Source organism: Kribbella sp. VKM Ac-2568, from assembly GCF_004345365.1.
GTDB lineage: Bacteria > Actinomycetota > Actinomycetes > Propionibacteriales > Kribbellaceae > Kribbella > Kribbella orskensis.
In genome coordinates this window covers 168,486-224,136 of the sequence record NZ_SLVF01000004.1, presented here as the reverse complement: position 1 = coordinate 224,136, position 55,651 = coordinate 168,486, and the positions used below count along the sequence as shown (strand labels likewise).

58 protein-coding genes and 1 riboswitch (2 of these 59 only partly in view) are annotated in these 55,651 nt (G+C 68.1%); of the genes, 30 read left to right on the top strand and 28 right to left on the bottom strand.

Going from position 1 to position 55,651, the window contains the following annotated elements:
• Positions 1 to 19, bottom strand: the beginning of a protein-coding gene (gene mca, locus EV648_RS12270) for a mycothiol conjugate amidase Mca (protein WP_132289369.1). 845 nt of this gene lie to the left of the window's left edge; the window shows 19 of its 864 coding nt (coding positions 1-19); the start codon lies at positions 17 to 19; its stop codon lies off the left edge, out of view.
• A 35-nt stretch (positions 20 to 54) separates the two neighbouring features.
• Between mca and EV648_RS12265 the strand changes: the two genes are divergently transcribed.
• Positions 55 to 495 carry a DUF4307 domain-containing protein gene (locus EV648_RS12265; protein WP_241995075.1) on the top strand — a complete coding sequence of 147 codons (441 nt, stop codon included), beginning with the start codon at positions 55 to 57 and terminating at the stop codon, positions 493 to 495.
• 255 nt (positions 496 to 750) lie between these two features.
• Positions 751 to 1,263, top strand: a complete 513-nt coding sequence (gene greA, locus EV648_RS12260) for a transcription elongation factor GreA (protein WP_132289363.1) — start codon at positions 751 to 753, stop codon at positions 1,261 to 1,263.
• A gap of 154 nt (positions 1,264 to 1,417) precedes the next feature.
• Here greA and EV648_RS12255 read toward each other — a convergent pair whose 3' ends face one another.
• Together EV648_RS12255 and EV648_RS12250 are read right to left on the bottom strand one after the other, a co-directional pair.
• On the bottom strand, positions 1,418 to 2,257 hold the full coding sequence (locus EV648_RS12255; protein ID WP_132289360.1) for an ABC transporter permease: 840 nt from the start codon (positions 2,255 to 2,257) through the stop codon (positions 1,418 to 1,420).
• Positions 2,254 to 3,276: an ATP-binding cassette domain-containing protein gene (locus EV648_RS12250; RefSeq protein WP_132289357.1), complete on the bottom strand. Its 1,023-nt coding sequence runs from the start codon at positions 3,274 to 3,276 to the stop codon at positions 2,254 to 2,256. Before EV648_RS12250 ends, EV648_RS12255 begins: the two co-directional genes overlap by 4 nt.
• Positions 3,277 to 3,501: 225 nt before the next feature.
• Between EV648_RS12250 and EV648_RS12245 the strand changes: the two genes are divergently transcribed.
• Positions 3,502 to 4,779: an MFS transporter gene (locus EV648_RS12245; protein WP_132289354.1), complete on the top strand. Its 1,278-nt coding sequence runs from the start codon at positions 3,502 to 3,504 to the stop codon at positions 4,777 to 4,779.
• 210 nt (positions 4,780 to 4,989) lie between these two features.
• Here the strand turns inward: EV648_RS12245 and EV648_RS12240 are convergent, their stop codons facing one another.
• The 3 genes from EV648_RS12240 to EV648_RS12230 form a co-directional block, all read right to left on the bottom strand.
• Complete coding sequence (locus EV648_RS12240) at positions 4,990 to 6,141, bottom strand: hypothetical protein (protein WP_132289351.1); 1,152 nt, start codon at positions 6,139 to 6,141, stop codon at positions 4,990 to 4,992.
• A gap of 98 nt (positions 6,142 to 6,239) precedes the next feature.
• Positions 6,240 to 7,847 (bottom strand): serine/threonine-protein kinase, encoded by a 1,608-nt coding sequence (locus EV648_RS12235; protein WP_132289348.1) that lies wholly within the window; start codon positions 7,845 to 7,847, stop codon positions 6,240 to 6,242.
• A 267-nt stretch (positions 7,848 to 8,114) separates the two neighbouring features.
• Positions 8,115 to 9,614, bottom strand: a complete 1,500-nt coding sequence (locus EV648_RS12230; protein ID WP_241995074.1) for an MFS transporter — start codon at positions 9,612 to 9,614, stop codon at positions 8,115 to 8,117.
• An 88-nt stretch (positions 9,615 to 9,702) separates the two neighbouring features.
• Between EV648_RS12230 and EV648_RS12225 the strand changes: the two genes are divergently transcribed.
• Positions 9,703 to 10,137 (top strand): MarR family winged helix-turn-helix transcriptional regulator, encoded by a 435-nt coding sequence (locus tag EV648_RS12225; protein WP_132194480.1) that lies wholly within the window; start codon positions 9,703 to 9,705, stop codon positions 10,135 to 10,137.
• Between the two features lie 11 nt (positions 10,138 to 10,148).
• Here the strand turns inward: EV648_RS12225 and ilvA are convergent, their stop codons facing one another.
• Positions 10,149 to 11,354 (bottom strand): threonine ammonia-lyase, encoded by a 1,206-nt coding sequence (gene ilvA / locus EV648_RS12220; RefSeq protein WP_132289342.1) that lies wholly within the window; start codon positions 11,352 to 11,354, stop codon positions 10,149 to 10,151.
• A gap of 39 nt (positions 11,355 to 11,393) precedes the next feature.
• On the opposite strand from ilvA, the gene EV648_RS12215 reads away from it, so the two are divergent.
• Both EV648_RS12215 and EV648_RS12210 read left to right on the top strand, forming a co-directional pair.
• Complete coding sequence (locus EV648_RS12215) at positions 11,394 to 12,338, top strand: aldo/keto reductase (protein WP_241995072.1); 945 nt, start codon at positions 11,394 to 11,396, stop codon at positions 12,336 to 12,338.
• 43 nt (positions 12,339 to 12,381) lie between these two features.
• Positions 12,382 to 13,659: an aminoglycoside phosphotransferase family protein gene (locus EV648_RS12210; RefSeq protein ID WP_158293973.1), complete on the top strand. Its 1,278-nt coding sequence runs from the start codon at positions 12,382 to 12,384 to the stop codon at positions 13,657 to 13,659.
• A gap of 24 nt (positions 13,660 to 13,683) precedes the next feature.
• On the opposite strand, the gene EV648_RS12205 is transcribed toward EV648_RS12210, so the two are convergent.
• The 5 genes from EV648_RS12205 to EV648_RS12185 all read right to left on the bottom strand — a co-directional run bounded on the left by EV648_RS12205 (position 13,684) and on the right by EV648_RS12185 (position 18,190).
• Entirely contained in the window at positions 13,684 to 14,487 is an 804-nt protein-coding gene (locus tag EV648_RS12205) for an ABC transporter permease (protein ID WP_132289336.1), read from the bottom strand.
• Complete coding sequence (locus EV648_RS12200; protein WP_132289333.1) at positions 14,487 to 15,272, bottom strand: ABC transporter permease; 786 nt, start codon at positions 15,270 to 15,272, stop codon at positions 14,487 to 14,489. Before EV648_RS12200 ends, EV648_RS12205 begins: the two co-directional genes overlap by 1 nt.
• A complete protein-coding gene (locus EV648_RS12195) occupies positions 15,272 to 16,219 on the bottom strand; it encodes an ABC transporter ATP-binding protein (RefSeq protein WP_132289330.1) in 948 nt (315 codons plus the stop codon). The genes EV648_RS12200 and EV648_RS12195 overlap by 1 nt, the downstream gene beginning before the upstream one ends.
• A gap of 101 nt (positions 16,220 to 16,320) precedes the next feature.
• Complete coding sequence (locus EV648_RS12190) at positions 16,321 to 17,325, bottom strand: hypothetical protein (RefSeq protein ID WP_132289327.1); 1,005 nt, start codon at positions 17,323 to 17,325, stop codon at positions 16,321 to 16,323.
• Between the two features lie 106 nt (positions 17,326 to 17,431).
• The gene (locus EV648_RS12185; RefSeq protein WP_132289324.1) at positions 17,432 to 18,190 is read right to left on the bottom strand and encodes an SDR family oxidoreductase; all 759 of its coding nucleotides are present in this window, start codon (positions 18,188 to 18,190) and stop codon (positions 17,432 to 17,434) included.
• 204 nt (positions 18,191 to 18,394) lie between these two features.
• Between EV648_RS12185 and EV648_RS12180 the strand changes: the two genes are divergently transcribed.
• The 3 genes from EV648_RS12180 (at position 18,395) to EV648_RS12170 (ending at position 21,160) form a co-directional block, all read left to right on the top strand.
• The gene (locus EV648_RS12180) at positions 18,395 to 18,940 is read left to right on the top strand and encodes a MarR family winged helix-turn-helix transcriptional regulator (protein WP_241995071.1); all 546 of its coding nucleotides are present in this window, start codon (positions 18,395 to 18,397) and stop codon (positions 18,938 to 18,940) included.
• Entirely contained in the window at positions 18,937 to 20,547 is a 1,611-nt protein-coding gene (locus tag EV648_RS12175) for an MDR family MFS transporter (RefSeq protein WP_132289318.1), read from the top strand. The genes EV648_RS12180 and EV648_RS12175 overlap by 4 nt, the downstream gene beginning before the upstream one ends.
• Positions 20,548 to 20,671: 124 nt before the next feature.
• Complete coding sequence (locus EV648_RS12170) at positions 20,672 to 21,160, top strand: hemerythrin domain-containing protein (RefSeq protein ID WP_132289315.1); 489 nt, start codon at positions 20,672 to 20,674, stop codon at positions 21,158 to 21,160.
• On the opposite strand, the gene EV648_RS12165 is transcribed toward EV648_RS12170, so the two are convergent.
• The 3 genes from EV648_RS12165 to EV648_RS12155 are packed head-to-tail and all read right to left on the bottom strand — an operon-like array spanning position 21,152 to position 25,019.
• A complete protein-coding gene (locus EV648_RS12165; protein ID WP_132289312.1) occupies positions 21,152 to 22,432 on the bottom strand; it encodes an AI-2E family transporter in 1,281 nt (426 codons plus the stop codon). The two genes, EV648_RS12170 and EV648_RS12165, sit on opposite strands and share 9 nt — an antisense overlap.
• A gap of 30 nt (positions 22,433 to 22,462) precedes the next feature.
• The gene (locus tag EV648_RS12160; protein ID WP_132289309.1) at positions 22,463 to 23,836 is read right to left on the bottom strand and encodes a glutamate mutase L; all 1,374 of its coding nucleotides are present in this window, start codon (positions 23,834 to 23,836) and stop codon (positions 22,463 to 22,465) included.
• A 28-nt stretch (positions 23,837 to 23,864) separates the two neighbouring features.
• Positions 23,865 to 25,019: a cystathionine gamma-synthase gene (locus EV648_RS12155; RefSeq protein ID WP_132289306.1), complete on the bottom strand. Its 1,155-nt coding sequence runs from the start codon at positions 25,017 to 25,019 to the stop codon at positions 23,865 to 23,867.
• 158 nt (positions 25,020 to 25,177) lie between these two features.
• Here EV648_RS12155 and EV648_RS12150 point away from each other — a divergent pair, with 158 nt between their 5' ends.
• On the top strand, positions 25,178 to 25,759 hold the full coding sequence (locus EV648_RS12150; protein WP_132289303.1) for a hypothetical protein: 582 nt from the start codon (positions 25,178 to 25,180) through the stop codon (positions 25,757 to 25,759).
• 8 nt (positions 25,760 to 25,767) lie between these two features.
• Positions 25,768 to 26,799, top strand: coding sequence for a hypothetical protein (locus EV648_RS12145; RefSeq protein WP_132289300.1), 1,032 nt, complete (start codon positions 25,768 to 25,770; stop codon positions 26,797 to 26,799).
• Between the two features lie 70 nt (positions 26,800 to 26,869).
• Here the strand turns inward: EV648_RS12145 and EV648_RS12140 are convergent, their stop codons facing one another.
• Positions 26,870 to 27,484: a TetR/AcrR family transcriptional regulator gene (locus EV648_RS12140; RefSeq protein WP_132289297.1), complete on the bottom strand. Its 615-nt coding sequence runs from the start codon at positions 27,482 to 27,484 to the stop codon at positions 26,870 to 26,872.
• Positions 27,485 to 27,572: 88 nt separating this feature from the next.
• On the opposite strand from EV648_RS12140, the gene EV648_RS12135 reads away from it, so the two are divergent.
• A complete protein-coding gene (locus EV648_RS12135) occupies positions 27,573 to 29,738 on the top strand; it encodes an MMPL family transporter (protein ID WP_132289294.1) in 2,166 nt (721 codons plus the stop codon).
• Here EV648_RS12135 and EV648_RS12130 read toward each other — a convergent pair.
• Complete coding sequence (locus EV648_RS12130) at positions 29,680 to 30,393, bottom strand: YitT family protein (protein WP_132289291.1); 714 nt, start codon at positions 30,391 to 30,393, stop codon at positions 29,680 to 29,682. The two genes, EV648_RS12135 and EV648_RS12130, sit on opposite strands and share 59 nt — an antisense overlap.
• A 62-nt stretch (positions 30,394 to 30,455) precedes the next feature.
• Between EV648_RS12130 and EV648_RS12125 the strand changes: the two genes are divergently transcribed.
• From EV648_RS12125 to EV648_RS12115, 3 genes are all read left to right on the top strand, one after another.
• Complete coding sequence (locus EV648_RS12125) at positions 30,456 to 31,895, top strand: PLP-dependent aminotransferase family protein (protein ID WP_132289288.1); 1,440 nt, start codon at positions 30,456 to 30,458, stop codon at positions 31,893 to 31,895.
• Between the two features lie 87 nt (positions 31,896 to 31,982).
• Positions 31,983 to 32,627 (top strand): peptide-methionine (S)-S-oxide reductase MsrA, encoded by a 645-nt coding sequence (gene msrA, locus EV648_RS12120; RefSeq protein ID WP_132289285.1) that lies wholly within the window; start codon positions 31,983 to 31,985, stop codon positions 32,625 to 32,627.
• A 322-nt stretch (positions 32,628 to 32,949) separates the two neighbouring features.
• The gene (locus EV648_RS12115) at positions 32,950 to 33,537 is read left to right on the top strand and encodes a hypothetical protein (protein ID WP_132289282.1); all 588 of its coding nucleotides are present in this window, start codon (positions 32,950 to 32,952) and stop codon (positions 33,535 to 33,537) included.
• A gap of 215 nt (positions 33,538 to 33,752) precedes the next feature.
• Here EV648_RS12115 and EV648_RS12105 read toward each other — a convergent pair whose 3' ends face one another.
• Positions 33,753 to 34,286, bottom strand: coding sequence for a hypothetical protein (locus EV648_RS12105; protein WP_132289279.1), 534 nt, complete (start codon positions 34,284 to 34,286; stop codon positions 33,753 to 33,755).
• A gap of 304 nt (positions 34,287 to 34,590) precedes the next feature.
• Between EV648_RS12105 and EV648_RS12095 the strand changes: the two genes are divergently transcribed.
• The 3 genes from EV648_RS12095 to EV648_RS12085 all read left to right on the top strand — a co-directional run bounded on the left by EV648_RS12095 (position 34,591) and on the right by EV648_RS12085 (position 37,984).
• Entirely contained in the window at positions 34,591 to 34,950 is a 360-nt protein-coding gene (locus tag EV648_RS12095; RefSeq protein ID WP_132289276.1) for a YciI family protein, read from the top strand.
• Positions 34,951 to 35,296: 346 nt separating this feature from the next.
• Entirely contained in the window at positions 35,297 to 37,294 is a 1,998-nt protein-coding gene (locus EV648_RS12090) for a hypothetical protein (RefSeq protein WP_132289273.1), read from the top strand.
• A gap of 333 nt (positions 37,295 to 37,627) precedes the next feature.
• The gene (locus EV648_RS12085) at positions 37,628 to 37,984 is read left to right on the top strand and encodes a YciI family protein (RefSeq protein WP_132289270.1); all 357 of its coding nucleotides are present in this window, start codon (positions 37,628 to 37,630) and stop codon (positions 37,982 to 37,984) included.
• 59 nt (positions 37,985 to 38,043) lie between these two features.
• On the opposite strand, the gene bfr is transcribed toward EV648_RS12085, so the two are convergent.
• From bfr to EV648_RS12070, 3 genes are all read right to left on the bottom strand, one after another.
• The gene (bfr, locus tag EV648_RS12080) at positions 38,044 to 38,532 is read right to left on the bottom strand and encodes a bacterioferritin (protein ID WP_132289267.1); all 489 of its coding nucleotides are present in this window, start codon (positions 38,530 to 38,532) and stop codon (positions 38,044 to 38,046) included.
• Positions 38,519 to 38,728 carry a bacterioferritin-associated ferredoxin gene (locus tag EV648_RS12075; protein ID WP_132289264.1) on the bottom strand — a complete coding sequence of 70 codons (210 nt, stop codon included), beginning with the start codon at positions 38,726 to 38,728 and terminating at the stop codon, positions 38,519 to 38,521. The genes bfr and EV648_RS12075 overlap by 14 nt, the downstream gene beginning before the upstream one ends.
• 76 nt (positions 38,729 to 38,804) lie before the next feature.
• Positions 38,805 to 39,335: a DinB family protein gene (locus tag EV648_RS12070; protein WP_132289261.1), complete on the bottom strand. Its 531-nt coding sequence runs from the start codon at positions 39,333 to 39,335 to the stop codon at positions 38,805 to 38,807.
• A 209-nt stretch (positions 39,336 to 39,544) separates the two neighbouring features.
• Here EV648_RS12070 and EV648_RS12065 point away from each other — a divergent pair, with 209 nt between their 5' ends.
• A complete protein-coding gene (locus EV648_RS12065) occupies positions 39,545 to 41,053 on the top strand; it encodes an HD domain-containing phosphohydrolase (RefSeq protein ID WP_132289258.1) in 1,509 nt (502 codons plus the stop codon).
• A 56-nt stretch (positions 41,054 to 41,109) separates the two neighbouring features.
• Positions 41,110 to 41,814, top strand: coding sequence for a DUF998 domain-containing protein (locus EV648_RS12060; protein WP_132289255.1), 705 nt, complete (start codon positions 41,110 to 41,112; stop codon positions 41,812 to 41,814).
• A 42-nt stretch (positions 41,815 to 41,856) separates the two neighbouring features.
• Here EV648_RS12060 and EV648_RS44745 read toward each other — a convergent pair whose 3' ends face one another.
• The gene (locus EV648_RS44745) at positions 41,857 to 41,982 is read right to left on the bottom strand and encodes a hypothetical protein (RefSeq protein ID WP_255512843.1); all 126 of its coding nucleotides are present in this window, start codon (positions 41,980 to 41,982) and stop codon (positions 41,857 to 41,859) included.
• A gap of 17 nt (positions 41,983 to 41,999) precedes the next feature.
• Between EV648_RS44745 and EV648_RS43175 the strand changes: the two genes are divergently transcribed.
• The 3 genes from EV648_RS43175 to EV648_RS12045 all read left to right on the top strand — a co-directional run bounded on the left by EV648_RS43175 (position 42,000) and on the right by EV648_RS12045 (position 43,893).
• The gene (locus EV648_RS43175; protein WP_199234560.1) at positions 42,000 to 42,257 is read left to right on the top strand and encodes a hypothetical protein; all 258 of its coding nucleotides are present in this window, start codon (positions 42,000 to 42,002) and stop codon (positions 42,255 to 42,257) included.
• 162 nt (positions 42,258 to 42,419) lie between these two features.
• Positions 42,420 to 43,256 (top strand): DUF4239 domain-containing protein, encoded by an 837-nt coding sequence (locus tag EV648_RS12050; protein ID WP_158293972.1) that lies wholly within the window; start codon positions 42,420 to 42,422, stop codon positions 43,254 to 43,256.
• Positions 43,240 to 43,893 carry a hypothetical protein gene (locus EV648_RS12045; protein ID WP_132289249.1) on the top strand — a complete coding sequence of 218 codons (654 nt, stop codon included), beginning with the start codon at positions 43,240 to 43,242 and terminating at the stop codon, positions 43,891 to 43,893. The genes EV648_RS12050 and EV648_RS12045 overlap by 17 nt, the downstream gene beginning before the upstream one ends.
• Positions 43,894 to 44,034: 141 nt before the next feature.
• Here EV648_RS12045 and EV648_RS12040 read toward each other — a convergent pair whose 3' ends face one another.
• A complete protein-coding gene (locus tag EV648_RS12040; protein WP_132289246.1) occupies positions 44,035 to 44,724 on the bottom strand; it encodes a hypothetical protein in 690 nt (229 codons plus the stop codon).
• A 148-nt stretch (positions 44,725 to 44,872) separates the two neighbouring features.
• Between EV648_RS12040 and EV648_RS12035 the strand changes: the two genes are divergently transcribed.
• The gene (locus tag EV648_RS12035; RefSeq protein ID WP_370452712.1) at positions 44,873 to 45,493 is read left to right on the top strand and encodes a chloramphenicol phosphotransferase CPT family protein; all 621 of its coding nucleotides are present in this window, start codon (positions 44,873 to 44,875) and stop codon (positions 45,491 to 45,493) included.
• Here EV648_RS12035 and EV648_RS12030 read toward each other — a convergent pair.
• Both EV648_RS12030 and EV648_RS12025 read right to left on the bottom strand, forming a co-directional pair.
• Positions 45,483 to 46,625, bottom strand: coding sequence for a DNA glycosylase AlkZ-like family protein (locus tag EV648_RS12030; protein WP_158293971.1), 1,143 nt, complete (start codon positions 46,623 to 46,625; stop codon positions 45,483 to 45,485). The two genes, EV648_RS12035 and EV648_RS12030, sit on opposite strands and share 11 nt — an antisense overlap.
• 94 nt (positions 46,626 to 46,719) lie before the next feature.
• Complete coding sequence (locus EV648_RS12025) at positions 46,720 to 47,715, bottom strand: NAD(P)-dependent alcohol dehydrogenase (protein ID WP_132289240.1); 996 nt, start codon at positions 47,713 to 47,715, stop codon at positions 46,720 to 46,722.
• Positions 47,716 to 47,882: 167 nt separating this feature from the next.
• Here EV648_RS12025 and EV648_RS12020 point away from each other — a divergent pair, with 167 nt between their 5' ends.
• The 4 genes from EV648_RS12020 to EV648_RS12005 all read left to right on the top strand — a co-directional run bounded on the left by EV648_RS12020 (position 47,883) and on the right by EV648_RS12005 (position 52,214).
• Positions 47,883 to 48,284, top strand: a complete 402-nt coding sequence (locus EV648_RS12020; protein WP_132289237.1) for a VOC family protein — start codon at positions 47,883 to 47,885, stop codon at positions 48,282 to 48,284.
• A gap of 255 nt (positions 48,285 to 48,539) precedes the next feature.
• On the top strand, positions 48,540 to 50,177 hold the full coding sequence (abc-f, locus tag EV648_RS12015) for a ribosomal protection-like ABC-F family protein (protein ID WP_132289234.1): 1,638 nt from the start codon (positions 48,540 to 48,542) through the stop codon (positions 50,175 to 50,177).
• Entirely contained in the window at positions 50,170 to 51,804 is a 1,635-nt protein-coding gene (locus EV648_RS12010) for an ABC-F family ATP-binding cassette domain-containing protein (RefSeq protein WP_241995070.1), read from the top strand. Before abc-f ends, EV648_RS12010 begins: the two co-directional genes overlap by 8 nt.
• A 5-nt stretch (positions 51,805 to 51,809) precedes the next feature.
• A riboswitch (ZMP/ZTP riboswitch) is annotated at positions 51,810 to 51,891 on the top strand.
• A gap of 23 nt (positions 51,892 to 51,914) precedes the next feature.
• Positions 51,915 to 52,214, top strand: a complete 300-nt coding sequence (locus EV648_RS12005) for a hypothetical protein (RefSeq protein WP_132289231.1) — start codon at positions 51,915 to 51,917, stop codon at positions 52,212 to 52,214.
• 11 nt (positions 52,215 to 52,225) lie between these two features.
• Here EV648_RS12005 and EV648_RS12000 read toward each other — a convergent pair whose 3' ends face one another.
• Entirely contained in the window at positions 52,226 to 52,846 is a 621-nt protein-coding gene (locus tag EV648_RS12000; RefSeq protein ID WP_199234558.1) for a hypothetical protein, read from the bottom strand.
• Here EV648_RS12000 and EV648_RS11995 point away from each other — a divergent pair.
• Positions 52,826 to 53,035: a hypothetical protein gene (locus EV648_RS11995; protein ID WP_132289228.1), complete on the top strand. Its 210-nt coding sequence runs from the start codon at positions 52,826 to 52,828 to the stop codon at positions 53,033 to 53,035. The two genes, EV648_RS12000 and EV648_RS11995, sit on opposite strands and share 21 nt — an antisense overlap.
• On the opposite strand, the gene EV648_RS11990 is transcribed toward EV648_RS11995, so the two are convergent.
• Together EV648_RS11990 and EV648_RS11985 are read right to left on the bottom strand one after the other, a co-directional pair.
• The gene (locus tag EV648_RS11990) at positions 53,011 to 53,901 is read right to left on the bottom strand and encodes an aminoglycoside phosphotransferase family protein (RefSeq protein ID WP_132290550.1); all 891 of its coding nucleotides are present in this window, start codon (positions 53,899 to 53,901) and stop codon (positions 53,011 to 53,013) included. The two genes, EV648_RS11995 and EV648_RS11990, sit on opposite strands and share 25 nt — an antisense overlap.
• Positions 53,902 to 53,950: 49 nt before the next feature.
• Positions 53,951 to 55,468, bottom strand: coding sequence for a phospholipase D-like domain-containing protein (locus EV648_RS11985; RefSeq protein ID WP_132289225.1), 1,518 nt, complete (start codon positions 55,466 to 55,468; stop codon positions 53,951 to 53,953).
• Positions 55,469 to 55,535: 67 nt separating this feature from the next.
• Here EV648_RS11985 and EV648_RS11980 point away from each other — a divergent pair, with 67 nt between their 5' ends.
• Positions 55,536 to 55,651, top strand: partial view of a hypothetical protein gene (locus EV648_RS11980; RefSeq protein WP_132289222.1) — the beginning only. It continues 685 nt past the right edge of the window; only the first 116 of its 801 coding nucleotides appear in the window; it begins with the start codon at positions 55,536 to 55,538; its stop codon lies beyond the right edge, outside the window.

Below are 55,651 nucleotides of genomic sequence, written 5' to 3'. Positions count from 1 at the left end.
GGCGAAGATCGTCAGTCACAAGAGACAATGGTCCTCCAAGCCCGAGGAGAACCAGTGACCGACCCACACCCGGCCGTGCGAACCGACAGCGCGCAGGCCGCTCTGGACGCCCGCTACGGACGGACCGGCCGCCGCCGCAGGCCGCTGGTCCTGGCTGTCATCGGCACCCTGGTGCTGGTCGGACTGGTCTGGCTGCTGTGGGTGGCGTTCGTCCAGTCGAACCCGCCGGTGTCCTCGCGGCTGCTGGGCTTCCAGATCACCTCGCAGACCTCGGCGAACGTGACGATCCAGGTGGACCGGAGCAAGTCGGTCGAAGCGGCCTGCCGGCTGCAGGCGAAGGCCGCGGACTTCTCGATCGTGGGCGAGATCACCGTGATGGTGCCGGCCGACTCACCCCGTCAGCAGACGGTCACCTCGACCCTGACGACGCAGCGCGCGGCGACGTCCGTAGTACTGGTCGGCTGCACCACCGCCGACGCGCACCGGCCGAACTGACACCGAAGTCAACGCCCGGGCCGGTTAGCTCCGGCCACCTCGGTGGTCTACAAGTGGTCTAACGATTGGTCTCATCACTGGTCTTGCCGCTGCAACCGATTGCTGACCGGCGTCACGCAAGCGTTTGCCAAGCTGCTGAGCGGGCAAAGAACTGTGGGGTTCTGGGGCCGATCTTGCTACGCTCAGTGGATTGGTCGCCGTCGACGACGGCGGCCTGAAGCTTTTCTACCCATCCCATCGACAAAGGAGCAGCCCGTGACGCAGAAGATCGACGAGGACAGCGTTGTCTGGCTGACGCAGGATGGTTTTGACCAGCTGAAGTCCGAGCTCGAGGACCTGAAGGGTCCCGGCCGGGCCGAGATCACGCAGCGGATCAGCGACGCCCGCGACGAGGGCGACCTCAAGGAGAACGGCGGCTACCACGCCGCCAAGGACGAGCAGGGCAAGATGGAGGCGCGGATCCGGCAGCTGGAGGACATGCTGCGCCGCGCCCGCGTCGGCGAGACCCCGAAGCGCGGTGGCGCCGTCGAGCCCGGTATGAAGGTCTCGATCAAGTTCGCCGGTGACGACGACGTCGAGACGTTCCTGCTCGGCTCCCGCGAACTCCTCGCCCTGGACTCCTCGGTGGACATCGACGTCTACTCGCCGCAGTCCCCGCTCGGCGCCGCCATCCTGGGCAAGAAGAAGGGCGAGAAGGCGACCTACGAGGCGCCCAACGGCAAGCCGGTGACGGTAACGATCGTCGCCGCGGTCCCCTTCAAGGGCTGACCAACCAGACACCCCACCCCGGCTCCCCCGCTTGGGGGGCCGGGGTGGTTGTTTCTCCCGGTACTACGAACGCCCACCGCCGGCGCCCCCTCGCGTCCCCCGCGCGGCTATCCCATGCCGACTGGCCGGCGTAGCTTCCATCCTGCTCTCGGGCTCAGTGGGCGGTTGAGCTTCTGTATTTGCGGACGGCCAAGGGGGCGAAGACGGCGATGATGGCGGTGCACCAGATCAGGCTGAGCCAGACCGGGTGCTGCGCCGGGAAGCCGTCGGGGCTTGCGAAGGGTGATGGGTTGCCGAAGAGGTGTCTGCAGGCGGCGACGATGGAGGAGATCGGGTTCCACTCGGCGATCGGTTGCAGCCCGCTCGGCAGATTCGGGGTCGGCACGAAGGCGTTCGACAGGAACGTCAACGGGAACAACCAGATCAGCCCCGCCGAGGCGGCCACCTCGGCGCTACTCACCGACAGGCCGATCAACGCACCCACCCACAGCATCGCGAACGCGAACAGCAACAGGATCGCGAACGCCGCCAGCGCCTGCCCGAATCCCTTGTGCCAGCGCCACCCGACGATGAACCCGCAGATCACCATCACCAGCATCACGAAGGCGTTGAACACCACGTCCCCGATCACCCGCCCGGCGATCACCGCGGACCGCGCCATCGGCAGCGACCGGAACCGGTCGATCAGCCCCTTCGCCATGTCGTCGGCCAGCCCGACGCTCGCCGACGCGACCGCGAACGCCATCGTCTGCGCGAAGATCCCGGCCATCAGGAACTCGCGGTACGCCCGCGGCCCGGGGAAACCCGGGATCGGGATCGCGTTGCCGAACACGTACGCGAACAGCAGCACGAACATGATCGGCTGGATCGTCGCGTAGATCAGCATGTCCGGCGTCCGCGGGATCCGCTTCAGCGTCCGCCAGGCAAGGATCCCCGCGTCCGTCACCGCCTGGCCCGAGGAGTTCTGCTTGACCTGCGTGTCCGTCGCGCTCATGCCTCCACCTTCTTCCCCGCCGGCTTCCCGGCCGCCTCGTCCGATACCGGCTCCACGTTGTCCGCCGCGTGTCCGGTCAGCGTCAGGAACACGTCATCCAGCGTCGGCCGCCGCAACCCGATGTCGGCGATCCGGATCCCAGCCCCGTCGAGCGTCCTGATCACCTCGACCAGCGCGCTCGAACCACCCGGCGCCGGCAGCGTGAGCCGTTTGCTGTGCTTGTCGAGCGTGGTCGCCTCCGGGTCGGTCACCTCCAGCGCGGCCGTGAGCAACTCGAGCGCGCGATAGGTCTCGTCCTGGTCCTGCACGATCACCTCGATCCGCTCTCCGCCCACCTTGTTCTTCAGCTCGTCCGCCGTACCTCGGGCGATCACCGAGCCGTGGTCGACCACCACGATGCTGTCGGCCAGCTCGTCGGCTTCCTCGAGGTACTGCGTGGTCAGCAGGATGGTGACTCCCTCGCTGACCCGGTCGCGGATGATCTGCCACAGGTCGAGGCGGCTGCGCGGGTCGAGCCCGGTGGTCGGCTCGTCGAGGAACAGCACCTTGGGATGGGCGATCAGCGAACCCGCCAGGTCGAGCCTGCGTCGCATCCCCCCGGAGTACGTTTTCAGGATCCGGTCGGCGGTGTCGGTGAGGTCGAAGGTGTCGAGCAGTTCCTCGGCCCGTTGTTTCGCCTGCTGGCTGCTCAGCTGGTAGAGCCGACCGAACATCCACAGGTTCTCCCGGCCGGTCAGCAGTTCGTCGACGGCCGCGTACTGCCCCGACAGGCCGACCAGGGCCCGGACGGTGTCGGCTTCCTTCACCACGTCGTGGCCGAGCACCCGGGCCGTGCCCGCGTCGGGTGCCATCAGGGTCGTCAGGACCCGGACCGCTGTCGTCTTACCTGCTCCGTTGGGTCCCAGCAGGCCGAGCACGCTGCCTTCCGGAACCTCCAGATCGATGCCGTCGAGGGCTTTGACCGTGGTCTTCCTGGTCCTGAACGTCTTCACGAGGCCGGTCGCCTCGATAGCAGCCATTCCAGCCGCCCCTTCCTGGATCCCCGCCGGACTGTGATTAGGGGCCATCGTGGACCACTCCGCCGACAGTTTCGACGGGTTTTCACCCGCGATGCCCGGTAAGTACGCTAGCAGTTATATAAGCTCATGCCACTATTTAATTGCAGACTCAAACCTGAGTGGCCTCGACTCAACTTTATTGACATTGAGTCGACAAGGCTCAACTCTGCGGTCTACCGTCCCCGCATGACTTCAGGCCAAGGCATCCTGAGCCACCCCGACTTCCGGCGCCTGTGGACGGCCGACCTGCTGAGCCAGCTGGGCATCCGCCTCGGCATGACCGCCGCTCCCCTGCTCGCCGTCATCACGCTGAACGCCACCACCCTGCAGGTCTCGCTGCTGCGCACCTGCGAGACCGCCGCCTGGCTGCTGCTGGGATTGGTCGCCGGCGCGTGGATCGACCGGATGCGGTGCCTCCCGGTCCTCGTCATCGCGGATCTCGGCCGGGCTCTGCTCTTCGCCTCGATCCCCGTCGCCGCCTGGTTCGGAGTACTGACCTTGACCCAGCTGTACGTCGTACTGGGGTTGGCCGGGCTGCTCACGGTGATGTTCGACGTGGCGCACAACGCCTACCCGCCGAGGTTGCTCGCGCCCGAGCAGTTGCTGCCTGCCAACGCCAAGCTAGCGGGCAACCACTCGATCGCGGCGGTGGTCGGCGCCGGAGCAGGCGGATTCCTGGTCCAGTGGCTCACCGCCGCGGTGACGCTCGGCCTGAACGCCGTCACCTTCCTCTGGTCAGCGCTCTGGCTCCGCTCGATCCGTACTCCGGAACCGCGGCCGGCGCCGGCGGAACGGCCGGATCTGCGGCGCGAGATCGGCGAGGGGCTGCGCTATGTGTTCGGTCACCCGTTGCTGCGGCCGATCGTGCTGAACACGACCACCACCATGCTGTTCCAGGCTGCGAGCGGCGCCGTGATGATCGTCTTCCTGGTCCGGGAGATCCACCTCTCCCCCAGCGCCATCGGTCTGCTCAGCATGATCGGCCTGCTCGGCGCGCTGGTCGCGTCGTGGTTCACCGAACGACTGAGCGCCTGGCTGGGCGATGCCCGCGCGCTGCTCATCGCCTCGGTCGGTATCGGTGTCGCCTTCACGCTCCAGGCTCTGACCGGCCCGGGCTGGCAACTCGTCTGGTACGTCGCGGCGACCCTGCTGGCCGCGATCTGCATCATCGTCGCCTACATCCTGCAGATGAGCATCCGCCAGCGCCTCTGCCCACCCGAGCTCCAGGGCCGGGTCACCGCCACGATGAGCTTCGTGAGCTGGGGATCCGCCCCCATCGGCAGCCTCCTGGGTGGCATCACCGCCACCCTCCTAGGCCTCCGCCCCACGATCTGGCTCGCCGGCCTCGCCACCCTCCTCGGCACCGCCTGGCTCTTCTTCTCCCCACTCCGAACCCTCCGGTCCATCCCCGCCCCCATCCCACCCCAACCCGCCGACGTCGAGCCTCCGCCTGCCATCCACTGAAGCCCCGCTGCCGAGCGAAGGCGTACTTGTCGTTCGGCCTCGTCTGGCTGGGTTCGCGGACGATCGGCGAGGTCAGTCGGTGGTCGACGTTCGGTCGATGATGGCGTCCGGACGTGCACCACTCACCAACTCCTGAAACGCGTACCGGGTGGAGCGGTCTGAGCGTCGCCCCGGGGTGCGTTGTGGGGTTGGTGAGTGGTGCGGATCCGATCAGTCGGAGATGATCTGGGCGGCGCCTACCAGGACCTCCACGTCCAGGGCGGCTCGGCCGCGGCCGATCTCGACGTCCTTGCTCTGGCCGTTGACGGCGCCGGTCCAGGTGACACGGCCGAGCTGGGCCTCGGTGTGGACGCGCACGTCGGAGCCTCGGCGCAACGTCACGTTCGCGGAGCCGGACTCGACCCGGACGCGAGAGCGGCCCTTGGTGATCTGGGCGTCGAGGTTCGCGGAACCCGCCTGGACGAGCAGGTCGATCGGGCCGTCGACGTCGGTCACCTTCGCGGTACCGGCGGTGACGCGGACCCGGGTCAGGCCGGGCAGGCGCTCGGCGACGACGCTGCCGCCGGTCACCTCGATCTCCACCTGGAGGGCCGGGTTGACGCGGATCGAGAGTTCCTTGGCGAGACCGTTCACGTGCGACTTCAGGTTGGTCGGGTTGCGCAGCATGCTGAAGCCGTCGATCGAGACACCCATGTCGCCCTCGCTGCTGATCGCGAGGGTGTCGCCGTCGCGCTTGATCACGTGCGGACCGTCGACCGCGACGCCATTGATCGCCGGCTCACCGATCAGCCGGACCCGGCGCCCGATCGCGCGGATCGTCACGCGCTGCACGCCGGCCGGTACCGGCACATTGCTGTGCTCAGCCTCGACGTCCTCCGCCTCAGCCGGCGCATCGTCAACCACACTGTCCTGTACTCCGCTCCCCTGTCCGACAGCGTCTCCGGCCGAGCCTGGCCCGGCTGGTCCCTGCGGGGCCGAGGGCACCTCGCTCGAAGCCGATCCAGCTCCCGCCGGCGCATCCGTGGCCGCCGACGTGGAGGCTGAGCCGGCGTCGGCCGAGTCGGCGTCCGCGATGTCCGGGGAGTCGACGACGTCGGCCCACACCGAAGCAGACGGAGCATCGTCGGCCGCAGCACCCTGACCAGCCGAGTCCGGCTGCGCAGTACCGGACGGGCTGTCGCCGGCGTTGGCGTCGGGAGTGGTGGCGTCGGAGGTGGTGGCTGCGTGGCGGGGGGTGGTGGGGGTGGAGAGGGCGGCGATCAGGGTCGCGGCTTCGTCGCTGGACAGGTGGCCTCGGGCTACCCGGTCGAGGATGTCCTTGACGCGGCTGTCGTGGTCGCTCTGGTTACTCTGATCGCTCATGCCCCCAGTCCAGCACCCGGACGGGTCGAAACCAATCGGGGATAGCCCCGAACTCCCCCGCTCATCCCTGATCGGCAGCCGGAATGCAGCAGTGCGGGTCACGGCGCCGGGCGGAAGTCGCGGGTGATGGTGCGCAGGAGGGGTTGGCTGGAGGCCCACTGGGAGTCGGGAGTGGACCAGTAGATGCCGTAGGCCTGGGTCGGACTGGTGATGACACCGCGGTTCAGGACGTGCTGGCGGCCGCTGCGGACGGCATAGGTGAACTCCCAGTCGGCGGCCTTGCGGAAGTAGTCGACCGGTTCGATCCGGATGCGGCGGTAGTCGTCGTAGGTGTCGCGGCGAGCCTGCTCCTGCTGACGCCAATCGGCGACCGGGTCCGGCTTCGGGGAGTCGGTCTGGTCGATCAGCAGGAGGCGCGAGCCACCCGGCTCCCTGAAGTAGACGCGTCCGTTCTGCCGTTCCACCGTCCAGTTGCTCGGCACCGGCAAGGAGAACCCCGTCGGATCGGTGTGCCGCCTGAAGCCGGCGGGCAGGGCCGGCGGTTCGGTGCTCGACTGAGAAGGCTTGCGAGTGTTCGACGGTGCCGACGTGGGTGGTGGGCTGCTGGAGGAAGGCGGTGGGCTGGTACGGCTGGAGGGGGCGTTGCTTCCCGATCCAGATGGAGTACTGCGGGGCGCCTGTGAGGTGGATCCACCACCGGGCCTGGTGGCTGTGGTCTGAGGTGACTGCGTCTGGTTGTCGTCGTTGGGCTTGAACATGGCCCAACCGACCAGGACACCACCGATTACCAGGCATGCGACCAGGGCAGCCACAACCTTCGGAACCCATCGGCGATCACGCGATGACGGTTGCCCGGAAGGCGTCGCCGGTACCGACTGCTCGTCGCGCAGCGCCAAGACGAGCAAGCGGACCGCGGCCGGGGCGGTCAGGCGGTCGGCAGGGTCCTTGCGGAGAAGGCCTTCCAGGATCGGCCAGAGCGGACCAGCTCGCAGGGCGGGATCAGGAGCCTCGGTGACAGCCGCGGTCAGGGTCGGCAGCGCGCTCCCACGATCGTGCGGCGGTCTTCCCTCCACCGCGGTGTAGAGCGTGGCTCCCAGCGACCACAGATCCGACTCCGGCCCGGCGCTCTTCGCCTTCACGCGCTCCGGGGCGATATACGCCGGCGACCCCACCAGCGTGCCCGATTGGGTCAGGGACGAATCGCCTTCCAGCGTTGCGATCCCGAAGTCGGTGAGCACCACTCGATAGCGGTCAGCGAGCAGTACGTTGCTGGGTTTCACGTCGCGATGCAGTACCCCGACCGCGTGCGCCGCCTGCAGCGCGGCGAGCATCTGCAGGCCGATCTCCGCGACCCGGCGTACCGGCAGTGGGCCGTCCTCCCGGACTACGTCGGCCAACGTGCGGGACCGCACCAGCTCCATCACGATCCAGGGCCGCCCTTCCTCCTCGACCACGTCGTACATGGCGACGACGTTGGGGTGGCTGAGCTGGGCGGCGGAGCGGGCCTCGCGGAGGGTGCGCCGGCGAAGTACTGCGCGTTCCTCGTCCGGTAGCTCCGGCGGCAGCAGGATCTCCTTCACCGCCACCTCGCGCCCCAGTAACTCGTCGCGAGCGTGCCAGACGACGCCCATCCCGCCACGCCCCAGCGATCCGAGCAGTCGGTACCGCCCCGCCAGGAGGAGACCCTTTGCCGCCGCGCCCGCCATCGTCAGCAACGCCTCCCGGCGGGGAGGATCACTAGGGCGGTAGAAGAGCTCACAGCCTGTACTCCGATCGGGCGGCGTCGTTCGCTCCTGGTGCCCAGCACCGCCGTCCGCCACACGTGGGGTCACAGCCGAGAACAGCATGGCGCGCCAGTCGGACAGAGCTGAGAACAGCAGTGCGGGTCACGGCGGAGTAGCCCGTGACCCGCACTGCTTCTCTATGACTTCACGACTCGAGGAGCCGGTTGTGGTTTGTGCCGAGTGGAGCGATCAGGCGGCCGGGGACATCTCCTCCTCGGCCAGTTCCTCCTGGACCGCGTTCAGCTCGGCGGCCTCGGCCGAAGCCTCGGCGCGACGCTGCTTGAGGCCGCGAAGACCGGCGAGCCCGATCAACAGACCGGCGAGCGTGATGCCGGTGACGACCACGAGGGCCGGCTTGTACGACGCCAGCACGCTGCTGGGAGTGGAGGCGCCCCCGGTCTGGCCCCCGATCACAGCGGTAGTGACGGCGAGGACGATCGCGCCGCCGACCTGGCTGGAGGTGTTGAACAGGCCGGACGCGAGCCCCTGCTCGTTGTCGTCCACCCCGTTCGTGGCCTGCATGTTCAGCGCCGGGAAGGTGATCGCGAAGCCCAGGCCGATCAGCACGATGGTCGGCATCACCGTGGCGACGTAGTCCGACGACGTACCGATCCGCAGGAAGAGCGCGTAGCCGACGACGAACAGCGCCATCCCGATCGCGACCATCCGTTCGGTGCCGATCCGGTCGGCGACCTTGCCCGCGTTCGGCGACAGGAAGGCGACCAGCAGGCCGGCCGGCAGGAAGCCCAGCGCGGTCTCGAACGACGACCAGCCCAGCAGGTTCTGCAGGTACAGGGTGCCGATGAACTGGAAGGCGACGTAGGCGCCGAACACGGTCATGATGGCGAGGTTCGCCCGCCGCAGGTTTGCCTTGCGCAGGATGCCGAGCCGGACCAGCGGGTGCTTGGAGTGGCGTTCGATCAGCACGAACGCGGTCAGCAGCGCGGCCGCCAGGACGAACAGGCCGATCGTGCGGACCGAGGCCCAGCCGGCGCCCTCGGCCCCGACCACGGCGAACACCAGCGTCAGCATGCCGGCGGTGACCGTCACGGCCCCCGGTACGTCGTACCCGCCGGCGGAGTCGTCCCGCGGGCTGTTCGGGATCAGTTTGAGCGCGAAGGCCAGCACGATCAGGGCGACCGGGCCGGGCATCAGGAAGGTCCAGCGCCAGCCGACCTCGGTCAGCAGGCCACCGAGGATCAGGCCCATCGAGAAGCCGCTGGCGGCGCAGGTGGTGAAGATGCTGAGCGCCCGGTTGCGGTCCGGACCCTCGTGGAAGGTGGTGGTGATGATCGAGAGCGCGGCCGGCGCGGTGAACGCGGCGGCGATGCCCTTCACGAACCGCGCGGCGATGAGCAGTTCGGGGTTGGTGGCCAGGGAGCTCAGCATCGAGACCACGGCGAACACGGCCAGCGCGATCAGGAAGACGCGACGGCGGCCGAGCAGGTCGGCGGTCCGGCCGCCGAGCAGCAGCAGGCCTCCGTAGCCGAGCACGTAGCCGGTCACGACCCACTGGAGTGAGGAAAGGGAAACGCCGAGGTCGGCGCCGATGGAGGGCAACGACATGCCCACCATGGACACGTCCAGGCCGTCGAGGAAGATCACGCCGCAGACCACCAGGAGCGCGCCCCACAGGCGCGCGTCCCAGGTCAGGCGGGTCGGTGCGGTTGGTTGCGTTGTGTCTGTCACAAGAAGAGAGCTTTGCATGCACGTGCATCTAATGTCTACTCATTAATTGCGTTTGCATTAAATTTACATGCATGATAACGTCGCGCTCATGACCGAGACGAAGGTCAGCGCTGGGACTGGTGAGATCAGCGCCGACGTCCGCGAGTGGCGCCAGTTGCTGGCCCGCCATGCGGATCTCACCTGCGCGCTGGACCGCGAACTGCAATCAGGCCACGAACTGGGCATGAGTGAGTACGAAGTGCTCGAGCGGCTGGCGGAACTGCCCGAGCAGTCGGCCAAGGTCCAGCAGATCGCCAAGTCGGTGCACCTGAGCCAGAGCGCCCTCTCCCGGGTGATCGGCCGCCTGGAGACCGCCGGACTGGTCGAGCGTCACATGTGCCCGGAGGACCGCCGCGCGATCAACGTCCGCCTCACGGACGACGGCCTGCTCCGGCAGACGGAGGCCCAGCCCACCCAGCGCCGCGTCCTCGCCGAGCGCCTGCATGCTCCGCTGACCAAGACCTGCGACGCCCCCACTCTCTGACCGGGCGCTCCTCAGTTCAGCGTGTACGTGTACCCGTTGTCGCTCAGGCTCGCCAATACCCGTTCCCGGTGATCCTCACCGCGGGTCTCGAGCTGCAACGCCACCTCGACCTCGTCCAGGTTCAGCGTCTCCGAGATGCGTTCGTGCAACACCTCGATGATGTTCGCATCCACCTCCGCCAGCCGGGACAGCAGTGTCGCCAGCCCGCCCGGGGTGTCGGGGATGCGCACCCTGAGCGACATGTAGCGACCGCCGGCGGCCATGCCGTGCCGGATCACCCGCATCAGCAGCAGCGGATCGATGTTGCCACCGGACAGGACCACCACGACAGGGGGTTTGAAACGTGCCGGCTCGTCCAGTACTGCGGCCACGGCGGCCGCACCTGCTGGTTCCACCACCAGCTTGGCCCGTTCGAGGATCAGCAAGAGGGCCTCGGACAACGAATCCTCATCGACCGTGCGCACCTCGCTGACGTGCCGCTGGATCGTCTCGAAGGGGACCGTCCCGGGCAGGCCGACCGCGATCCCGTCAGCCATCGTCGCCATCTGCTCGAGCTGCAGCGGCTCACCCGCCGCGAGCGACGCCGGGTAGGCGGCAGCTCCCTTGGCCTGCACCCCGACCACCTCGATCGGCATCCCGTCGCGCTGCGTCGCCAACGCGATCCCCGCGATCAGCCCGCCACCACCGGTCGGTACGACGACCGTCCGGACCTGCGGGCACTGCTCCACGATCTCCAGCCCGGTGGTCGCCTGCCCGGCGACGATGTCCTCGTGGTCGAACGGGTGGATCAGGATCGCCCCGGTCTCGGCCTCGAACTCGTGCGCCGCCTTCAGGCAGTCGTCGATCGAGGTACCGGCGAAGCGGATCTCGGCCCCGTACGCGCGGGTCGCCTTCTCCTTCGGGATCGGCGCGCCGTGCGGCATGAACACCGTCGCCTTGATCCCGAGCAGTTGCGCGGCGAGCGCGACACCCTGCGCGTGGTTCCCTGCGCTGGCAGCGACCACGCCGCGGGCCCGGTCCCTCTTGGACAGCCGGGCCATCCGGACGTACGCGCCGCGCAGCTTGAACGACCCGGTCCGCTGCAGGTTCTCGCACTTCAGGAACACGTCGCCGCCGACGAGCTCGCTCAGCCAGCGGGAGTACTCCAGCGGTGTAGGCGCGACCACGTCGTGCAGCAGGTTCGCTGCCCTGGCGATGTCCGCCGCGGTGATGCTCACCCGCTCACACTACGACCGCAACCGGTTAGGTTGTGCGGCATGACACTGCAGACACGCGCCTTCGGGTCTACCGGTATCGACGTCAGCGTGATCGGGCTGGGAGCGTGGCAGCTCGGGCGGTCCGCGAGCTGGCCGACCGGTCCCGACCCGGACGAGGCGGTGCGGATCGTGCACGCCGCGCTGGACGCCGGCGTGAACTTCCTGGACACCGCGCCCGCCTACGCAGACGGCCAGAGTGAGCTCAACCTGGGGCGGGCACTGAAGAGCGTTCCCCGCGACAAGTTCGTGCTCTGCACGAAGGTCGGCCCCACCCACGACGGCCGCACCGACTGGTCGGTCGGCGCGATCGCGTCGTCGGTCGAGGGCAGCGCGGAGCGGATGGGCGTCGACTACATCGACTTCGTGATCCTGCACAGCCCGCCGGCGGACGTGTTGAACAGCGCCGAGCACTACGAGGCGCTCGAGACGCTGCGAGCCAAGGGGTTGATCCGCGCCTATGGCGCGTCGGTCGACTACGACCGCGACGTCCGCACGGTGCTGACCGACACCGATTCACAGGTCCTCGAAGTACGGATGTCCGCCCTCTACCAGGAGACCTGGCCGGCGGTCTCGGAGGCGGCCGCGCGGGGCGCCGGGGTCATCGTGAAGGTCCCGCTCGAGTCTGGCTGGCTCTCGGGTCGCTATGGCGCGGACAGTACGTTCGACGACGTACGGGCTCGCTGGTCCACCGACGATGTCGCGCTGCGGGCCGGTCTGGTCAACGAGTTGCGCGGGCTGCTGCCGTCGGGCCTGAGCCTCGTCGACGCGTCGCTGCGGTTCCTGCTCGCCAACGACAGCGTGTCGACCGTCATCCCGGGGACCCGCTCGGTCGAGCACCTGCAGACCAGCATCGCCGCTGCCGCCGAGCCGCTGCCTGCCGCCACGGTCGAGGCGATCCAGGCCTGGTACGCCGACCGCCTCGGCGAGCGGCATCTGGACTGGTGAGCCCACGGAGCCTCTGCTGGATCCCGCCAATGAGGAGATCTCCTTGAAGGTCACGGCTGTGGTGGTGCGTCCGCAGGACGAGGCTGTACTCCTGCTGCCGTCGGGACTTCCGCGGGTGGAGCTTCCGGAAGGGTTCTGGTTCCCGGACGTCGAGACGCCGTTGCGTGCTTTCCACACGGAGCTCGGTCTCGACGCCGACGTGCTGGTGTGCCTCGACAGACAGCCGGGCGCGACGGCCTACCTGCTGGAAAGCGTCGGCGCGATCCCGTCGGATGCGCACTGGGTCGCGGATGTCGACGATCCACTGGTCACCGCGGCGCGGGAGCACCTCGCGCTGCCGTCCGACCACCCGGTCACGCCGCTGTGGACGAAACCCGGCTGGTACGCCGACGCGCTCGGCTGGATCGACGAGCAACTCGGCGCGGCGGGATCACCACGGACCGGCGTACCGGTTCAGGTGCGGTCGTGGGGGCTGTCGAACGTACTGCGGTGTCCGACCGCGACGGGTGACGTCTACTTCAAGGCGCTCGCGCACTCCAGCACGATCCGGCCCGCGCGGGTGGACCCGTTGCCGTTGCTGTTCGCGCATGAGCCGCTGCTGCTGAGGCGGCTCGCTGACGATCGGCCGGGGTCCGTGCCGGAGCCTCTTGCGATCGACGAGAAGCAGGTGTGGATGCTGCTGCCGGATCTCGGGCCGCCGCTCGCCACCGAGCCGAAGGTCGAGGTGTGGATCGACTCGCTGCGGGGTCACGCCCGGTTGCAGCGCAGCTATGCGGATCAGGCCGATCGGCTGCTGGAGTTCACCTGCGTCGACCGACGGCTCGCAGTACTGGACGGGGAGATCGACCGGCTGTTCGGGCCGAACCCAGCCACCGAGCGACTCGAAGCTGCCGAGCGGGCGCGCTTGCCGCGGCGTGCGAACGAGTTGCGTGAGGCAATCACCGAGCTCGCGGCGATCGGCGTACCCGAGACGCTGCTGCACGGTGATCTGCACCCGCGGAACCTCGCCGTACGCGACGGATCGGTGCTCGCCTTCGATTGGACGGACGCGGCGGTGTCGCACCCGTTTCTCGACCTCGTGACCTTCGTCGAGAAGCGCTCGCCGATCTCGGAGGATCCCCGGCTGACAGACGCCTATCTCGCCGAGTGGGAGGAGTATGCCGCGCCGGCCGACCTGCGCAGAGCGCTCGCACTGGCCCAGGAACTCGGCGCGCTGCACCAGGTGATGACCTCGCTCCACCTGCCGGATCACCTGTCGGGGCCGAGCGCCGAGGCGATGATCGACGGCGCGTACTGGTGGCTCCGCAGCCTCGTCAGTTGAGGACTCGCATGAGCAGGAGTTGCCTCACTTGAGGAGGAGTTTGCCGAGGCGGCGGGAGGCGACATACATGCCGGCTGTGCCCATCGCGACGAGGTACAGGGCGTTGATCACCAGGGTCCAGCTGACGTTGCCGGTGGTGAAGGCGCGTTCGAGCGCGACGCCCTGGTAGAGCGGGGTGATCTCGACCAGCCAGCGGATCCAGTCGGGGTACGTCTCGACCGGATAGAAGGTGGCCGAGAAGAGGAACATCGGGATCGTCGCGAGCTGGACGAACTCGAAGTCCTGCCAGCTCCGCATGAAGGTGGTCAGCGCCATCCCCGCGCCGGCGAACGCGTACCCGATCAGCACCGACGCCGGCAATGCCAGCAGGGCCCACCAGGACTCGACCAGGCCCATCACGAGCATCACCAGGATGAACATGGCCGAGTAGCAGGCGCCGCGCAGCAGCGCCCAGGTCACCTCGCCGGTCGCGACGTCCCACGGTCTGAGCGGCGTGGCGAGCATCGAGTCGTACAGCTTGGCGTACTTCATCCGGAAGAAGATGTTGTACGTCGAGTCGAAGATCGCGCCGTTCATCGCGGAGCTCGCGAGCATCGCCGGAGCCACGAAGGCGGCGTACCCGATCACGGTGCCGTCGGACAGCGTGAAGTCGCCGACCAGCTGGGCGACGCCGATACCGATCGAGAGCAGGTAGAACACCGGCTCGAAGAAGCCGGACACGAAGACGATCCAGGACCGCTTGTAGACCAGGAAGTTCCGCTCGACCAGCTGCCGCCCGTTACCGGGGCGGAGCGGGACCGGGAGCACCCGGGCGGTGAGTGTCGCCATCAGCTGATCAACCTCCGGGTCAGGCCGCGCACCGCGAACCAGGTGCCGACGGCGAACCAGGCGGCGAGATAGGCGAGATTGCCGAGGGCCGGCAGCAGCTCGACCGTGTTCAGGCTCAGGTCACGGGACAGCTCGACCGCGTGCCACAGCGGGCTCAGGTACGCCAGCCACTCGATCCAGTTCGGCAGCTGGGAGACCGGGAAGAACGCGCCGGAGAACAGGAAGGCCGGAACCACCCCGAAGCGGTAGATCATCGCGAACCCGGAGTCGTTGTCGAGTCGGGTCGCCACCGCGCAGACCGGCGCGGACGCGGCCATCCCGACCAGCAGGGCAACCGGCAGCCCGAGCAGTCCCAACGGCGAGGCGAGCCCACCGAACGCGGCGATCACCGCCGTGAACACCGCGCAGGTGGTGAACACGCGGAAGGCGATGAAGGCGAGCTGCCCGTACATCACGTCGGCCGGGCGCAGCGGCGTCGCGATCATCGAGAAGTAGAACTTCTGCCACTTGATCCCGCCCATCACCGGGTAGGTCGACTCCCCCACGGCGATCTGCAGCGCGGTCGCCGCGAGCAGTCCGGGCGCGATGTACTGCAGGTAGCTGACGCCGCCGAGCGCGCCCGTCCCGTTCTCGTCGACGAACGAGCCCAGGCCGATCCCCATCGCGGCCAGGTAGAGCAGTGGCAGCAGGAAGCTGCTGACCAGGCTGCCCTTCCAGGTGCGCTTGTAGACGGTCGCCCAGTAGTCGAACTGGCGGCGGCCGTTCTCGATCGCGGTGACGCTCATCAGTCGACCAAAGTCCGGCCGGTGAGCCGCAGGAAGACGTCCTCGAGGGTGGACCGGCGTACGAGCACGGCCGCAGGCTCCAGCCCGCGCTCATGCACCGCCGCGACCGCCCGCTCACCGTCGTCGGTGTAGAGCAACAGCCGATCAGGCAGTACTTCGATGCGCTGGGCGAGGTCCTCCACCTTGCCGGCCAACGCGTCGTGGTCCGCGGACATCACGTCCGGGCCGAACCGCAGCTCGGTCACCTCGCGCGTCGAGTAGTCGCGGATCAGCTCGGCCGGTGATCCCTCGGCCGCGATCCGGCCGCCGTCCATCACCACCAGCCGGTCGCACAACTGCTCCGCCTCGTCCATGTAGTGCGTGGTGATGATCAGGGTCACGCCACTCTGCTTCAGCCGGAACAGCTTGTCCCACAGCAGGTGCCGGGCCTGCGGGTCGAGCCCGGTGGTCGGCTCGTCGAGCAGCAGCAGGTCGGGCTTGCTCACCAGCGACCGCGCGATAGTCAGCCGCCGTTTCATCCCGCCGGACAGCTCGTCGACCTTCTCCTTGGCCTTCTCCGTCAGCGCGACGAAGGTGAGCAGCTCGTCGGCCCGCTCCCGGCACTCCGCCCGGCTGAGCCCGAAGTACCGGCCGTAGACCGTCAGGTTCTCGTGCACGGACAGCTCGGTGTCGAGCGTGTCGTCCTGCGGGCACACCCCGAGCCGCGCCCGGATCACCGGCCCGTCCGTGGCCGGGTCCATCCCGAGGATCCGCAGCACCCCGCCACTGATCGGCGACACCGCCCCGATCATCCGCATGGTCGAGGACTTGCCCGCGCCGTTCGGCCCGAGAAACCCGAAGGCCTCCCCTTTCCGGACGTCCAGGTCGATCCCCGCAACCGCCTCGAAGTCCCCGTAGGACTTCCGCAGCCCACGAGCACGCACCAAGGACTCCCGCTGATCATCCACACCAGGACACTAGACGCCCCTCCCGACAATTCTCTTGTGCTTTTGAGCACTCGAGCTGCCCCTCCGTCGGCAGAGGGCGCGCGGGCGGGTCGGAGTACTTGCTAAGTGCGCATCTTGTCGGCTACGGCGGTGGCGAAGCCGGTTAGGGCGTCGTGGCCTTCGGCGGACATGGCCCACGGGTTGAAGCTGACGCGGCCCTTGGTGTGGGCGGCGTGCTCCATGGCGAGTTCGGGGCGGCTGAGCAGGCGGAGGGTGTAGGCGGCGGCCTGGTGGGCCTCGATGTCGGCCGGTTCGGGGTGGTGGCCGGGGCGCCACCAGTTGGCGCGGGCGTCCAGGAGCATGTCGCGGCGATCGAGGATCAGTGACTGCAACCGGGCGTCATGCTCCGCCTGCGGCCTCGTCGCGTCCTGGGCGATGTCGACGGTCGCCTCGGCGAGCACCAGCGACAGGATCCCGGTACCGAGCGCCCGGTACGGCTGCGTCTTGTACGCCGTGTCCCGGCCGAACCGGAGCAGATCCTCGACCGGCCCCCGGGTCCACTTCGGCGCGAGGATCTGCACCTGTCGCGCGTGCACGAGGTACGAGTCCGGCTGCCGCGCCACCGCGTTGGCGAAGACGAGTTCTTTGTCCTGGGCCGAGAACTGCAGCCCGAGCGCGACCCACTGCAGCGGACACCACGGCGTGGCATCGTCCGGCGCCGCGTCGATCGCGGCGGTGATCATGTCGTTCGCGGTCCGCAGGATATCGTGAAACGTGGCGAACTGCTGCGACGACACGTTCACGGCCCGCTGGGCGGTCCGCACCTCCCACGCCTCGAAGATCAGCGTCTGCGCCAGCCACACGAGCAGCTCCGGATCCCCCGGCAACGCCTGCAACCGCAACTCGAGCTGCTCACTCCGCCCGATCGCGGCATTCGCCAGCCCGGTCATCCGGATCGCCCGCAGATCGGTACTGATCGGGCTCGCCTTCAGCAACCCCAGCCCGGCCGACAGATCATCCCCCGCACGAACAGCCGCGTACGCCGCATCGAGCTCCGGATCATCCCAGGACTGATCGAGCCGAAGCCCCTCAGTACTGACCCGCCGCTTCCGAGAGAAGATCCCCACCTGTCGGATCGTAGACGGCCCCAGGCCCGGCGTACGACGAACCGAGGCGCGACGCAGGAGCGGCGAACCTGGGATGGGCGGGTTGGAGCGCCGACGGAGCGGAGTACTAGCCGCGGCCGGCGTACGGCATGCCGGCGGCCATGACGGTGAGGGTGGGGACGGCGACCGTGGTGGGGAGTTGGGCGATCTGGACCACGAAGTCGGCGACGACCCTCGGGTCGAAGGTGGGCTCGACGGCGGTGGAGCCGTCGGGTTGGAGGACGCCCTGGCTCATCCTGGCGGTCATCGAGGTGGCGGCGTTGCCGATGTCGATCTGGCCGCACGTGATGCCGTGGGCTCGGCCTTCCAGTTCGAGGCCCTTGGTCAGGCCGCTGATCGCGTGCTTGCTCGCGGTGTAGGCGATCCCGTGCGGCCTCGGCACGTGCGCCGAGATGGAGCCGTTGTTGATGATCCGGCCACCTTTGGGGTCCTGCCGCACCATCAGCGCGAAGGCCTCCCGCGCGCACAGGAACGAGCCGGTCAGGTTGGTTTCGATCACCCGCCGCCAGTCCTCGTCCGACACGTCCTGTACTGCGGCGGCCGGCGACCCGGTGCCCGCGTTGTTGACCAGCAGGTCGATCCGATCGAGCGACCGGAAGAACGCCGAGACGGCTGACCCGTCCGCCACATCCAGTACTGCGGTGCGCACCTCGCCGACCCCGGCCGCACCGACACCGGCCACTCCCTCGGCGGCGGCCGCGGTCTCACGGAGTCTGGTCTCCGTCCGCCCGGTCACCGTCACCTGGAAACCGACAGCCGCGAGGGCCAGCGCCATCTCCCGCCCGAGCCCGGACCCACCCCCGGTCACCACCGCAACCTTCTGCATCCCAGTCTCCTCCTCGTCAGCCGACCCGACTCATCAAACCCCACCCCTTCCCCACTGACTTCGGCAGCCTGGAAGTTGCCTGTGCGTGATCGGTGAACTACCTATGGTTAACGACTTGCAGCCATGCAAACAGAGTCGGAAACTCATTTGCGTGTATCACGCAAGCATGTATATGCTTGCACCATGCATGTAAATGACGGATGGATGCCTCAGACGCCGGTGGAGGGCGTGCTGCACGCGTTCACCCGGATCGGCCGCCGGCTGAAGGCGAAGCAACCCGGTGACACGATCGACCCCAGCGCCCACCTGGCGCTGTTCGTGCTGCGGTGCAACGGCGCGCTGCGGCTGTCGGATCTGGCCAGCAAGATGGAGATCGACGCCTCGACCGCCAGCCGGCACGTCCGGTCGCTCGAGCAGGTGGGCCTGGTCCGCCGCTCCGCCGACCCCGACGACGGCCGCGCCTTCCGGGTCGAGCTGACCGAGCAGGGCACCCAGGAGTGGGAAGCCGCCTCCAAGCGCCGGATGGAGTTGCTCAGCCGGGCCATGGACGGCTGGACCGACTCCGACATCGAGACCTTCGAGAAGTTGATGACCCGGTTCGCCGAAGGGGTCACCAGTCTTGTCGACGACCGCGCCGACGGACGCGCCTGGGCCGACAAGGGCTGGGCCGCCGCGATGGCCGCCCAGCGCAAGCCGGCCGTTGCCGCCGCGCACCTGAATTCCGAAGAGAACGTGGAGAATAACCAATGAGCACGACCGAGCCCGCCACCGCCGGCGGCGCCGCGCCTGAACCCAGCGCACCAAACTATCTGTCACACAAGCAGATCCTGGTGATTCTCGGCGGCCTGATGGCCGGCATGTTCCTGGCCGCTCTCGACCAGAGCATCGTCGGAACCGCGCTGCCGCAGATCGTCAGCGAGTTCAACAGCCTGGACAAGCTGTCCTGGGTCGTCACCGCCTACCTGTTGACCTCGACCGCCTCCACTCCGTTGTGGGGCAAGATCTCCGACCTCTACGGCCGCCGCCCGCTGTTCATCGCGGCGATCGTCACCTTCCTGGCCGGCTCCGTGCTGGCCGCGCTGTCGCAGAACATCGAGGAACTGATCGGCTTCCGCGCCGTCCAGGGTCTCGGCGCCGGCGGTCTGATGTCGCTCGCGTTCGCCACCATCGGCGACGTGATCCCGCCGCGCGAGCGCGGTAAGTACATGGGGTACTTCGGTGCCGTCTTCGGACTGTCCTCGGTCGCCGGACCGCTGCTCGGTGGTGTCCTCACCGACGGTCCCGGCTGGCGCTGGATCTTCTGGATCAACCTGCCGATCGGCCTGGTCGCGCTGGTCATCGTGGCTGCCGTCCTCAAGCTGCCGCACGTGAAGCGCAGCCACAAGATCGACTACCTCGGCGCCGCGATCGTCACCGGCGCAGTCACCACGCTGCTGCTCGCGATCTCCTGGAGCGGACCGGGCAACGGCTGGGGCAACGGCACCACCATCGCCCTGCTGGTCGGCGCGATCGTCCTGGCCGTCGCGTTCGTCCTGGTCGAACTGCGGGTGGCCGAGCCGATCATCCCGATGGACCTGTTCAAGGGCCGGATCTTCTCGGGCTACGCCGCGTACGCGTTCCTCCTCGGCTTCGCGATGTTCGGCGCGCTGATCTTCCTGCCGCTCTACCTGCAGGCGGTCAAGGACCTGTCCCCGACCCGTTCGGGCCTGGCCCTGCTGCCGATGATCGTCGGTATCTTCAGCGCCTCGATCCCCAGCGGGCAGCTGATGAGCAAGACCGGCCGCTACAAGGTCTACCCGATCATCTCCTCGGTCCTGGTCGGCGGCGCCATGGTGCTGCTGTCCACGCTGTCGATGAGCACGCCGTACTGGCACCTGGCGATCTTCATGTTCATCATGGGCGCCGGTCTGGGTCTGTCGATGCAGATCACCGTCACCGCCGCGCAGAACAGCGTGCCCCGCAAGCACATGGGCACGGCGACCTCGACGATGACGTTCTTCCGGTCCATGGGTGGCGCGATCGGTACCGCCGTGTACGGCGCGGTGCTGACCAGCCGGCTGGAGGTCCACCTGCGCGATATCGTGCCGAACGCCACGCAGACCATGATCGACGGACTCGCCAAGGCGGCGAACAGCGTCCAGGCGCTGCACAGCCTGAAGGAGCCGATGAAGGGCTGGGCCCTGCACGGTCTGGTGGACTCGATGGGAGACGTCTTCCTGGTCTCGCTGCCGTTCCTGGCGATCGCCCTCGTCCTCGCGGTGATCACCCCCGAGCAGCGACTGGCCGGTCGTTCCGACGGCCCGCAGAAGCCCGAGGACGAGAACGTGGACGCCTCCGCGGCCGCCGCGATGCACTGACCCGCAGTACCACGAACAGCCGCCGCCCGGGACTCCCCGGGCGGCGGCTGTTTCCGTGTCCGGCGGCTGCCGCCTTGCCCGGGTCGCGGCTGTCCCGTTGTCCCGGGCGGATAGGCTCCGGGTGATGTCGCGACTAGAGGCCTTCGGCAACCAACTGGTCGAGTTCCACCTGTGGTTGCGGGACCAGCTCGACCAGCTGAGCGACGACGTGGACGAGGCGCTCCACTCCCCCGACGCCGCCGTCCGGCCGATCGCGAGGGATCTCCGCACCCACTGCCTCACCTTCTGCCAGGCACTCGGCGCCCACCACACCGGCGAGGACGAAGGTGCTTTCCCGGTGATCGCCGAGCACTACCCCGAGCTCCGACCGGTCCTCGAGGAGCTAGCCCGCGACCACCACCTGGTGACAGAGGCGCTGCGCCGCCTGGAGACCCTGGACCACCACGACCCGCAGTACCTGCGCCAAGAACTCGACACCCTCGCGGCCCTCCTCGAAACCCACTTCACCTACGAGGAACGCAAAATCACCGAGGCCCTCAACGCCCTCACTACCAGCACCCCCGAGGACAGAGCCCAGCTGAGCCGCCCGTTTCGCCGTACGGGGTCAGATTGAGGGATCGGATGGTTCGGGGGGTGGGCTGTGCGGTCTTCGGCGGGGTAGGGGGCGTGGGGGTTCTGGGTCTACGTCGTTGCCGGCCAGGTGGTTGACGATGGTGTTGACGACGGCGGCGGTTGGTACTGCGATCAGGGCGCCGACGATTCCCGCGACCACCACGCCGGTCGCGATTGCGAGGATGACTGCCAGCGGGTGGACGCTGACGGCCCGGCCGAGGAGGAACGGCTGGAGCACGTGCGCCTCCAGTTGCTGCACGCCGATCACGACGCCCAGCATGATGATCGCGACGATCGGGCCCTTGGCGACCAGCGCGACCAGGACCGCGACGATGCCGCTGACCAGGGCGCCGACCACTGGCACGAATGCGCCGACGAAGACCAGGATCCCGATCGCGCTGACCAGCGGCAGCCCGAGGATCGCCGCGCCGAGCGCGATCCCGAAGGCGTCCACGAACGCGACGATGATGGTCGCGCGGACGAAGGCCGTCAGCGACACCCAGGCCTTCCGCCCGGACGAGTCCGCCTTCTCGCGTGCATGCCGCGGGAACAGCCGGACCACCCAGGCCCAGATCTGCTCGCCCTGGTAGAGGAAGAAGAACAGGCAGAACAGGGCGATGAAGAGCCCGGCCACCACGTGGGTCGCCGTCGTACCGACCTCGGCCGCGCGCTGACCGAGCGCGCCGCCGCTCATGATGGACTCGCGGAGATTGTTCAGGGAGTTGGTGATGTCCTGCTCGGACAGCCCGAAGTTGATCCGGAGCAGGTCGCGCACCTTCTGCACACCTTCGCCGACCTGGGTCGACAGCCGGTCGAACTGGTTCGCGATCTGCGTACCGACCAACGTCAGCAGTCCGGCGATCACCACGATCGTGCCGAGCACGGTGATGCCGGCGGATGGGCCGCGCGGCAATCCCAACTTGTGCAACCCCAGCGTCACAGGAATGAGCAAGGCGGTCAGCAGCACTCCGACCGTGACCGGGACGACGACCTCGGAGAGGTAGCGCATCCCCCAGCCGATCACCACGACCGCGGCTACGATCACCAGGAAGCGCCAGGCCCACGCACTCGCGATCTGCATCCCCGGCGTGACCCCGAGATCCACCGGCCCCTTGCTGGACGCCGCCACCAGATGCTTTTCCGGGTCCGGGACGACCGTGTCGCTGACCTCCCCGGCGACGCCGTTGTCCGCTACGGGACTCGGCTCGTCGCGTCCGACCTCCGGCACCGCGGCCGAGTCGTCCCGCCCCACCGGCTCGTCCGGTCCGCTCATGACACCTCCGGGATCTTAGTTGTCCCGAGACTAGTGCCCCGCTTCGACCGTTCCATGAATGTGGGCGGCTAGTCCTTCAGCCGTTGCTGGATCAAGATCTGCGAGGAGTCCGACGCCCGCGAGGACGTAGTCGGTATCGACACAGGTGCGTGCGTCGGACGGGACCAGCCAGCCCTCCTCCTGGGCGCCGGCGGCAACCGAGCCGAGGATCCGGGCCGCCACCTCGGGCCCGTTGTGCCGCAGCACTCCCCCGGACCCGACCAGCAGGTCGACCTCGCGCAGGTCCTTCCCGGACCGCTCGATCACGCGCCCACCCGGCCCGAACACCACCCGCTGCCGTCCGGCGTGCCGCCGCAGCGCCACCGTCGCGGCCACCCGCGCCAGCGTCTCGTCGTACGACGCCTCGACCGCCCCGCCCGGCAGGTACGACGGGTCATCGTGTCGCCGTGTCGCCGCCTGCGCCAGCTCGGCGTCATCCGCGGAGACCAGCCCGGCCTCGATTCCCGCGGCAACCACCGGTACTGCGCTCCACCGCATGCCGAGGTCGCCTTCGACCGTGCGGGTGACCGGGTGGGTCGCCACCACCTCGCGGCCGAGGTTCGCGTCCTCGGGGTCCAGTTCGATCACCGAGTGCACGTCGGTGGTCGCGCCGCCGATGTCCACCACGGCGACGTCCCCGTGCAGCTTGGCGAGCACCTCGACACCCCGCAGTACGACGTCCGGAGTGGCGGCGCGGACCATCGCGGCGAAGCCTGGATCGCGAGACAGGTTCTTCCCGCCGATCACGTGGGCAAGGAACATCTCGCGGATCGCGGCTCGCGCGCTGTCCGGGGCGAACACGCCGATCTCCGGCACCACGTTGTCCGCGAGCACGTGCGGAACGCTTGCCTCCGACAACATCTCCGCGATTGACGCCTGCGCCTCGACGTTGCCGGCCGTCACCACCGGACGACGCCACCGGTACTTCGCCAGCACGGACGCGGCCTGGGTGATCACGGCCGAGTTGCCGCCGTCCGTACCGCCCAGGAGCAGTACGACATCGGGGCGCTCGGCCCGCAACTTCTTCAACGACGTTGCCGTCAGCCCACCGTTGACCACGGCAACCACCCGGCCGCCGCTGGACAACGCGACCCGGCGGCCCGCCTCCGCGGTGACCAGTTCCTCGTTGCCGACGACACCGATCCGCAGTCCCCCGCCCGCACTCGAGCAGGCGAGCACCTCGGCCGTGGCGACGCCGGAGTCCGCCGCCAGCAACGCAGTACGGCAGGCATGCCAGCCGTCCATCACGTCGGTGTCGACGGTGGTGCGGTGTTCGGCCCGGGCGATCAGGTCACCCGAGCCGGCGTCCACCGCGATCGCTTTGGTGAAGGTCGACCCGAAGTCGACCGCAACCACCAGGCTCACGGCTGGTGGCTCTCCACGAGACGTGCCACTAGGACAGCGCGCGGTCGAGGTCCGTCAGCAGGTCATCGATCGTCTCGATGCCGACGCTGAGCCGGACCAGGTCGGCCGGGACCTCCAGCGGAGTGCCCGCGACCGAGGCGTGCGTCATCTTGCCCGGGTGCTCGATCAGCGACTCCACGCCGCCGAGCGATTCGCCCAGGATGAAGACCTCGGCCTTGTTGCAGATGTCGATCGCGTGCTGCTCGCCGCCGGAGACCCGGAACGACACGATCCCGCCGTACCGCTTCATCTGCTTGGCGGCGGTCTCGTGGCCGGGGTGGCCGTCGACGCCCGGGTACAGCACCGAGGTGACGTCCTTGTGGCGCTGCAGGAACTCGACGACCTTCTCCGCGTTGTCGCTGTGCCGGTCCATCCGGACGCCGAGCGTCTTGATGCCGCGCAGTACCAGCCAGGAGTCGAACGGCCCGGCGACGGCGCCGATCGCGTTCTGGTGGAAGGCGATCTTCTCGGCCAGTTCCGCGTCGCGGACGATCAGCGCGCCGCCGACCACGTCCGAGTGCCCACCCATGTACTTCGTGGTCGAGTGCACGACCACGTCTGCGCCCAGTTCGAGCGGCTGCTGCAGGTACGGCGAGGCGAAGGTGTTGTCGACGACCAGCAGGGCGCCGGCGTCGTGCGCGATCTGCGCCACGATCGCGATGTCGGCCACGTTCAGCAGCGGGTTCGTCGGCGTCTCGAGCCAGACCACCTTGGTCTTGCCCGGGCGGATCGCGGCCCGGATCGCGGCCGGGTGCGTCACCGCGGCCGGGGTCATCTCGACACCCCAGGCGCCGAGCACCTTGGAGAACAGCCGGAACGTGCCGCCGTACGCGTCGTCGGGGAAGACCACGTGGTCACCCGGCACGCAGAGCGAGCGGATCAGGGTGTCTTCGGCGGCGAGACCGCTGGCGAAGGCGAAGCCCCGGGTGCCCGACTCGATCGCGGCCAGACACTCCTCGAGCGCGGTCCGGGTCGGGTTGGCCGACCGGGAGTACTCGTAGCCGTTGCGGAGCCCGCCGACACCGTCCTGCTTGTAGGTGCTGGTCGCATAGATCGGCGGCACCACCGCTCCGGTGGTGGGGTCGGGCTCGTTCCCGGCGTGGATGGCAAGCGTCTCGAAGCCGTACTGGTGTTCGTGATTCACCGGACCAGCGTAAGGCCTGGTCCTATCCGGCCGAGCAGCCCGTCCACAGTGGCGACATCGACCGCCCGAGAGCCTGTGGACAGCGGGTGGCGATGACCCTGCCGGAGCCCTACGGTTTGCGGGATGACGCGCAGTCGCGGACGGAAGGAACGACGCGGATGAAGACGCAGGACAGGCCGCTCGACGAGGACGCCCAGGCGATGGCGGAGCTCGCCGAGGTTCCGGACTGGACCGCTGTGGCGGGGCCTGACACCGAGGACACCGGGATGGAGGTCGTCCGCGCCCTCGTGCACCGGGTCTCCGCTGCGACCGGCTGGCAGCCGTGGCCGCTGGAGGCAACCGACACCATCGACGAGACGTCCGCCGGCTGGGGGTTCGTCACTCCGCGCGGAACCACCATGATCGCGTTCGCCGGGTTGGTCTTCTCCGACTGCCGCAACAGCGGCTGGTCGGCGTACCAGATCGGGCCGGACGACATCGAGCAGGCCGAGACGGGGCTCGACGCGCACTGGCCGGACCACCTGGAGCTGGCCCGCAAGCACTGGGGTGAGCCCGACTACGTCGGCGACGAAAGCAGCCCGGCGTTCCTGGACGAGTGGGCCCCCGGCGCGGGCGCGGACCGGCGGCACCTCGCCGTCTGGCTTCGCCCGGGCGCCCAGTTCCAGCTGTTCACCAGCAAGCCGACGCGGGACCCGCTGACTCCGGCGGTCGGCGTCAACTACGCGGTCTACCTCGACTAGGAGTTCGGATGAGCACACCCCACCAGGGCCCGGGCATGTACCCGCAGAACGACCAGCAGGCTGCACTGGCGTGGCTCGCGAGCCTCGACCAGAACCAGCAGGTGGCGCTGCGCCGCTCGATCCAGACCCACCAGGCGCTCGCGCCGATCTACAACGCGGTCAACCGGGTCGTCCAGGTCGTCCGGCAGACCGCGGCCCGGCTGAGCGACTACGCCCAGCGGCTGGCCAGTTCTGTGCGCCAGTTCGGGCAGAGCACGGCAACCCGGGCGGGCGAGGTACGGCAGGCCACCACCAACCGGGCGACGGAGATCGGTCAGAACACCGCGAACCGGGTGGGCGAGGTGCGCCAGGCGGTGACGGAGTTCGGTCAGAACACGGTCGCTCGCGCGACTGAGCTCGGGCAGCAGGCCACTGACCTGGGTCGTCGTGGTGTCGAGGGTGTGACCGCGGCTGGGCAGCAGGCAGCTGATCTCGGACGGCGTGGCGCCGAGGCCGTGGTCGGCGCGGGCCGGACGGCTGTCGCGGCGACGGCGGGCTTCGGGCAGCGGGTTGCCGAAGGTGGGCGGCAGGCCGTGGCCAGCGTGTCCCGCTGGGTTCAGGAGCAGCGGACCAACGCCACGACTCGGGCGCAGGCGGCCGGGGCGGCGTACCAGGCCTTCCGGCACGACCCGACCCTCAGCCAGTCGGGGATGTCGCAGAAGGAGGTGCTGGAGCTGGGACAGAAGTTCCACGCTCTGGTCACCGCCCAGAACCCGGAGGAGCGGGCGGCTGCCGCTCAGCAGTTGGTCCAGGCCGCCGAAGGCCTAAAGACCCCGAACCAGCCAGCTCAGCCCCAGACCCCCGGTCAGCAGACCCCGGGTCAGCCGGGCCAGGAAGCGCAGGAGCCGGGCACCGGGAGGCACCGGGCCGAGGATCCGGCGTGGGCACTCCAAGGCACGGCGCCCGCCAGTCAGGCCGTCGCCACGAAGCCCGGCGGACAGCAGAGCGAGACCGCCACCACCGGCCAGGGCAAGCCCCGCGAGACCGGCCACGAACTCTGACCCACTGAGCTATACAACCGCCGACGCCGCCAGGGGATCCCTTGGCGGCGTCGCTGTGTTCAGGTGCCTGCTAGAGCTTGGACTCGGTGGGGGTGGAGCGGCGGGCTAGGACTGCGGTGGCGGCGTCGAGGAGGACTGTTCGGAGTTCGGCGTCGCTGAGCTCGGTCTGGTCGGTGCCGGCGGCCAGGGCGGCGCCGATGACCTCGACCGACGCTGCCGCGAGGACTCGGTCCTTGGCTGTGGGGTTGGGGCCCGCCAACCAGAGCTGGAAGTTTCGACTGCGGTCGATCAGCGTTTCCAGGTCCTCGCCGAAGGCCGCGAGCACGGCCGCCACGTCCCGCAGTACGGTCGGGCCTGTCGCGCGGTGCTTGATCACCACATCGAGGTAGGCGCCGAGCAGTTCGCGCTCGGACTCGGGCGACCACTCCACCTGGTCGACGAGCGACAGCACCTGCTGGATGTCGTCCAGGAAGGTGCCGATGATCGCCTTCAGCAGGTCCTGCTTGGACGAGTAGTGGTAGTACAGCGACGCCTTGGTGATGCCGACCTGTTCGGCGATCTCGCGCAGGCTCGTCTTCTCGTAGCCGCGACTGGAGAACAGCTCGAGCGCCGCCTGGTGGATCTCGGACTTGGTGTCCCGGGTCCGGTCTCTGGTCCCGTCGCGGGGACTCGTCGCGTGCTGCACGTCACCACCTTCTCACTTCTCTTGCCTACCGGGCGGCAGGTAGTCTACCTACCGACCGGCAGGTAGACAGTGAATCAGGAGGGGTCCCGTGTTCACCAAGCTCGGACGATTCGTCGTCCACAATCCCTGGAAGGTGATCGCCGCGTGGGTGATCGCGGCCATCGCCGTGGTCGCGTTCGCGCCGTCGCTCGCGGATGTCACCAACAAGGACCAGGCGAGCTTCCTGCCTGACTCCTACGAGTCGGTCCAGGCGCAGAAACTGGCCGCCGACGCGTTCGGCCAGACCAACGACGCGACCGCGAGCATCGTGATCAAGCGGGGCGACGGCGGCGCGCTGACCGCGGCCGACCAGGCGAAGGCCGCCGACCTCGCGAGCAAGATCACCGCCGCGAAGATCGATCGGGTCACCGGCGCCGTGACCGGTCCGCAGGCGGTCTCCCCCAACAAGCAGGTCCAGTTGATCAGCGTCGGGCTGAAGGGACTGCCGGACGACCAGGCCGTGCTCGACGCGGTGCAGCACGTCCGAGACCTGACCGGACCAGCCGTTGCCGACAGCAGACTCCAGTACGGCGTGACCGGTGACGCCGCGCTCTTCCTCGACAACCAGGACGCCTTCAACAACGCCTTCGTGGTGGTCGGTATCGCCACCGTCGTGCTGATCATCGGGTTGCTGCTGTTCATCTACCGCAGCCCGGTCGCCGCGTTCCTGCCGATCCTCACAGTCGGCCTGGTCAGCGCGATCGCGCCCGGCCTGATCGCGCTGGCGGCGAAGGCGTTCGACCTGCAGGTGACGCAGGATCTGCAGACCATCCTGACCGTGGTGCTCTACGGGGTCGGCACGGACTACATCCTGTTCCTGCTGTTCCGGTACCGCGAACGCCTCCGCGCCGGCGAGCAGCCGAAGGCGGCGCTGGTCTCCGCGACGGCCCGCGTGTCCGAGGTGATCGTGTCGGCCGCCGGCGCCATCGTGGTGGCCTTCAGCGCGTTGCTGCTGGCTGTGTTCGGCGGCTTCAAGAGCCTCGGTCCAGGCCTCGCGATCGCCGTCGCGGTGATGGCCTTCGCCGCGATCACGCTGATCCCGGCCGTCGTGTCGCTACTCGGCCCGAAGGTGTTCTGGCCGTCGAAGTCCTGGCAGAAGACGCCGAAGGGCGCGATGTTCAAGCGGTTCGGCCGATTCACCGCCCGTCGTCCAGCCGTGGTCGCGTTGATCTCGGGTGGCCTGATGGTCGCCCTGGCGCTCGGCGCGCTCGGGATGAAGGTCGACTACGACGCCTTCAGCCAACTCCCGAAGGACACGGAGTCCGCTCGCGCCGTCAAGGACCTGCAGGCAGGCTTCCCGGCCGGCGCGCTCAACCCGACCACTGTCTACCTCCGGAGCACTGACGGTACGCCGCTGAACCCCGCCGAGCTCCAGTCGTACGCCGGGAAACTGGCGAAGGTGAACGGCGTCGGTTCGGTCCTCCCGGCCGCCCCCGACGGATCACTGGCACTGCTCAATCCGGACAAGACCGTCGCGCAGATCAACGTCGTACTGGCGGACCCGCCGTACGCGAAGTCGGCGCTGGATCTGGTCGATGGCGCGCTCCGGGACGCCGCGCACGCCGAGGCTCCTGCCGGTACGACCGCGCTGCTCGGAGGGGTCAGCGCGAGCTACACCGACATCCGGGACGCCAACAGCCGCGACCTGTCGGTGATCTTCCCGGTCGCGGGCGGGTTGATCGCGATCATCCTGGCGCTGTTGCTGCGGAGCCTGCTGGCGCCGTTGCTGCTGATGGTCGCGGTGGTGCTCAGCTTCTTCAGCACCACCGGCGCGACGGTGCTGGTTTTCCAGGGCGCGGCCGGGCACGCCGGCGTGACGTTCTCGCTGCCGATCATGCTCTATCTGTTCGTCGTTGCCATCGGCACCGACTACAACATCCTGATGATCGCCCGGCTGCGGGAGGAGGCCGAACGCGGTACGAGTCCACGGGAGGCAGCGGACCTGGCGATCGAGCACGGCGGGCCGTCGGTGGCTGCGGCCGGGTTGATCCTGGCGGGCACGTTCTCGTCGCTGATGCTCGCCGGGATGGCGCTGCTCACGGAGATGGGCTTCTCGGTCGCCGCGGGGATCGCGATCTCCGCGTTCGTGATGTCGATCTTCCTGGTGCCGAGCGTCATCGCGCTGCTCGGTCCACGCGCCTGGTGGCCGCGCAAACTCAAGCTTCAGGCTGCTCCTGAGGCCGAGGAGAAGGAGTTGGAACCGCTGGCACGCTGAGCTTCACCGTGAACAGCGGCAGCAGGAGGTGAACTATCGGTCCGATCGCCAACGCGTAGGCGACTGTCCCGAGGCCGACGACACCACCTAGCAGCCAGCCGATCCCGAGCACGATCACCTCGATCGTCGTACGGACCAGTCGCACGCTGAGCCCGGTCCGCCGTACGAGTCCTGTCATCAGGCCGTCGCGCGGACCGGGCCCGAACTGGGCGCCGATGTACATCGCGCCGGCCAGGCCGTTCACCACGATCCCGGCGACCATGAAGACCGCTCGCAGCCACAGCTCGTCCGGCCGGGCGACGGTGTTCAGCGTCAGGTCGGTGACCAGGCCGATCACGATGGCGTTGCTGATCGTGCCGAGGCCGGGCCACTGCCGCAGCGGGATCCACGCGAGCAGCACCACGAAGCTCATCGCGATCACGACCGTACCGAAGCTGACGTCCAGGTGCTTGGTGATGCCGGAGTGCAGGACGTCCCAGGGGTCCAGGCCGAGGTTGCCCTGGATCATCAGACCCATCGAGGCGCCGTACAGGAACAGTCCCAGGTAGAGCTGGACCAGGCGGCGCGGGAGTTGGCCAGCCTGCAGTTGCTGGATCGGGTTCAGGGCGGCCAACTGCCTGCGCTGGGCGGGCATGGCTTCAGAAGTGGCAGTCACACGTCCCAGTCTGCGACTGATTGGCCTGGTGCTCGATAGCCAATTGAGCAATAGTGGACTGCATGACAGGGCAACATCTCCCCGCGAGCACCTTGAGCGGTCTGCTCGGCACCTGGTCCGACACGGCCGGACCGGCGTACCGCGCGCTGGCCGACCGGCTCCGGCTGCTGATCGCGGACGGGCGGATCATGCCGGGCGCACGGCTGCCCAGTGAGCGCGAGTTGACCGACGCGCTCGGGGTCAGCCGTACCACGGTCGCCTCGGCGTACCGGGAACTGCGCGACCGCGGGTACCTGACCAGTCGGCGTGGTTCCGGGAGCGTCACCTCGCTGCCGTCCAAGGTCGAGCCCGAGCTCGGGCGCCACCACGCGCCGGGGATCGACACCGACGGGCTCTACGACTTCACCTGCGCCGCGTCGCCCGCAGTACCGGGGATCAGTACTGCGGTCGCCGAGGCGATGGAGGATCTCCCCCGGCACCTGGCGACGCCTGGTTACCACCCGCAAGGGCTGCCGCAGCTTCGCGAGCAGATCGCTGCGTCTTACCAGGCAAGAGGGTTGCCGACCTCGCCGGACCAGATCATCGTCACCGCCGGCGCGCTGGCTGCGACCTCGATCGCGATCCGGGCGATGACGCAGATCGGCGACCGGGTGCTGACCGAGAGCCCGACCCACCCGAACTCGGTCGACGCGATCCGGCGCAGCGGCTGCCGCGTGGTCGCCGCCCCGATGAGCCCGAACGGCTGGGACCTTCCTTTGCTGGAGGCAACGATCCGGCAGTCGGCGCCGCGAGCCGCCTGGCTGGTGGTGGATTTCCAGAACCCGACCGGGTGGTTGATGTCCGCCGCCGACCGCCAGCGGCTCGCGATCGCCTTCGCCCGCAGCCGGACCACCGCGATCATCGACGAGACCCTGTTCGAGCTGTCGCTCGACGGTCAGGAGACGCCGCCGCCGTTCGCGCTGTTCGACCCGAGCGGGGTGATCACGGTCGGGTCGGTGAGCAAGTCGTTCTGGGGCGGTCTGCGGATCGGGTGGCTGCGGGTCCCGGAAACCCTGGTCGCGCGCATCCTCGACGCCCGCGCCTCGATGGACCTCGGTGCTCCCGTCCTCGAGCAGCTCGTCGTCTCACGGTTGCTGCTTTCTCGTTCCGAGATCCTGCCCGAGCGCCGAGCCGATCTGGCGGTGCGTCGGGACGCGCTGGCTTCCGCACTCCGTACTGCGTTGCCGTCGTGGCGGTTCGAGCTTCCCGGCGGCGGGTTGTCCCTGTGGTGCGAGTTGCCCGAGCCGGTGGGGTCCAGCTTGGTCGGGGTGGCGCAGCGGAACGGAGTACTGGTGGTCGCTGGGTCACGGTTCTCGCCCGATGGTGGTTTGGAGTCCTTCCTGCGGCTGCCTTTCACCCTGGACCCGGACACGCTGCGTGACGCAGTACAGCGTCTGGCTCTGTCGTACGGGTCACTTGCCGCGGGGCCGCCTGCTCGCCGTACCGCCGCGATGATCGCTTGACGTAAACGCCCCGTAATCGGCCGGGGGAAGGTTCACCCGCGGCGTCGCGTTGGGACACTATGAGAGTCATTCTGCGAGAGGCGTGAGATGTCGTTCTTCAACCGCAAGACAGCCCTGGTCGAGCCCGAGGCCGCCCTGCCCGGCCGGCCCCAGCCCGGATTCGCCGTACCGGCGGAGAACATCGTGCTCGGTACGCCGCAGACCGCACCCGCCCCCGAGGGGTTCGCCGAGGTGTGGTTCGGTACCGGCTGTTTCTGGGGCACCGAGGAGATCTTCTGGCAGCAGCCGGGGGTCTACACCACCGCGGTCGGCTACGCGGGCGGGTATACGCCGTACCCGTCGTACGAGGAGGTCTGCAGCGGGGGCACGGGTCACACCGAGGCCGTCCGGGTTGTCTACGACCCGACCAAGACCACCTTCACCGACCTGCTGAAGGTCTTCTGGGAGACGCACGACCCGACACAGGGCATGCGCCAGGGCAACGACCTGGGCTCCCAGTACCGTTCGGCGATCTACTACACCACCGATGAGCAGAAGGCCGAGGCCGAGCGCACCCGCGACCTCTACGCCCCGGTCATCAAGCCCCTCGGCTACGGCGACATCACCACCGAGATCGCCCCCGTCGGCACCTTCTACTACGCCGAGGGCTACCACCAGCAGTATTTGCGGAAGGTCCCTAACGGGTATCGGTGCCACAGCAACACCGGCGTCCCGTTCCCGGCAGACGCATAACAGCAGACTGAAGACTGAGGGCACCCCTTCGCGGTGGTGCCCTCGGTCGTCAGAGTCCGGTGGTTCTCGACTGCGCTGTTCTCGCTGCCTGTTCGAGGACGTGGACGAGGATCCGGTGCAGGGATCCACGCCGACTGTCCCCACGTGCTTTGGCTTCCAGTCAACCGTTCACACCGACTTGGCCCGTCGCTGAGCGTGATGAACCGGTTCCGCTTGACCGCGGCCTTCCGGGCGACGGCCTTCCCGGCCCTTGGAGGCTGAGTGCAGTAGCTTGCCGGCGGCCATCACGACCGCACCGAGTGTTGCGCCATAAGGTTGGCCGGTGAGCATCTTTCGCCGCCCGACCGACCCCACCGAAGACGCACTCCGACGCCTGTCCAAGAGGCTGCGGTGGTTCCGGCCGTCCCTCGCCGACGCCCCCACGTCGTACTTGCAACTCGGGCACCTCGCCCAGCATCGGCTGTGTCCAGCGATTGAGCAGGGTGACGCGGCTCCGGTGGTGACCGCCCTCGCCATCACCGAAGAGGCCCTGGCGGGTGCCAATCTCGACCACGAGCCCAGTGCCAAGCTCGACCACGCGCTCACGCTGGGCCTGGTCGAAGTGGTGAGCAACTGGTGCTCTTGGCCGGAGACGCCACCGGAGGTGGTTGCGACGATCGAGGCAGGCATGGGACCGATGACCCGCGGGCGGTGGAACTCCGTCCGGGACCAGGGCAACGCCGTGGCCGACTGGATCCGCAACGGAGGTGCAGCCGACCGCACCGGCGAAACGCCGGCGGCGTACCGGGAGATCAAGAACGCCGATCTCCGATTCCTCACCCGGTCAACCCGGCAGTACATCGATGAGACGACGGCCGTCGGCACTGCCGACCGTGTGCGGTTCGAGAAGTCCACCGGTCAGGGCGTGTAGCCGTGCCCGGGTCGCCTGATGTTCATCTACATAGCGCAGTAACCCGACGCGTTCTATCGCCTCGCCATCATCGCTACCACCAGCAGTATTTGCGGAAGGTCCCGAACGGCTACAGATGCCACAGCACCACCGGCGTACCCTTCCCTGCCGACGGCTGATCCGCTGCGGTGACGCGAGGGTCGCACCTAGCGGCTCTCGCGGGCGGAAGGCGTGACCTACTGAGTGGTCTCTGTCGGTGCTGGGGTGAGCGATCTAATGCGGCGGCGGAGCCGTCGTGGCCAGTACCACTGGGTGTACAGGAGGACGGCGGGAACCAGTGCACCCAGCAATGCCCATGGCGACTCGCTGACAGCCCCAGTGACAGTGCCGATCAACAGAAACACCATCACGAGGATGGACAGCCTGCGAGTCCGTCCGGTGTAGTCCGCCAGGTATGTGGAAGCGATGCGCAGCGCCGCCGATCGGACCTCTTCGTCCTTAGGTACAGCGCCGCCCATTACGGCGCGATGAGCCAGGCGGACCTTGTCGGCCGGCAGACCGCCCTCAGCGTCCTTCATCCCTCGTTGCCACCTGGCACTCCACCAACCCGCCACCAGCCCGAACGGAACGCCAGTGACAAGCGCGCCCACGCCGGCCGCGGTCCAACTCGACCCGTCGAGCTTGGTGAACGCCCCCATCACCACCCCGAACAAGACGCCGCCCATCACAGCTGAAACCCACCAGGTGAGTTCGGGTTGCTCTGTACGCACATGGTGATCATCCACCAGAGGTAGCCCCCTGTCGTGTTCTATCGCCTTCTTGGTATCGCTCCCACCAGCAGTACCTCGACAAGAACCCCAACGGCTACAGGTGCCACAGCAACACCGGCGTACCGTTCCCGGCAGACGCATAGCCCCACCCGTACTGGTCGCTAGGCCAGGTACCGACGCTCGACTGCGCCTGGCGGAGGTCCGTTGAGAACTTCTGTCGGTAGCCTGTCGGATCCGGCGCGCGGCGTTCGTAGTACGGGTGAGAGGTGGCCGAAGGAGGCTGCCCGGGACAAGGAGTGATGAGATGCCGCGATACCTGATCTCGTTCGAGAAGGGCGCGATGGCCCACATCCCCGATGAGGACTTTGCCGACGTGGGCAAGGCTGCCCACGCGGTGGTCCAGGAGGCCAAGGACGCCGGCGTGTTCATCTTCGGCGGCGGGCTGAGGTACGACGACGACGACGTGGAGCACGCCGTGGTGGAGACCGACGGGACGATCACCGACGGCCCCTTCCCGGAGAGCAAGGAGCTCATCGGCGGCGGGATGATCGTCGACGTACCCACCCGCGAGGCCGCGTTGGAGTGGGCCGCGAAGAACGCGGTCGCCTGCCGCTGTGCTCAGGACGTCCGCAAGTTCATGTTCGACCCGGAGCAGGAAGACTGACCCCAACGGCTACAGGTGCGACAGCAACAACACAGGGGTACCTTTCCCGGGCTGACGCCTGACGGGTGCACCGCGATGGCCCCTGGACTCTCTGAGCTCAGGGGCATCAGGCGTATTTGAGCGCCTCCTGGACCGGAGCGGCATGCCGTGGGCCGGCCGATGGCGCCGCCGGTCCCTGAAAGGTTCCGGGTTCTTGCGCTCCGCCACATTTCAGGTCTCAAATGGCTGGTGAAGCTTGGCGAACGGGCAACTCGGGGTGCGGTAGGCCGACCACTGCACTGCGGGTGCCGACATGCTGACGTTCGGTCGTCACTCCAGTGGCACGCGACCAGCATGGAGGCAACCCATGAAGTTCACCTCTCAGATGACCCGCCGCAGAGCGCTGGGCCTGGCAACTGCGTCCCTGATCATCTCCGCCGGCCTGATCACCCCGACAACCTCGTTGGGTGCGGCCGCCGGAGGTACGCGCGCGATCCCCAGCGGCGGAACGACGAGCATCCAGACGCGTCCGTTCGGCGTGGACGGTCTCCAGCAACCGGAGCTGCGGCCCGGCGGCCGGGAAGAGGAGGAAGGCGACGGCGAGGCCGGTCAGTTCACCCGTCCGCGCCCGGGGTTCAAGAACGGCAAGTTCCCGAAGAAGCCGCTCGACGCACCGGTCGTCGCGTCCAGCGCCGTGGCCGGCTCCAACCCGGATGTCCAGGCGAGCGTGAACGGCCTGACCCACCGCGACCAGCGCCTCGCCAACGGCGGCAACCAGTTCTCGCTCGAGCCGCCCGACCAGGCGCTGTGTGTCGGCAGCGGGTTCGTCGTCGAGGCGGTCAACAGCGTGCTGCGGGTCCGCAGCTCCGCGAACGCCGCCGCGCTGAGCGGGGTCCAGGACCTCAACACGTTCTTCGGCTACCCGGCCGCGGTCAACCGCACGACCGGCGTGATCGGTCCGCAGGTCATCGATCCGGTGTGCTTGTACGACCCGGACAACCAGCGCTTCATGGTGGTCCTCACCACCTTGGGCAGCCTGCCGAACGGCGACTTCACCGGCAAGAACACGATCGACCTCGCGGTGTCGAACACCAGCAGCCCGCTCGGAACCTGGACCATCTACCACGTCCCGGCGCAGAACGACGGGACCGACGGCACGCCCGACCACGGCTGCACCGTCGACGGTGTCGTCCACGGCCCGTGCTTCCAGGACTACCCGCACATCGGTCAGGATGCCAACGGCGTGTACGTGTCGACCAACGAGTACGACCTGTTCGGGCCGAACTTCAACGCCGCGCAGATCTTCGCGTTCTCGAAGGCACAGCTCGCCGGCCACCCGGCCAGTGTCAACCTGACCCTGATAGAGAACCTCGCCGTCGACGGCTCGCCGGGCTTCACCGTCTGGCCGGCCAACTCGCCGGCCGGGGAGTACTCCAGCGAGCGGAACGGCACGGAGTACGCGCTGAGCACGATCGCCGGTGACGGCAGCGAGACCGGCAACCCGACCGGTACCGCGCGCCGGCTGGGCATCTGGGCGATCACCAACACCGCGTCGCTGGACACCGCGTCTCCGGACCTCGGCATCACGAGCCGGCTGACGAACAGCCAGACGTACGTGTTCCCGCCGAAGTCGGACCAGAAGCCGGGCGACATCCCGCTCGGCGAGTGCATCAACGACACGACGATGCCGACACCGTTCGGTCCGGGGTGCTGGCAGGCGTTCTTCCTGCCCGAGGACGAGCCCGCGCACGACGAGGTGGAGTCCACGCCGGACTCGCTGGATTCCCGGATGCAGCAGACCTGGTACGTCAACGGCACCCTGTGGGGTTCCTCCGGTACTGCGGTCAGGGTGAACGGCGAACTCAAGGCGGGCGTCGCCTGGTTCGCGGTGAGCCCGAAGATCAACGGCGCCGGCAAGATCGAGGGACGGGTGACCAAGCAGGGTTACATCGCCCTCGCGAACAACAACCTGACCATGCCGGCCATCGCCTTCACCCCGGCCGGCAAGGGTGCGATCGCGTTCACGGTCCTCGGCGAGACCAACTTCCCGAGCGCGGGTTACGTCCGCATCGACGAGAGCGGGTCGGTGGGGCCGATCCACGTCGCGGCCGCGGGGCTCGGGCCGGCTGACGGTTTCACCTCGTACAAGGCGTTCGTCGGGGATCCGCCGCGGACCCGTTGGGGTGACTACGGCGCCGCCGTGACCGACGGCGGCAACATCTGGTTGGCGTCGGAGTACATCGGCCAGACCTGCACATTGGCGGAATACTTCCCCTCGCCGACCCTGGCCAATTTCGGAAGCTGCGGAGGCACGCGCACCAGTCTCGGAAACTGGTACACCAGGCTCACCAAGCTCAGTCAGTGAACTGGGCCGTGAGCTGAACGACTGCGGACCGGGCGCCTCGTCCGGTCCGCAGCCCTGTAGGCGTGGCACGCCGCTGCCACCAAGGTCTGATCTGAGGCCGCGCGCACCAAGTCGACTGATCACTCCTATGGCGATCTGGACGAAGCGGACTGCACCACCGTCGGCACGTCCGGACGCACCAACCCCTACTCGATCGGAAGATACATAGCCGAGCAGCCGCAGCGCTGAGATCCCGTGAGAATTCTGCCAGTAGCCTGTCGGATCCGGAGTGAGGCGTTCGTTGCAGGGGTGAGAGTCGGCCGGAGACTGGCCGCCGGGACAAGGAGTGATGAGATGCCGAAGTACTTGATCTCGTTCGAGAAGGGCGCGATGGACCACTTCACCGAGGAGGACTGGCCCGAGGTGGGCAAGGCCTCCCACGCGGTGGAGCAGGAGGCCAAGGACGCCGGCGTGTTCGTCTTCGCAGGCGGGCTGGACTACGAGGACGACGACGTGGAGCACGCTTTGGTGGCCACTGACGGGATGGTCACCGACGGCCCGTACCCGGAGAGCAAAGAGCTCGTCGGCGGCGTGATGATCGTCGATGTACCCACCCGGGAGGCCGCCCTGGAGTGGGCCGCCAAAAACGCAGCCGCCTGCCGCTGTGCGCAAGACATCCGCAAGTTCATGTACGACCCGGAGATCGAGTGAGATGGCGTCGTGAGCGAGGCGATCACCCGGGCTCAACAGGCCCGGGTGGTTGACCGCCGTCAGCCGGGTGACTTGCCTGGGTCGATCTGCTGGGCGAGGTACTGCTGGGCGCCGACCCGCTCGATCGCGTCGAGCTGGCTCTCGAACCAGTCCACGTGCTTCTCCTCGTCGCGGACCATCTCCTCGAACACCGCGGCGGTGCCGTGGTCGCCGAGGTCGTGGCACTCCTTCGCGGCCGCGTTGAACTGCGCCACCGCGGCTCGCTCGCCGTCAGCGCCCAGCCGGAGCATCTCCTGGGCGTCCTCGCCGACCGTCACGGCACCGAGCTTCTGCAGGTTCGGGTGACCGTCGAACAACAGGATGCGGTTGATCAGCGCGTCGGCGTCGTTCATCTCGTCGATGGACAGGTCGTAGAAGGCCTTGCCCAGCCGGTCGAATCCCCAGTTGTCGAGCATCCTGGCCTCCAGGAAGTACCCGTTGATCACCGTCAGCTCGAGTGTCAGCGCCTCGTTGAGCAGTACGACGACGCGTGGGTTAACCGGTTGCACTTGCCACCTCCGTGAACGAGGTTGCCGAGACCGACCTCCCATGCTGGCACAACAACCGCTTCAACGAGAAGACGCAGCCGCCACAGTTCCGCCCCGCCCCGGTCGCCCCGCACACCTGTGCGAGCGTGCGAGCGCCGAGGTCGATGCTCTCGCGGACCTCCCGGTCGCTGACGACCTCGCAGTGGCAGACAATCATGCAGGTGAGGCTACCCTAACCGTCCTGGGTCAGTCACGTTCGTGTCAGCGTGATCCCCGTCCCAACGTTGGCTGGGTCAGCCCATGCTTTTCTGGCCGTCGATTGTTTCTCGGATGATGTCGGCGTGGCCGGCGTGCTGAGCCGTTTCGGCGGCGATGTGGAGGAAGACGCGGCGGACCGTCCAGAAGACGCCGGGTGGCTGCCAAGGGGCGGCCGGAAGTTCGTAGGTGGTGTCGAGGTCGAGGGTCCGGACGAGGTCGTCGGTGGCGGCTGCGACTTTCTCGTACTCGGCCAGTACACCGGCCAGCGTCTCGCCCTCGGTGAGGCGGAACTGGTTCTCCCACTGGGCGATTCGCTCCGGGGTGTACTCAATCTCCTCAGGCGTGTCCTTGCCGCCGCCCACCTGGGCGAAGTCGGCCCAATTCCGCTCGACTTCGGTGACGTGCTTGATCAGGCCGCCGACCGTCAGCGCACTGACGGTACTGCGGGTGTTCGCCTGCTCGTCGGAGAGGCCTTCCGCGGTGTGGCGCAGGAAGTAGCGGTGCTTGGTGAGGAAGTCGAGGATGTCGGCCCTCTCGCCGGTCAAGCTCTGCTCGTTCGCTGTCATGTACTGAGCCTAAGAGCCTTAGCGGCCAGTTTCTGACCTCTATTACGAACAGTTTGGACGGTACTGCGAACACGAGCTCGCGCAGATTCCGCCGTAGTGGGCACGGGCGGCGGTACGGTCGATTTGTGGTTGGAGAGCCGGGCCGGGGCCAGGACGAGGTTCGGACCGCTGAGGTGATCGGGTCACTGTGCCTGGCGACGGATCTTGGCATGGGGCTTCCGCTCGAGCACGGCCTGCAGAGCACTCAGTTCGCGATGCGGCTTGCCGATCGGCTGGGGGTCGACTCCGCGACCGCGTCGCAGACGTACTACGGATGCCTGCTGTTCTATGTCGGGTGCACCGTGGACGCCGAGATCAGCGCTGGGTTGTTCAAGGGCGATCTGCTCGCGAACTTCAACCCGGTGATGTTCGGGACGCCCGCGCAAACGATGGCCGGCATACTGCGCGCGTTGGCCGATCCGGAAAGCGCGATGCCTGTCCGCGCACTGCAGGCGGCCGGCCGGCTTCCGATGGCCGTTCGGGGGCATCGCCGTCACATCGCCGCGCTTTGCGAGGTCGCCCAGCTCCTGAGCGAACGGTTCGGCATGTCGCCCGACGTGCGACAACTGTTCGTCCACTTCACCGAGCGCTGGGACGGCAAAGGCCTGACCGGCCTGCGGGGCGAGGAGATCGCGCTCCCGTTACGGATCATCCACGTGGCTCGCGACGCCGCTCTGCACCGAATGATCGGTGGCGTGGACCATGCCGCACGTGTCGTCCGGGAGCGAGCCGAAGGCGCGTTCGATCCAGCGATAGCTGCGCTACTCGCGGATGAGGCGACCGACATCCTGGCGCTCGATGACGAGCGGTCTGCGTGGGACGACGTCCTCGCAGCCGAGCCCACTCCTCATTTGATGTTGCATGGCGAGGCGATCGACCAGGCGCTCGCGGCGATGGGCGACTTCGCTGACCTGGCATCGAAGTACCTGGTCGGCCACTCAGCGGGTGTCGCGGAGCTGACCGCGGCCGCGGCACAGCGGTGCGGCTTTCCACCTGGCGAGGTGGCGGCGACTCGGCGGGCCGCGCTCGTTCACGACGTGGGGCGCGTCGCTGTTTCCATCCTCATCTGGCAGAAGGGCGGGCCATTGTCGCCGCACGAGTGGGAGCAGGTCAGGCTGCACGCGTACCACTCCGAACGCGTCCTGTGCCGATCGCCCTTTCTCGCAACCCTTGTGCCAGTGGCGACGTTCCACCACGAACGGCTCGACGGCGCCGGCTACCACCGCGGGGCGACAGCGGCTGCCCTCACGCCCCCGGCGCGCCTGCTCGCCGCCGCGGACGTGTACCACGCCATGACCGAGCAGCGTCCGCACCGGATTGCGCTAACGCCGGAACAGGCGGCTGACCTGCTCGGCCAGGAGGCACGCGCGGGGCGGTTGGACGCCGACAGCGTGGTCGCAGTACTTGACGCCGCCGGACATCGGGCCCGCCGTGTAGCGCGGCCCGCGGGGTTGACCGAGCGAGAGGCCGAGGTCGTCGGGTTACTCGCTCGCGGCTTGCAGACAAAGCAAATCGCGCGCCTGCTCGGGATCTCGGCCAAGACGGCGGACCGCCACATCCAGAACGCCTACGCCAAGATCGGCATCTCGACCCGAGCTGCCGCCACCGTGTTCGCGATGCAGCACGGTCTCGCCGCATGGGGAGAACTCCCGATGGTTCGAGCCGACGGCCGTCCGTAGCGTCGCCATCGAGAGCACCCGGCAGATCGACCGGATGCCGTCGAACGGAGGCGGTCATGAGTGCTGTGCAGGACGCGCACACGCGAAACCAAGAGTCGGCCGGCGGCCGTCTCCACGAACGATCCGACTGGTCCCTCTCTTTGCCGGCCTGGGCCGGCATCATCGGTCCAGTCCTGTTCACGGCGACGTTCTTGGCCCAGGAGGCTTTCCGCAGGAGCGAGTACGACGCGCTCGCCGAGCCGGTCAGCGCGCTGGAGGCTGGACCCAACGGATGGATTCAGCAGGTCAACTTCGTCGTGTTCGGCGTGCTCACAATCGTCTTCGCACTGGGACTGCACCGCGGCCTGCGGCCATCGCGGGCGGGTGTCGCCGGCCCCGCGTTGCTGTTCCTCAGCGGCGTCGGCAGTCTGCTCGCCGCGATCTTCCCGCTGCGGCAGGACGCCGCCGGCGTGACGTATGACCCGGGCGGCCACATCGTCGCCGGGTTCATGTTCTTCCTGACGAGCGCGGTCGGGCTGATCGTGGTGTCGCGTCGAGTGGCGCATGACCCAAGGTGGCAGAGCCTCGCGACGTACTCGCTTGCCGCCGGGATCGTCGCCTTCGTCGGCTTCCTCGTAGGCGGCGGACTCGTGATGCCGGACGACGCTCCGCTGCACGACTGGGCCGGCTTGTACCAGCGAGTGCTGGTCGTCGCCGTCCTGTTCCCCTGCCGCATCCTCCTCTCGATCAGGTTGCTGCGGGTCGCAACCGGTCGGCGCTGATCTGCTATTACGACGGGGAGCAGCCCCCACGCTGCTCCTCCGTCACGGCTCAGCGCTGCCCGGGACGTCACTCACCTTCGAGGCCAGGTGGTCCAGGTGATCGATCTTGACGGGGAACCCACGCAGGAGCTCGCCGATGCTTTGCTCGATGGCCCGGCCGTCTTCCATCCATCGAGGTGCGGGCGATGGCCGTAGGCGCTCGAGATGTTGACGATCTAGCCGCCGAGATGGCTTGGTGGTGCTCCGCGGTTTCCTTCAAGGCAGCCCCACGACGGCTGACCGCCACGCACCACCCCAGCCAGGCCGACATCGCCCTCACCGAGGTGACGGCTGCGCTGAGCGACCCGATCCGGGTCGGGCTGATCCGGGTACTGTCGGACGGTCAGGAGCGCGGCTGGGGGGTCTTGCGAGCTCCCGTCGCGACCGGTAAGCAGGACGCCTAGCCCGACCAGAGGCTCAGATCACCAACTGTCAGAGGGTGTCACCTGCGGGTGACGCCCTCTTCCTCATCGCGCCGGAATCCTCCCGGAGGGATGACGCAGCTTCTGCAGGTTGGCCCCTACGGTGAGGCAAACCGGCGGCAGGCGGCGGGAAACCCTCGGCTCGTGGAGGTCGACGTGAACGTCTTCCTCGGCGCGCTGTTGGTCATAGCTGTCGCAGCGATCACCGTCACGCTGATGCTCGTCGTACGGCGACGTGCGCCTGAAGGCAGTTACTTCAGCGACGGTGACCGTGCGTCGGGTGTCTTCGGAGTGCTGGCCACCGGCTTCTCGGTGCTCCTCGGGTTCATCATCTTTCTCGCGTTCGACTCGTATGACCAGTCGCGTTCGGGCGCCGAGACGGAGGCGACCATCCTGGCGCAGCAGGTCGAGACGGCGCAGTACATGCCGAAGGCCACTTCTGAGCGACTGACCGGCGAGCTCGTCTGCTACGCGCGATCGGTCGTCGGGCTCGAGTGGAGCGCCCTCGAGCACGGCACGCTCGGCGACGCGATCAATCCGTGGGGAGCGGAGATGTTCCGAACGCTCAAGGCGACCGATCCGAAGACAGCTACCGAGCAGTCGGCCTACGACCGCTGGATGGACCAAACGGCGGATCGTCAGCAGGCGCGGGTCGCCCGGGTCCATGGGGCGGAGGGAATCATCCCGACGCCCTTGTGGATCGTTCTGGCAGTGATCTCCGGGGTGATCTTCGGGTACATGTTGTTCTTCGCCGATCGAGGCGAACGGGCCGTGACACAAGGCGTGCTGATGGGCAGCGTGACCATTGTCATCACCTTGTTGCTGCTCCTGCTCGTGTTCTTCAACCACCCGCACGGTGAAGGCTTCGGCAGGCTGCAGCCGACGGCGATGGAACGATCCCTCCGCCAGATCGAATCCGAGCTCGAGATCGTCGGACTGGACCTGAAGCCTCCGTGTGATTCAAGTGGCAGAGCAAACTGAGAACCGGCCGGCATCCGGCTTCGACCGCTGGCACGAGTTGCTCGTCGCCGTGCTCTTGGTGGTTGCTGCCGTCGCCACGTCGTGGAGCAGCTACCAGGCGACGCGATGGAACGGCGAGCAGGCCAAGGCGGCAGGCCGCACCGGAGCCATCCGGATCGACGCCGCCCGATCGTCCAGTCTGGCCGAGGGGCAGACCCAGGTCGACGTCGCCACCTTCATCGCGTGGGCCGATGCGGACCGCAGCGGTGACAGCGAGCTCGCCGGCTTCTATGTGAGCCGCTTCCGCCCAGAGTTCGCGAAGGCGTTCGACGCGTGGCTCGCGACCAAACCCCTCACGAACGCGAGCGCGCCGAAGACGCCCTTCGCGATGCCCGACTACCAGCTGGCGGCTCGGGCTGATGCCGATCGGCTGGACCTGGCGGCCGAGGCATCGGCGGCCGAAGTGAGCCGCAACATCCAGCGAGCCAGCAACTATGTCCTGACGGTTGTGCTGTACAGCGTGGTCCTGTTCTTCGCCGGTATGAGCACCAAGATCGCCAGTCGCCGCGTCCGCACGTTCATGCTCGTGACCGCCTGCATCGTGCTCCTCACGGCCATCGCCTGGCTCTTCACCTTCCCCGTCAGCCTGCAGGTCTGAGTCCCCCCAATACGACGGAAGACACACATGGTTCCCCAATAGAGCGTTTTGACCGACCCCCGAGGTGCGTCGCGCTGCTCGCAATCTAAACCGGCAAAACCACACCTGGCCAGAGCCCGCAACCACCAGCATTCAAAGAACTCAGGACAGAGTCGGGAGGACATTCTTGACGGCTCGGAAGTTGATTCCGGTGGAGGCTTGCCACCAGCAGGCCGGATAGGCGCGGTCGACGAAGCGGTATGGCGGGAGTTCGCGATCGCCGAAGCGGACGAAGCCCTCGGCGTATCCGCGGTGATCGGCAGTGTCGAGGACGCCGCAGATTCCCAGGATGTCCATCAGCACGCTGCGCTCGGGCTTGTTGCCCTTGAGTAAGCCGAGATGGCTTGGCGCTTGTGCGACTGTCGTCTCGGTCGGCAACCCGCGGAGGATCTCGAGTACTGCGCTACCAAGCTTCCGGTCATCCGGGGTGACTTCGCGCCGCGGTGCGCGGATGAACTGCTGGAGGTCGAAAGCGACGTACGTGATGTCGTCGCGTCGGATACCGCCCCACTTGAAGCGCTCGAAGTTCAGGACGTTGAGGTCTTCAGGCGCCGATCCGGAGTACAGACCGCAGACGGCACACATCCTGCCGCTGCGCATCGCGGTGAAGTGGTGGTCCGGCAGAGCGCGTGCGATCAGGAACGACGCCAAGGCGGAGCGCAGATCGAGTCTGCGACTGGTGAGGCTCGACACGAACGCGTCCTCGACCTCCCTTGGCGAGATCTGGGCAGCCGCACTACGAGCGGCTTCAACCCAACCGCCATGATCGAGGACAACCGGCGCATCGAACATCACCCCTCTCCGCACGGCCGCCCGCATGGACTGCTCATCGGGCCAGTCGGGAGGCTCGCGCCAACCTGAGGAGGACCAGAACGTGTCCAGCAGTGGACGCACGCTGCTGGGGGACGCGTCATAGCTGTCTTGCTGCGGGGGCACGGGTGTGGATCCTGCCGTACTGCGGGGCTGGGAGGATGGGGGTGTGTCTATCAGTGCTAGTCATGAGTTGGTGGTGGGGGCTCGGGAGCGGCGGGTTGGGCGGTTGATTCTGCTCAATGGGACGTCCAGCTCGGGGAAGACCAGCATTGCCGATGAGTTGCTGGCCACGTTGGATGGGGCCTGGTACCACTTGGGCGTTGACGGGTTTCACCGCGCGCGGAATCGGCGGGACTGGACCGACGAGACGTTCTTGCCTGTCTTCCAGCGAACGGTTCTGGGGTTTCACCGGGCCGTGGCTGGCATGGCTTCGGCCGGCAATGACGTGGTCGTGGATCACGTACTGGGTGAGCGCTGGCGTCTCGCGGACTGTCTGGCGACGTTCGAGGGCCTGCCGGTGTTGTTCGTCGGTGTGCGGTGTTCGCTGCCCGAGCTCGAGCGGCGTGAACGCGAACGCGGCAACCGGACGATCGGGCGGGCCGCTGTCCAGTTCCCCCTCGTCCACGACCACGCGGTGTACGACGTCGAGGTCGACTCGGAGCTCCATACGCCGGCCGAGTGCGCCTCCCAGATCCGCGACCGCCTCGACGAAGGCCCGCCCACAGCCTTCGACCGGCTCAGGTCTTGAGGACGAGGGTGGTTCGGTCTGCTTCGCGGAGTGGGGCAAGGGTGTCGGCCTCGGCGGCGATCGCGTCGCGTTCCGCGGAAGTGATTCGGTCGAAGGGCTGCACGGTGAACTGGATGCTCTTGCCGCGGCGTTGTGAGGTCCATACTCCTTTGGCTTCGCCGTCGACAAGGACGAGGCCCGGGGCGCCGACCGGACGCCAGAGTCGCCTGCGCAGGTCGCGATCCGGGAGCAGCCGGTCTCGGTCACGCTGTTGCAGGAAGGGATCCTGGGCAGGGATCAGACGGACGCCGGTCGGTTCGGGTGGTGAGGCCAGCGCTTCCACGTCGGACGCCAGCAACCACTGGACGGGGCGCCGTTTCGCGTTCACCTGAACGAGTTCCGGCTCGATCAGCTCGAAGATCGCGCGTACGTCGGACAGGCTGCGCAGGGTCCACTCGGCGAAGCTCTGGTGGGAGGCCGGCCCGTAGCAGCGAAGGTAGCGGCGCAGGAGCTCGGCCTGAGCGATGTCCTGGTCGACGATCCCCGCTGGTTCGCCGAGCCATTGGTCTTTACGGGCAAGGAGGGCGTCGGTCATCCGGCGGTTGTCCGCGATGCAGGCGATCCCGAGCTGCCCCATCGCACGAAAGAGCGGTTCGGGGAGATCGGCGTGTGCGCCGGACGGGGGGTCGAGGTCACGGATCTCCTCCATCCGCCGGGCGACTTGCTGACGGAACGCCTCCACCTCCAGTTGCTGACCGTCCAGTACTTCGCGCGCAACCTTCGCGGCGTGCTCCACCAGGCTTGCGAGCGGCATATCCAAGGACGTGGCCCAACCGCCGAAGAAGGTCCGCCACGAGTCCTCTCCGGTGGGCATGGCGCCTGTGGTGAAGGCAGCCGCGTCCTGAGTAGGCACCAGGTACGGCGCACCGCGCAGCGACCAGATCGCCAGCAAGGTCTTGTCCTGCTTGAGCGCCTGCTCGATCCCGGCGATGCTCACGCCCGCGACCCGGGCATGCAACGCGAGGGAGGCGGTCTGTCGCGGCGTCTCCTGAACCCCGGCGGCGGCGACCGCCTGAATCATCGAGCCGGCCGGGAGCCGCTCGGCCAGATGGTGACGTGACAGCCGGAACGCAAGGATCTGGTGTCGGTCCACACCCAGCATCGTCGCCTGTCCGCTGCCACCGGGCAAGGAAGATCAGCCGCGCCTGCGGTCGTACGTCGCAGTACCGGAGCCGGCTGGTGCGGCGTCAGATGGTGATGGTGACCTTGGCCTGGGCGTGATGGGTTTCGAGGTAAGTGATGGCGGCGGGGACATCTGCGAGCGCGTAACTGCGGTCGATGGCGGGGGTCAGTTGGGACGACTCGGCGAGCTTCTTGAGCGTTGTCAGATGTTCCAGGGTCAGAGGGGTAGAGAAGTCGATCAGGCGGTGGCGGACGAAGCGGGACTGCAGTTTGGCCTGGAGGAGGATGCGCATCGGGCCGACCACGGAGCCGCCCGTGAAGGTGCCGCCGCCGGAGAGCACGAGGGTTCCGGACGGGGTCAAGCAGCGACGGAGGTCGGCGAGGGAGCGGTTCGCGACGAGGTCCAGCACGACGTCGTACGGGACTCCGTTGCGAGTGAAGTCCTCCTTGCCGTAGTCGATGACGTGGTCGGCGCCGAGCGAGCGGACCAGGTCCACGTTCCTCGTGCTGCACACGCCGGTCACCTCCGCGCCGAACGTCTTGGCGAGCTGTACTGCGAACGTCCCCACGCCCCCTGACGCCCCATTCACCAGCACGCGTTGCCCCGCTTCGACCTTCGCCACATCACGCAGGCCGAACAGCGCGGTACTCCCCGCCAACGGAATCGCCGCCGCTTGCTCGAAGGTGAGGTTGATCGGTTTCAACTCCACCAGGTCCTCCGGGGCGCACACGTACTCCGCGAAGGCCCCGTTGGCGTCGCCTAGATCGCCGTACACCTCGTCACCCGGGCTGAACCGCGTCACGTCGGGCCCGACCGCTTCCACCCTCCCGGCGAAGTCCCGTCCGCGGATCCTGGCCTTGGGTCCCTTGCGCCCGAAGGCCGCCGGCAGCATCAGCCGCGCCAGGTAAGGGTCGCCCCGCATCACGTGCCAGTCGTACGCGTTGACCGAGCTCGCACGCACCCGGACCAGCACCAGGTTGCCAACGGCCACCGGCTTCTCGACCTCGCCGAACTCCAGCACATCAGGTGAGCCGTACCGATCCTGGACTATTGCCTTCATTGGGTACTCCGTGACGCTGGTTCGGTGCGTGCGTTGTCCGGAGGCTCCGGCCTACTCGTGACGGTAGGCGTCCGCCGGCATCACAGCCATCAGGGACAACCCCCATGCCCCACGGATCTCATAACCTGGGTGTCCGCAACTGCCCAACGAGAACGGTTAGGACTGCTATGGCGCTTCGGTGGTACACGACGGTGGTTGGCTGCCTGGATGTGCGCAAGCAGGCCGCGTGGTGGGCGGAGGCGCTCGAGTGGCAGCTCATCCATGAGTCCGACGACGAGTGCGTGATCATTCCGGGCTGGGTGGATCAGCAGGTGGTGCGGGAGACGCCGTGGGAGCGGATCGGGCCGGGGCTGGTCTTCGTCACCGTTCCTGAGAGGAAGACGGTCAAGAACCGGTTGCACATCGATCTGGCTCCCCACACCAGCCAGGACCGGGACGCCGAGATCGCCCGGCTGGAGGGCCTCGGTGCCAGCCGGGTTGACGTCGGGCAGAGCGAGGACGCGTCGTGGACAGTGCTCGCGGACCCCGAGGGTAACGAGTTCTGCGTCCTCAGCTCCCGCGATTCCTGACACAGCTTGCGGTTGGAGAGCAGCGGGTTCTGATCGCGGTTTGCGGTTGGAGACCGGCTGCTACGGTTGTTTTGAGTGTTGAGGAGATCTGACGTGGTGGTGGACGACGACATCTCCGGGTGAGTCCCGGGGTGACAGGCCGCAGGTCGGCGCGCGGTAGCGCAGCCGCCGTGGCCATTTCGTCGTTCCACTGACCTGTCTCCCTCCGCGGGCCGTTTCGTCGCGCCCCGGGATCACACCAAAGGCTTCTTCTCCATGTCCGACGCTTTCATCATCTGCTCCAACCTGTCCTTCTCCTGGCCGGACGACACCCCGGTCTTCCAGGACCTCTCCTTCACCGTGGGCGCCGGCCGCACCGGCCTTGTCGCACCCAACGGCGCCGGCAAGAGCACACTGCTCAAGCTGATCGCCGGCGAGTACCGGCCGAGTCGCGGCAGCGTGACCGTCGACGGCACGATCGGCTACCTGCCGCAGAGCCTCCCGCTCGCTGGTGACCTGACCGTCGCGGAGGTCGTCGGGATCGCCCCGGTGATCGCGGCGATCAACGCGATCGAGGCCGGCGACGTGGCGGAGGACCACTTCACCACGATCGGCGACGACTGGGACATCGAGGAGCGCACCCGTGCCCAACTGGATCGGCTCGGCCTCGGCGACGTCGACCTCGCTCGTCGCCTGGACACCCTGAGCGGCGGCCAGGTCGTCTCCCTCGGCCTCGCTGCGCAACTCCTCAGCCGACCCGACGTCCTCTTGCTCGACGAGCCCACCAACAACCTCGACCACGACGCCCGCCGCAAGCTGTACGGCGTACTCGAGGACTGGAACGGCTGCCTGCTACTGGTCAGCCACGACCGGGCACTGCTCGACCGGATGGACCGGATCGCCGAGCTCGACCGGGGTGAGCTCCGCTCGTACGGCGGCAACTTCACCGCGTACGAGGAGGCTGTCCGGGCCGCGCGGGAGGTCGCCGAGAAGAACGTCCGCAACGCCGAACAGGAGGTCAAGCGGGAGAAGCGCGAACTGCAGCAGGCCCGGGAACGCGCCGCGAGGCGGGCCAGCAACGCCAGCCGCAACCTCGGCAACGCCGGCCTGCCGAAGATCTTCGCCGGCACCATGAAGCGCAACGCCCAGGAGTCCGCGGGCAAGGCGAACGAGACGCACGCCGCCCGGGTCAACGACGCCAAGGCCCGGCTGGACGACGCCGGCCGTGCCGTCCGGGACGACCAGAAGATCGCGCTGGAACTGCCCAACACGAACGTGCCCGCCGGGCGCACGGTCTTCCTCGGGGAGAAGCTGCAGGTCCGCCTCGGCGACAAGTCGATATTCGCCGAGGACGGCGTCGACCTGACGATCCGGGGACCCGAGCGGATCGCGCTCACCGGCCCGAACGGAGCCGGCAAGTCCACCCTGCTGCGACTGATCAACGGCGACCTCGAACCTGTCGGCGGTGTGGCCCGACAAGCCGACGGCCGGGTCGCGTACCTGTCGCAGCGGCTGGACCTGCTCGACCTCGATCGCACCGTCGCGGAGAACCTCGCCGCCTTCGCCCCTGGGATGCCCGAGGCGCAGCGGATGAACCTCCTGGCCCGGTTCCTGTTCCGCGGCTCGCGGATCCACCTGCCGGTCGCAGTACTGTCCGGGGGCGAGCGGCTGCGCGCCACGCTCGCCTGTGTCCTGTACTCCGAACCAGCGCCGCAACTCCTCCTGCTGGACGAGCCGACCAACAACCTCGACCTCATCAGCGTCGGCCAACTCGAGAGCGCGCTCAACGCCTACGAGGGCGCCTTCGTGGTGGTCAGCCACGACGAACGATTCCTAGCGGAGATCAGGGTAGACCGCTGGCTCCGACTAGCCGACGGACGCCTGCTGGAGACCGGGGCGCCCGAGGGTGAGTGAGGCACGGGCGACCTCTCGTCACGTGTCCGCACCGGCGCTGATCGCGAACGACCTCGTCCGCACCTTCGGCACCCGCCGGGTGCTGGACGGGGTCTCGCTGATCGCGTCCCCCGGACACCGGATCGGCCTGATCGGCGAGAACGGCGCCGGCAAGTCCACCCTGCTCCGGCTCCTCGCTGGGACGGACCAGCCGGACGCCGGCACCGTCGTACGGCCTCCTGACCTCGGATTCCTGCAGCAGGAGACGCAGTACGACGCTGGCTCGTCGATGGCGGACGTGCTCGATCACGCGCTGCAGGGCGTGCGCGAGGAGTTGGCCGAGCTCGACCGGCTGACGAAGCTCCTCGGCGAGCAACAGGAGGACTCCCCCGACTCTGCGGAGTTGCTCGCGGAGTACGGGAAGTGGCTGGAGCGTGCGCAGGACCACGCGGCCTGGGACGCCGATCGACGGGCGGGGATCATCCTGGCCGGGCTCGGTCTCGGGGCGATCCCGCAGGAACGGACACTCGGTTCCCTGTCTGGCGGTCAGCGCGGCCGGCTCGCCCTGGCCGCGCTGCTGATCCGGCAACCCGCGGCGCTGCTGCTCGACGAACCGACCAACCATCTTGATGACGACGCCGCGGTGTTCCTGGAGGAGCGACTGCGGGGGATGCCTGGCGTCGTCGTGGTGGCGAGCCACGATCGGACCTTCCTCGACGCCGTCTGCACCGACGTGATCGACCTCGACCCGGCGGTGGATGGGCCGACCCGGTACGGCGGCAACTACTCCGCCTATCTGTCAGCCCAGCGTGCGCAACGGGAGCGCTGGCGGAGGCGCTTCGCGGAGGAACAAGAAGAGCTCGCTGTACTGCGCCGCTCCGTCGGCGAGACTGCCCGCGAGGTCGCGCCCGGCCGGCTCAAACGGGACAACGAGAAGATGGGCTTCGGCCACACCACCGGCCGAGTGCAGAACCAGATCTCCCGGCGCATCCGCAACGCCGCCCGCCGGCTCGAAGTACTTGAACGCACCCGGGTCCCTCCTCCCCCGGAACCACTCCGGCTGACAGTCCCCGCGTTGTCCACTGCTGCCGACGAGGGTCTGCTGGTGTCGCTGCGGAGCATCCAGGTGCCAGGTCGCCTCACGCTGGACAACCTGGATGTGAAGGCTACGGACCACCTGCTCATCACCGGCCCGAACGGCACTGGCAAATCCACACTCCTTGCCCTCCTGGCTGGGCAGTTGCACGTGCCAGGCGCCCGACGGCGCCCGGACCTCAGGATCGGCCTCCTGTCCCAGGACACCACCTTCGGCCGCCCGGACCGCACTGCCCGAGAGACCTACAACCTCGCCCCAGGCACCGACTCCGTACCTCTGGAATCCCTTGGCCTGCTGGCCTCCCGGGAGCTGGACAAGCCCGTGCGGGACCTCTCGGTGGGCCAACGCCGCCGCCTGGACCTCGCCCTCCTGATCGCGAACCCACCCGAACTACTTCTCCTCGACGAGCCCACCAACCACCTCTCCCCCCAACTCTGCGACGAACTGGAAGAAGCCCTCACCACCACCCCCGGCGCCATTGTCCTGGCCACCCACGACCGCCACCTCCGCACCCACTGGCCGCACCAACAGCTAACCCTCACCCACGCCTGAGTAGATTGGGGGCACGCGACTGGCGAGGGTGGGATACCACCGGGGAGCGGGTATTACGGAGTGGCGTCGTCCGCCTGGGCGCCTTCGGTCGAAGTAACCGGAGGCAGCAGATGGAACTGCGGTACTGCATGCTCGGCATCAAGCTGTCGGACCGCATCGCCCGGCAGCTCGCGTTGCTGGACAGCTTGGGGTCCACCGAGCGGGACGCCTGGTTGTCGCACCTCACCGACGTGAGCATGGTGTCGGACGGCGCGATCCCGTTCCGCGACAACATCGACGTTGCCCACGGCTACGGAGTCCGCTCCATCGCCGAGCCCGGCGGCTCACTCCGCAGTACAGAGATCATCCAAGCCTGCAAGGACAACGGCATCACCCTCACCCAAACCGGCATCCGCCTCTTCCGCCATTAAGCGGCCTGGGCTCAAGGCGATGGGCTCTCCTCGAGGACCTCGATATTGATCTTGGTGTCGAAGTCTGCGCAGGCGGCGAGGAGCGCTTCGGCCGACAGCGGCTCGGGGCCGAATACGTCCGGGTCGGGCAGGAAACGCACCAGTGTGCCCGTGGTGTCGCCGCTCTCGATCTCCGTCGCGGGACCTGGCGGAAGACCGCGCTCATACCGCTGGACCCAGCCGCGACCGTCGACGCGAAGGTTCGTGTGCGTGAGCCACGAACTCAGCGCGGCGACCACCGACATCCCCGACCGCGGTCGGCCGTCCGGCAGTACCTCGGTGTCAGCAACCCCGTAGAACCGCAGATCCCGGGTCGCCATGATCGGCTTCACCATTGGTACCCCGGCCTCGTCGTACCGGGTGTCCGTGCCGCGCCCGTTGTCCTCCACCGAGATCGACCCGTCCCCGTGCAGGACCACCCGCGCCCAGGTCGTCGTCCCCTCCGGAGCCGCCTCATCCAGCGGATAGGCCAGTACTTCGAGCGCCAGATGCAGGAGCCCCCCCTCGGCGTACTGGTCGGCCGAACTCCTGATCTCGGCGATGTGCGCGGGATCGACGGCGGAGGCCCAGTTGTGCGTCGTGATCAAGTCCACCACCCCACCGTATCCACCCAGCAGGTCAAGAGATTGCGCGAGGACGGCGCGAACATCTTGCTGTACAAGCAACTCTTCAACGCCGAGTACTGCGCGAGCCGGCCGGTCGCTGCCACCCGCGAACTGGTCCCGGACCTGCTGGACTTCGCCGGCTGGTTAGAGCGCTACGGAGCAGCGATCCCTCGCTGATAGTCGGCGAGGACCTCGTCGATGACGTGCTGGGCATTGGCGGCGATGCCCTTGTTGGTCTCGCGGTAGTAGGGCAGTTGGATGAGCGCCATCGACAGGGCACGGCCGCGGCTCCGGATCCAGGCGGCGTCATCCACTGCCAGCGCCTCGAGGAAGGCCGGACGGGCGGAGGCGGGCAGCAGGTTCCAGGCCGGGATCAGGTCGCAGGCAGGATCACCGAGGCCCGCGGTGGCGAAGTCGAGTACTGCGGTCAGGCGACCGCCGGCCGTCAGCAGGTTCGACGGCATCAGGTCACCGTGCACCCAGACAGCCTCAGCGGCGGGTGCAGCAGCCAGCGCCGATTCCCAAACAGCCAAGGCGGTCTCGGTGTCGATCCAGCCCTCGAGCTGGACGAGCGCCTCGCGAGTCCCTTTGTCCTCCAGCTCGAGCGGACCACCCCGGTACGCCGGAGGTCCGCCCGGCAGGTCGATCGCCCGGAACGCCCGGATGAACGACGCGAGGTCCTCCGCAAGCCCCGCGGGATCCTCCACCGCCCCGGCAACGGCGATCGACCCCTCGATCCAGCGCTGCACTGACCACGGCCACGGATATCCGTCGCCCGGCTTGCCCATCCCCACCGGCGACGGAATGGCGACAGGCAGCAGCGGCGCGAACCGCGGCAACCACTCGAACTCGTTCTCGATGTCCGAAACGCCACCTTCGATCCGCGGCAACCGCACGGTCAACGAGTCCCCGAGCCGGAACATCGCATTCACCGTGCCACTCGACGGGATCTCCTCGACCCCCAACCCAGCCCACTGCGGAAACTGCGCAGCCACGAGCCGAAGTACGAGCGCGTCATCGATCTCAGCCTCACCGGCATGCATCTTCACGCCCCCATCCCACCGTCAGCCGCCCCACGCTGTCGAACCGAATTCAGAACTCGTGGTTGCGGCGCAGGTGGCGGGGGCGGCCGTCGGGGTCGTAGAGGTGGTCGTAGAGGGGGCGTGCCCAGAGGGTCTGGAGGCGAGTGACGGGCTCGGGGTTGTGGTGTCGGAGTTGGCCGGGCGGGCGGGGGCCGTGCTCGCCCGAGGCGTGCCAGACGTCCAGGGCGGTGGCGGCATCCCTCAGTTGGTCGAAGCCCCCGAGCGGATCGAGGGCGGGCTCGGTGCCGAGGTGCTCGGTCCATAGCTCGGTGCGGAGCGAGGCGGCGAGGTCGGAGCTCGCCACTGCACAGGTGAGTTCGCTGTCGTTGGTCCAGGAGCGACGGTTGAGATTGGCCGACCCGCACGCGAACCACTCGTCGTCCACGACGCACACCTTCGCGTGCACGTAGATCGGCACTCCCTTGTCGTTCTCCAAGTCGTAGATCCCGACCCGGTTCGGCGCCGTAGCCCGCAGCATCCGCAGCGCCTGCAGCTGCCCGTAGCGCGCCGGCGGACCGCTGAGCCGTTCGTCCTGGTCCGGATACCGCGGTACCACGGCGATCACCAGCAGCCCCGGCTCCCGCTCCAATGCCCGGCAGATGCCCTCGGCAACCACCTCGGACCACAGATACTGGTCCTCCAGGTAGATCAAGCGCCGCGCCCGCCCGAACGCCTTCCGATACCCCCGCGCCACGCTGTACTCGCCCTTCGCCGCGAACGGGAACGGCGGATGCTTGTGCCCGTACGTCCGCAACACCTGTACTGCGTGCTCCCCCACCGCCGGCGGATCCGGGAACGCCTCGGGCAGCGTCGACGGATGACGCGGCATCCGCGCCTTTCGTTGGACCAGCACCCGGTACGGCGTACGGCGGTCCAGCGGGTGCGAGTCGTCCCACCGTTCCACGAAGGTTCGCAGGAGATCCCCCACGATCGGGCCCCGCAGTTCCAGCGCGACATCGTGCCAGGGCGCGCGGGATCCGTATCGCTCGTCCATCGGCGCCTGCTGGGGATCACCGTGATGGCGGGCATCGTCCCGGCGCTGGTGGCTCAGGTCGATCCCGCCGACGAACGCCAGGTCCCGCTCGGGTGCGCCGCGGTGCCGGATCACGAACAGCTTCTGGTGGTGCGAGGCCATCCGGCGGACCCGCTGGTCGAGCAGGACCTCGGCACCGGACTCGTTGAGGTCCCGCCCGAGCCGCTGGTTCTCCTGCGCGTTGAACTGCATGTGGTCCGAGTGCGATCGCCAGAGCAGGCCGCGTACCTCGACCCCTGACCTGGCGAGGTCGCAGAGCACCTTGCCGACGGTCGGCCCGTCGGGGTACATCGCCTCGTCCGCGTCGCCGCGCCAGTCGGTGAAGTACACCCGGTCTCCGGCCTTCAGCGCGCACAGTTCGTCGTACAGGCGCTGGAAGTAGACGGCGCCGTGGACCAGCGGCCGGACCAGGTTCCCGTCGGTCCAGGAACCGTCCCGGTCGATCTCGGTGGCCGGGTTGCCCCGCTCCTCCGGCGTCAGGAACCAGTCGCTCACTCAGACCGGGTACCCGCCTGACGCGATCCCGAACGGCGCGATCCCGAACGAATGAGAGGCTGGACAGGTGGACTGGATCAGACGCAGGGCCGGCTCCGTGCTCGCAGTGTCACTCTTCGCACTGCTGGGCTGGAGCTTCGTGGTGGCCGCCTCGATGCCGAGCTGGTTCGACTCCCGCGAGGA

Coding starts and splice junctions, on each gene's coding strand:
- EV648_RS12090 (WP_132289273.1), top strand. CDS start 35,297: ATGAAGTTCACCTCTCAGATGACCCGCCGCAGAGCGCTGGGCCTGGCA.
- EV648_RS12095 (WP_132289276.1), top strand. CDS start 34,591: ATGCCGCGATACCTGATCTCGTTCGAGAAGGGCGCGATGGCCCACATC.
- EV648_RS12205 (WP_132289336.1), bottom strand. CDS start 14,487: ATGGCGACACTCACCGCCCGGGTGCTCCCGGTCCCGCTCCGCCCCGGT.
- EV648_RS12065 (WP_132289258.1), top strand. CDS start 39,545: ATGGGGCTTCCGCTCGAGCACGGCCTGCAGAGCACTCAGTTCGCGATG.
- EV648_RS12255 (WP_132289360.1), bottom strand. CDS start 2,257: ATGAGCGCGACGGACACGCAGGTCAAGCAGAACTCCTCGGGCCAGGCG.
- EV648_RS43175 (WP_199234560.1), top strand. CDS start 42,000: ATGGCCGTAGGCGCTCGAGATGTTGACGATCTAGCCGCCGAGATGGCT.
- EV648_RS12025 (WP_132289240.1), bottom strand. CDS start 47,715: ATGAAGGCAATAGTCCAGGATCGGTACGGCTCACCTGATGTGCTGGAG.
- EV648_RS12245 (WP_132289354.1), top strand. CDS start 3,502: ATGACTTCAGGCCAAGGCATCCTGAGCCACCCCGACTTCCGGCGCCTG.
- EV648_RS12150 (WP_132289303.1), top strand. CDS start 25,178: ATGAAGACGCAGGACAGGCCGCTCGACGAGGACGCCCAGGCGATGGCG.
- EV648_RS12060 (WP_132289255.1), top strand. CDS start 41,110: ATGAGTGCTGTGCAGGACGCGCACACGCGAAACCAAGAGTCGGCCGGC.
- EV648_RS12145 (WP_132289300.1), top strand. CDS start 25,768: ATGAGCACACCCCACCAGGGCCCGGGCATGTACCCGCAGAACGACCAG.
- EV648_RS12185 (WP_132289324.1), bottom strand. CDS start 18,190: ATGCAGAAGGTTGCGGTGGTGACCGGGGGTGGGTCCGGGCTCGGGCGG.
- EV648_RS12165 (WP_132289312.1), bottom strand. CDS start 22,432: ATGAGCGGACCGGACGAGCCGGTGGGGCGGGACGACTCGGCCGCGGTG.
- EV648_RS12180 (WP_241995071.1), top strand. CDS start 18,395: ATGCCTCAGACGCCGGTGGAGGGCGTGCTGCACGCGTTCACCCGGATC.
- EV648_RS12075 (WP_132289264.1), bottom strand. CDS start 38,728: ATGATTGTCTGCCACTGCGAGGTCGTCAGCGACCGGGAGGTCCGCGAG.
- EV648_RS12215 (WP_241995072.1), top strand. CDS start 11,394: ATGACACTGCAGACACGCGCCTTCGGGTCTACCGGTATCGACGTCAGC.
- msrA (WP_132289285.1), top strand. CDS start 31,983: ATGTCGTTCTTCAACCGCAAGACAGCCCTGGTCGAGCCCGAGGCCGCC.
- abc-f (WP_132289234.1), top strand. CDS start 48,540: ATGTCCGACGCTTTCATCATCTGCTCCAACCTGTCCTTCTCCTGGCCG.
- EV648_RS11990 (WP_132290550.1), bottom strand. CDS start 53,901: ATGCATGCCGGTGAGGCTGAGATCGATGACGCGCTCGTACTTCGGCTC.
- EV648_RS44745 (WP_255512843.1), bottom strand. CDS start 41,982: ATGGAAGACGGCCGGGCCATCGAGCAAAGCATCGGCGAGCTCCTGCGT.
- EV648_RS12005 (WP_132289231.1), top strand. CDS start 51,915: ATGGAACTGCGGTACTGCATGCTCGGCATCAAGCTGTCGGACCGCATC.
- EV648_RS12125 (WP_132289288.1), top strand. CDS start 30,456: ATGACAGGGCAACATCTCCCCGCGAGCACCTTGAGCGGTCTGCTCGGC.
- EV648_RS12250 (WP_132289357.1), bottom strand. CDS start 3,276: ATGGCTGCTATCGAGGCGACCGGCCTCGTGAAGACGTTCAGGACCAGG.
- EV648_RS12200 (WP_132289333.1), bottom strand. CDS start 15,272: ATGAGCGTCACCGCGATCGAGAACGGCCGCCGCCAGTTCGACTACTGG.
- EV648_RS12225 (WP_132194480.1), top strand. CDS start 9,703: ATGACCGAGACGAAGGTCAGCGCTGGGACTGGTGAGATCAGCGCCGAC.
- EV648_RS12170 (WP_132289315.1), top strand. CDS start 20,672: ATGTCGCGACTAGAGGCCTTCGGCAACCAACTGGTCGAGTTCCACCTG.
- EV648_RS12085 (WP_132289270.1), top strand. CDS start 37,628: ATGCCGAAGTACTTGATCTCGTTCGAGAAGGGCGCGATGGACCACTTC.
- EV648_RS12040 (WP_132289246.1), bottom strand. CDS start 44,724: ATGTTCGATGCGCCGGTTGTCCTCGATCATGGCGGTTGGGTTGAAGCC.
- EV648_RS12240 (WP_132289351.1), bottom strand. CDS start 6,141: ATGAGCGATCAGAGTAACCAGAGCGACCACGACAGCCGCGTCAAGGAC.
- EV648_RS12070 (WP_132289261.1), bottom strand. CDS start 39,335: ATGACAGCGAACGAGCAGAGCTTGACCGGCGAGAGGGCCGACATCCTC.
- EV648_RS12175 (WP_132289318.1), top strand. CDS start 18,937: ATGAGCACGACCGAGCCCGCCACCGCCGGCGGCGCCGCGCCTGAACCC.
- EV648_RS12235 (WP_132289348.1), bottom strand. CDS start 7,847: ATGGCGGGCGCGGCGGCAAAGGGTCTCCTCCTGGCGGGGCGGTACCGA.
- EV648_RS12020 (WP_132289237.1), top strand. CDS start 47,883: ATGGCGCTTCGGTGGTACACGACGGTGGTTGGCTGCCTGGATGTGCGC.